Source organism: Phytohabitans flavus (genome assembly GCF_011764545.1).
Classification (GTDB): Bacteria; Actinomycetota; Actinomycetes; order Mycobacteriales; family Micromonosporaceae; genus Phytohabitans; species Phytohabitans flavus.
Map to the genome: position 1 here is coordinate 227,558 of NZ_AP022870.1, position 57,671 is coordinate 285,228.

At 71.1% G+C, this 57,671-nt stretch carries 48 protein-coding genes and 2 pseudogenes (1 of these 50 cut by a window edge); 28 read left to right on the forward strand and 22 right to left on the reverse strand.

The window, feature by feature from the left end; all coding sequences use genetic code 11:
- Positions 1 to 136 carry the end of a hypothetical protein gene (locus Pflav_RS01015; RefSeq protein WP_173032978.1) on the forward strand. The gene continues 545 nt to the left of window position 1, outside the view, so only the last 136 of its 681 coding nucleotides appear in the window; the start codon falls outside the window, past its left edge; it ends in the stop codon at positions 134 to 136.
- The gene (locus Pflav_RS01020) at positions 115 to 726 is read left to right on the forward strand and encodes a hypothetical protein (RefSeq protein WP_173032980.1); all 612 of its coding nucleotides are present in this window, start codon (positions 115 to 117) and stop codon (positions 724 to 726) included. Before Pflav_RS01015 ends, Pflav_RS01020 begins: the two co-directional genes overlap by 22 nt.
- Before the next feature lie 71 nt (positions 727 to 797).
- Here Pflav_RS01020 and Pflav_RS01025 read toward each other — a convergent pair whose 3' ends face one another.
- Positions 798 to 2,441, reverse strand: coding sequence for a metallophosphoesterase (locus tag Pflav_RS01025; protein WP_173032982.1), 1,644 nt, complete (start codon positions 2,439 to 2,441; stop codon positions 798 to 800).
- A 525-nt stretch (positions 2,442 to 2,966) separates the two neighbouring features.
- Between Pflav_RS01025 and Pflav_RS01030 the strand changes: the two genes are divergently transcribed.
- Complete coding sequence (locus Pflav_RS01030; protein ID WP_173032984.1) at positions 2,967 to 4,064, forward strand: M20 family metallopeptidase; 1,098 nt, start codon at positions 2,967 to 2,969, stop codon at positions 4,062 to 4,064.
- A 16-nt stretch (positions 4,065 to 4,080) separates the two neighbouring features.
- On the opposite strand, the gene Pflav_RS01035 is transcribed toward Pflav_RS01030, so the two are convergent.
- Entirely contained in the window at positions 4,081 to 4,731 is a 651-nt protein-coding gene (locus Pflav_RS01035; protein WP_173032986.1) for a DUF899 domain-containing protein, read from the reverse strand.
- A gap of 82 nt (positions 4,732 to 4,813) precedes the next feature.
- Between Pflav_RS01035 and Pflav_RS48315 the strand changes: the two are divergent.
- The 4 genes and pseudogenes from Pflav_RS48315 to Pflav_RS01055 all read left to right on the forward strand — a co-directional run.
- Positions 4,814 to 5,059: pseudogene (locus Pflav_RS48315) on the forward strand (winged helix-turn-helix transcriptional regulator); the annotation flags it as partial.
- Positions 5,060 to 5,621: 562 nt separating this feature from the next.
- Entirely contained in the window at positions 5,622 to 6,143 is a 522-nt protein-coding gene (locus Pflav_RS01045) for a PadR family transcriptional regulator (protein WP_173032988.1), read from the forward strand.
- Positions 6,140 to 6,850 (forward strand): ABC transporter ATP-binding protein, encoded by a 711-nt coding sequence (locus tag Pflav_RS01050; protein ID WP_173042162.1) that lies wholly within the window; start codon positions 6,140 to 6,142, stop codon positions 6,848 to 6,850. Before Pflav_RS01045 ends, Pflav_RS01050 begins: the two co-directional genes overlap by 4 nt.
- Complete coding sequence (locus Pflav_RS01055; protein ID WP_232070897.1) at positions 6,850 to 8,946, forward strand: FtsX-like permease family protein; 2,097 nt, start codon at positions 6,850 to 6,852, stop codon at positions 8,944 to 8,946. The genes Pflav_RS01050 and Pflav_RS01055 overlap by 1 nt, the downstream gene beginning before the upstream one ends.
- Position 8,947: 1 nt before the next feature.
- Here the strand turns inward: Pflav_RS01055 and Pflav_RS01060 are convergent, their stop codons facing one another.
- The 5 genes from Pflav_RS01060 to Pflav_RS01080 all read right to left on the reverse strand — a co-directional run bounded on the left by Pflav_RS01060 (position 8,948) and on the right by Pflav_RS01080 (position 15,407).
- A complete protein-coding gene (locus Pflav_RS01060; protein WP_173032992.1) occupies positions 8,948 to 10,102 on the reverse strand; it encodes a PrsW family intramembrane metalloprotease in 1,155 nt (384 codons plus the stop codon).
- Positions 10,099 to 10,713: a hypothetical protein gene (locus tag Pflav_RS01065; RefSeq protein WP_173032993.1), complete on the reverse strand. Its 615-nt coding sequence runs from the start codon at positions 10,711 to 10,713 to the stop codon at positions 10,099 to 10,101. Before Pflav_RS01065 ends, Pflav_RS01060 begins: the two co-directional genes overlap by 4 nt.
- Before the next feature lie 234 nt (positions 10,714 to 10,947).
- Positions 10,948 to 12,852 (reverse strand): ricin-type beta-trefoil lectin domain protein, encoded by a 1,905-nt coding sequence (locus tag Pflav_RS01070; protein WP_232070898.1) that lies wholly within the window; start codon positions 12,850 to 12,852, stop codon positions 10,948 to 10,950.
- A 203-nt stretch (positions 12,853 to 13,055) separates the two neighbouring features.
- The gene (locus tag Pflav_RS01075; protein WP_173032994.1) at positions 13,056 to 14,096 is read right to left on the reverse strand and encodes a LacI family DNA-binding transcriptional regulator; all 1,041 of its coding nucleotides are present in this window, start codon (positions 14,094 to 14,096) and stop codon (positions 13,056 to 13,058) included.
- A 24-nt stretch (positions 14,097 to 14,120) separates the two neighbouring features.
- Positions 14,121 to 15,407, reverse strand: a complete 1,287-nt coding sequence (locus tag Pflav_RS01080; protein ID WP_232072587.1) for a glycosyltransferase family 2 protein — start codon at positions 15,405 to 15,407, stop codon at positions 14,121 to 14,123.
- Between the two features lie 248 nt (positions 15,408 to 15,655).
- Here Pflav_RS01080 and Pflav_RS01085 point away from each other — a divergent pair, with 248 nt between their 5' ends.
- Entirely contained in the window at positions 15,656 to 16,369 is a 714-nt protein-coding gene (locus tag Pflav_RS01085; RefSeq protein WP_173032996.1) for a lytic polysaccharide monooxygenase, read from the forward strand.
- Positions 16,370 to 16,539: 170 nt separating this feature from the next.
- Positions 16,540 to 17,058, forward strand: coding sequence for a DUF305 domain-containing protein (locus tag Pflav_RS01090; RefSeq protein WP_173032997.1), 519 nt, complete (start codon positions 16,540 to 16,542; stop codon positions 17,056 to 17,058).
- Positions 17,059 to 17,061: 3 nt separating this feature from the next.
- On the opposite strand, the gene Pflav_RS01095 is transcribed toward Pflav_RS01090, so the two are convergent.
- From Pflav_RS01095 to Pflav_RS01105, 3 genes are all read right to left on the reverse strand, one after another.
- A complete protein-coding gene (locus Pflav_RS01095) occupies positions 17,062 to 18,270 on the reverse strand; it encodes a hypothetical protein (RefSeq protein ID WP_173032998.1) in 1,209 nt (402 codons plus the stop codon).
- A 16-nt stretch (positions 18,271 to 18,286) separates the two neighbouring features.
- On the reverse strand, positions 18,287 to 19,813 hold the full coding sequence (locus tag Pflav_RS01100) for an alkaline phosphatase D family protein (protein ID WP_173033000.1): 1,527 nt from the start codon (positions 19,811 to 19,813) through the stop codon (positions 18,287 to 18,289).
- 155 nt (positions 19,814 to 19,968) lie between these two features.
- Positions 19,969 to 21,621: a peptide ABC transporter substrate-binding protein gene (locus Pflav_RS01105; RefSeq protein WP_232070899.1), complete on the reverse strand. Its 1,653-nt coding sequence runs from the start codon at positions 21,619 to 21,621 to the stop codon at positions 19,969 to 19,971.
- A 176-nt stretch (positions 21,622 to 21,797) separates the two neighbouring features.
- Between Pflav_RS01105 and Pflav_RS01110 the strand changes: the two genes are divergently transcribed.
- A complete protein-coding gene (locus Pflav_RS01110; protein WP_232070900.1) occupies positions 21,798 to 22,664 on the forward strand; it encodes an aminoglycoside phosphotransferase family protein in 867 nt (288 codons plus the stop codon).
- Here the strand turns inward: Pflav_RS01110 and Pflav_RS01115 are convergent.
- The 8 genes and pseudogenes from Pflav_RS01115 to Pflav_RS01145 form a co-directional block, all read right to left on the reverse strand.
- Positions 22,633 to 22,893 carry a CBU_0592 family membrane protein gene (locus tag Pflav_RS01115; RefSeq protein ID WP_377309745.1) on the reverse strand — a complete coding sequence of 87 codons (261 nt, stop codon included), beginning with the start codon at positions 22,891 to 22,893 and terminating at the stop codon, positions 22,633 to 22,635. The genes Pflav_RS01110 and Pflav_RS01115 overlap by 32 nt on opposite strands.
- 109 nt (positions 22,894 to 23,002) lie before the next feature.
- A complete protein-coding gene (locus Pflav_RS01120) occupies positions 23,003 to 23,944 on the reverse strand; it encodes a hypothetical protein (RefSeq protein WP_173033006.1) in 942 nt (313 codons plus the stop codon).
- On the reverse strand, positions 23,937 to 24,236 hold the full coding sequence (locus Pflav_RS48320) for an RNA polymerase sigma factor (protein ID WP_415624368.1): 300 nt from the start codon (positions 24,234 to 24,236) through the stop codon (positions 23,937 to 23,939). Before Pflav_RS48320 ends, Pflav_RS01120 begins: the two co-directional genes overlap by 8 nt.
- 41 nt (positions 24,237 to 24,277) lie before the next feature.
- Positions 24,278 to 24,436 (reverse strand): annotated as a pseudogene (locus tag Pflav_RS48325) (sigma factor); the annotation flags it as partial.
- Between the two features lie 75 nt (positions 24,437 to 24,511).
- Positions 24,512 to 25,291 (reverse strand): DUF3152 domain-containing protein, encoded by a 780-nt coding sequence (locus Pflav_RS01130; protein WP_173033008.1) that lies wholly within the window; start codon positions 25,289 to 25,291, stop codon positions 24,512 to 24,514.
- A gap of 57 nt (positions 25,292 to 25,348) precedes the next feature.
- Positions 25,349 to 26,008, reverse strand: coding sequence for an alpha/beta fold hydrolase (locus tag Pflav_RS01135; protein WP_173033010.1), 660 nt, complete (start codon positions 26,006 to 26,008; stop codon positions 25,349 to 25,351).
- Positions 26,009 to 26,515: 507 nt separating this feature from the next.
- Complete coding sequence (locus tag Pflav_RS01140; protein ID WP_173033012.1) at positions 26,516 to 28,090, reverse strand: Na+/H+ antiporter; 1,575 nt, start codon at positions 28,088 to 28,090, stop codon at positions 26,516 to 26,518.
- Between the two features lie 120 nt (positions 28,091 to 28,210).
- Positions 28,211 to 28,858 (reverse strand): NIPSNAP family protein, encoded by a 648-nt coding sequence (locus Pflav_RS01145; RefSeq protein ID WP_173033014.1) that lies wholly within the window; start codon positions 28,856 to 28,858, stop codon positions 28,211 to 28,213.
- A 111-nt stretch (positions 28,859 to 28,969) separates the two neighbouring features.
- Between Pflav_RS01145 and Pflav_RS01150 the strand changes: the two genes are divergently transcribed.
- From Pflav_RS01150 to Pflav_RS01235, 17 genes are all read left to right on the forward strand, one after another.
- Positions 28,970 to 29,275, forward strand: a complete 306-nt coding sequence (locus Pflav_RS01150; RefSeq protein ID WP_173033016.1) for a helix-turn-helix domain-containing protein — start codon at positions 28,970 to 28,972, stop codon at positions 29,273 to 29,275.
- Positions 29,276 to 29,440: 165 nt separating this feature from the next.
- Positions 29,441 to 29,614 carry a hypothetical protein gene (locus Pflav_RS01155; protein WP_173033018.1) on the forward strand — a complete coding sequence of 58 codons (174 nt, stop codon included), beginning with the start codon at positions 29,441 to 29,443 and terminating at the stop codon, positions 29,612 to 29,614.
- Between the two features lie 338 nt (positions 29,615 to 29,952).
- A complete protein-coding gene (locus Pflav_RS01160) occupies positions 29,953 to 32,838 on the forward strand; it encodes a PQQ-dependent sugar dehydrogenase (protein ID WP_173033020.1) in 2,886 nt (961 codons plus the stop codon).
- A gap of 9 nt (positions 32,839 to 32,847) precedes the next feature.
- Positions 32,848 to 34,962 (forward strand): ThuA domain-containing protein, encoded by a 2,115-nt coding sequence (locus Pflav_RS01165; RefSeq protein ID WP_173033022.1) that lies wholly within the window; start codon positions 32,848 to 32,850, stop codon positions 34,960 to 34,962.
- 127 nt (positions 34,963 to 35,089) lie between these two features.
- Positions 35,090 to 36,028 carry a glutamate ABC transporter substrate-binding protein gene (locus tag Pflav_RS01170; protein ID WP_197937817.1) on the forward strand — a complete coding sequence of 313 codons (939 nt, stop codon included), beginning with the start codon at positions 35,090 to 35,092 and terminating at the stop codon, positions 36,026 to 36,028.
- Positions 36,029 to 37,617: 1,589 nt separating this feature from the next.
- Positions 37,618 to 38,784 (forward strand): serine hydrolase domain-containing protein, encoded by a 1,167-nt coding sequence (locus tag Pflav_RS01180; protein ID WP_173033028.1) that lies wholly within the window; start codon positions 37,618 to 37,620, stop codon positions 38,782 to 38,784.
- Positions 38,785 to 39,134: 350 nt separating this feature from the next.
- Positions 39,135 to 44,873 (forward strand): ThuA domain-containing protein, encoded by a 5,739-nt coding sequence (locus tag Pflav_RS01185; protein ID WP_232070901.1) that lies wholly within the window; start codon positions 39,135 to 39,137, stop codon positions 44,871 to 44,873.
- 70 nt (positions 44,874 to 44,943) lie between these two features.
- Positions 44,944 to 45,648 carry a hypothetical protein gene (locus Pflav_RS01190; protein WP_173033032.1) on the forward strand — a complete coding sequence of 235 codons (705 nt, stop codon included), beginning with the start codon at positions 44,944 to 44,946 and terminating at the stop codon, positions 45,646 to 45,648.
- Position 45,649: 1 nt separating this feature from the next.
- The gene (locus Pflav_RS01195) at positions 45,650 to 46,189 is read left to right on the forward strand and encodes a hypothetical protein (RefSeq protein ID WP_173033034.1); all 540 of its coding nucleotides are present in this window, start codon (positions 45,650 to 45,652) and stop codon (positions 46,187 to 46,189) included.
- Positions 46,190 to 46,291: 102 nt separating this feature from the next.
- Positions 46,292 to 47,302, forward strand: coding sequence for a LacI family DNA-binding transcriptional regulator (locus Pflav_RS01200; RefSeq protein WP_173033036.1), 1,011 nt, complete (start codon positions 46,292 to 46,294; stop codon positions 47,300 to 47,302).
- Between the two features lie 137 nt (positions 47,303 to 47,439).
- Positions 47,440 to 48,801, forward strand: coding sequence for an ABC transporter substrate-binding protein (locus tag Pflav_RS01205; protein WP_173033038.1), 1,362 nt, complete (start codon positions 47,440 to 47,442; stop codon positions 48,799 to 48,801).
- Positions 48,802 to 48,811: 10 nt separating this feature from the next.
- Positions 48,812 to 49,780, forward strand: coding sequence for a carbohydrate ABC transporter permease (locus Pflav_RS01210; RefSeq protein ID WP_173033040.1), 969 nt, complete (start codon positions 48,812 to 48,814; stop codon positions 49,778 to 49,780).
- Positions 49,777 to 50,610 carry a carbohydrate ABC transporter permease gene (locus Pflav_RS01215; protein WP_173033042.1) on the forward strand — a complete coding sequence of 278 codons (834 nt, stop codon included), beginning with the start codon at positions 49,777 to 49,779 and terminating at the stop codon, positions 50,608 to 50,610. The genes Pflav_RS01210 and Pflav_RS01215 overlap by 4 nt, the downstream gene beginning before the upstream one ends.
- Entirely contained in the window at positions 50,607 to 51,464 is an 858-nt protein-coding gene (locus Pflav_RS01220) for an NAD-dependent epimerase/dehydratase family protein (RefSeq protein ID WP_173033044.1), read from the forward strand. The genes Pflav_RS01215 and Pflav_RS01220 overlap by 4 nt, the downstream gene beginning before the upstream one ends.
- Positions 51,457 to 52,701 (forward strand): enolase C-terminal domain-like protein, encoded by a 1,245-nt coding sequence (locus Pflav_RS01225; RefSeq protein ID WP_173033046.1) that lies wholly within the window; start codon positions 51,457 to 51,459, stop codon positions 52,699 to 52,701. The genes Pflav_RS01220 and Pflav_RS01225 overlap by 8 nt, the downstream gene beginning before the upstream one ends.
- A gap of 30 nt (positions 52,702 to 52,731) precedes the next feature.
- Positions 52,732 to 53,427 (forward strand): lysoplasmalogenase, encoded by a 696-nt coding sequence (locus Pflav_RS01230; protein ID WP_173033048.1) that lies wholly within the window; start codon positions 52,732 to 52,734, stop codon positions 53,425 to 53,427.
- 9 nt (positions 53,428 to 53,436) lie between these two features.
- Entirely contained in the window at positions 53,437 to 54,081 is a 645-nt protein-coding gene (locus Pflav_RS01235; protein WP_173033050.1) for a nucleoside/nucleotide kinase family protein, read from the forward strand.
- A 44-nt stretch (positions 54,082 to 54,125) separates the two neighbouring features.
- Here the strand turns inward: Pflav_RS01235 and Pflav_RS01240 are convergent, their stop codons facing one another.
- Complete coding sequence (locus Pflav_RS01240) at positions 54,126 to 55,214, reverse strand: NAD(P)/FAD-dependent oxidoreductase (protein ID WP_173033052.1); 1,089 nt, start codon at positions 55,212 to 55,214, stop codon at positions 54,126 to 54,128.
- Positions 55,215 to 55,300: 86 nt separating this feature from the next.
- Between Pflav_RS01240 and Pflav_RS01245 the strand changes: the two genes are divergently transcribed.
- Complete coding sequence (locus tag Pflav_RS01245) at positions 55,301 to 55,708, forward strand: winged helix-turn-helix transcriptional regulator (RefSeq protein ID WP_173033054.1); 408 nt, start codon at positions 55,301 to 55,303, stop codon at positions 55,706 to 55,708.
- Here Pflav_RS01245 and Pflav_RS01250 read toward each other — a convergent pair.
- From Pflav_RS01250 to Pflav_RS01260, 3 genes are read right to left on the reverse strand one after another with little or no spacing between them, the layout of a single operon-like run.
- Entirely contained in the window at positions 55,593 to 56,585 is a 993-nt protein-coding gene (locus Pflav_RS01250) for a helix-turn-helix transcriptional regulator (protein ID WP_173033056.1), read from the reverse strand. The genes Pflav_RS01245 and Pflav_RS01250 overlap by 116 nt on opposite strands.
- Before the next feature lie 8 nt (positions 56,586 to 56,593).
- The gene (locus Pflav_RS01255) at positions 56,594 to 57,139 is read right to left on the reverse strand and encodes a YdeI/OmpD-associated family protein (protein WP_173033058.1); all 546 of its coding nucleotides are present in this window, start codon (positions 57,137 to 57,139) and stop codon (positions 56,594 to 56,596) included.
- Positions 57,140 to 57,141: 2 nt separating this feature from the next.
- Positions 57,142 to 57,567, reverse strand: coding sequence for a VOC family protein (locus Pflav_RS01260; protein WP_173033060.1), 426 nt, complete (start codon positions 57,565 to 57,567; stop codon positions 57,142 to 57,144).
- Positions 57,568 to 57,671 lie beyond the last annotated feature (104 nt).

Sequence of the window (57,671 nt, forward strand, 5' to 3'; positions counted from 1 at the left end):
CGTGACAGGACGGCGAGCGGGCAAGGAGGTCCGCGAGGCGTGGACGGCACCGCTGGCCGGGGCGCGGCGACCAAGCTGGCCGACCTCCCGCACAGCGCGGTCCAGCAGCGCGGTGTGCTGGCCGGCGACGCGCTGATCTGGGAGGAGTACGTGGCGGAGGGCAAGGACGCTGCCGTCATCAAGCGGCTGTCGCTGCGCGACGGGAAGGTCGGCGACGTGCCGGGCTCGCGCGGTTACTGGCTCTCCACCATCCCCGGGTGGATCACGTCGCAGTACGGCGGGTCACCCTTCGGCGGCGTGGCCGAGCGCGCCGGCACGATCGTGGAGGTCGCCACCGGGCGCCGGCTGCAATGGAAGTCCAACGACGAGATGGTCTCGTCCGTCTATTGCGGACCTGATTGGTGCACCGGCTGGAACGTCGCCAATTCCGCCGCGATCCAGGACCTCGACGGTGGCGACTACGTCGATCTGAAACAGATGGGCAGCCTCTCGCCGGGCCTTGAGGGACGGCTCGCGACCGGCCAACTCGGCCAACGGCAGATCGTCTGGGACCGGGGCAGCGGCCGGGCCGCGGAGATCAAGCAGCAAGGGACGCCGGGGGACCGGATCGGCGCCTTTGATCCGGCCTTCAGCAACTTCGGCGACTGGGGCGAGGGCGGCCCGATACGCGTGTGGCTGACCCAGGACGGCACGCCGATGATGCTGGACCTGAAGCGGTTGTGGTGAGTAGCGGTTTGTGGTGAGCCGGGGTCCGGCCCCGCCCGACGGACTGACGGGCGGGGCCGGAGTGGCGGTGATCAGCGGCGGGGCGCCGGGTTGGCAACCTCGATCTCGTTGATCTGCTCGCCGGTGAGCACGTCGAAGGCGCGTACCACCGTGCGGTCCTCGTACACGGAGACGGTCAGCACGCCCGGCGACTCAGGCCGGTCGGTCGCCGAGTCCTCGTCCCACGGGTCGTCCGGGCTGGGCATGAACTCCATCGCCAGCGCGCCCGTGTTGATCGCCGTGTAGCCGTCCTTGTGACCGCCGTCCACGACCACCTGCGCGGCCCAGTCCCGACGGTACGGGGACCAGTGCGTGTGCCCGCTCAGGTAGATAACGTTCGGGTACTTGCCGATGATCTTCTCGATGTCGAACTCGCGCGGGCCGTTCTCGTAGAAGTTGCCGTACGTGCCGGAGACCGTCCACTCGAACGGGTAGTGGCGCTGCACCAGCACCTGCTTGCCCTTCGTGGACCAGTACGCGAGCCGCTGGCTCAGGAACGCCATCTGCGCGTCGCTGATGTCGTTCTTCTCATCCTCGGCGACGCCGGCCTCGGGGCCGAGCACGATCAGCGGCACACCGCCGATGACCTTCTCGTAGTACGTCTTGGTGATGTTCGCGCCCCACTGGTTCGCCCAGGTGACGTAGTTGCCGATCTGCTGTTCCATGGTCAGCACACGGCTGCGCACGTCGTGGTTACCGATCGCCGGGTACACGGGCGGCAGCTTGTGTCCGGCGAACGCCTCGCTCACCTGGGCGTACTCCGCGACCTGCTGCTCCTGGGTCGCCTCGCGCGGCCCGGAGATGATGTCGCCGACGAAGATGAGGCCCTTCGCGTTGGGCGCCTGGCGGTGCAGCAGGTCGAGCGCGCCGTCGGTGTACGGCAGCCCCTCCACCTGGATGTCGCTGAGCACCTGGAAGGTGACCGGCTTGGCGCCACGGGACAGCGCCGGGAGCGGCGTGCGGACCACCACGTCGTCGACCGCCCAGAACATCTGCGGGCGGTTGTTGCTGTACGCGAAGCGGAACACGGCGGTGCGCGCCCGCGACGGAACGTCGACCCGGATGACCTCCTGGCCGGAGATGACGTCACCGCCACCGTTCGCGCTGACGCGGGCCGCGGAGTAGCGCAGGATCTCCTGCTCCGCCCCACCGTCGAAGGCCACGGTCACCCGGCCGACAGCCTTGTGCGCCTGGCGGTAGTGCGAGGAGAAGACGAGCTCGACGGCCCGCTTGCCGCCGACCGGCACGCCCGGGCTGACAAGCGTGCTGTTGACCGGGTTGCCGCCGTCGACGACCGCGCCCTTGGCCGCCGCGACGCCGTTGTCGGCGACCGCGATCACGCCGCGGGAACGCGAGAACTGCTGGCGCCCGTCGAGGAAGCAGCGCTGGTCCAGCGGACGGTCGGTCTCCGGGTTGCAGCCGACGCCCTCTGGCGCGGCGGCAGTGAACCAGTCGTCCCGCTGGGTGAGGGTCCAGCCGCGCCAACTGGCCGCCGCGCCGTCGGTCTGCACCGACCAGGCGGCGCCGGCACCGTCGAAGTCGCCGCGCCAGATCGTCTGGTGCCCGGACGGACCGTGTCCGGAGCCACCGGCCTGGGCCGCCGCGGTGGGCAGCAGTACGAGCGCCGCGGCGCCCGCAGCCAGCAGGAATCGGGTCTTGGGAATAGGGTTGGCCATGCCATCTCCCTAACTGAGGGTATGGGTAGCCACACCCTGGCGAGTTTGATCAAATCGCCGGTGAACGCCGGACCCTGGCCGGATGATGATCCTCCGTCAGGCACGTCGCCCGCCGACGCCTTCCTGCGCTACCGCGATGCCCGCCGTGGTCCAGGCCGCTGCTCCGACGGCCTCACCGTCCGCGCTTCACAACCCGCTCCCTTTGGGACTCGGCCAGGCCGGCGGCCGCCGGCCCCGGGGGCTCTGGAACTGGGCGCACCGATGCGCCCAGCCCGCAGACCAGGCCCGGTCCGCTGCACCGCCGTCCCCGCGGGTATGTGCTCGCGATCCAGCCTTTGTGAACGCTTCCTGCTGCTCCAGCAACGGGAAACGTTCACAAACCTCGGGGCCGGGCCGGGCTGGGTTGTGAAGCGCGGAGGGTGAGGCCGCGGGAGCGGCGGTCCGGACCACCGCGAACATCGCGGTAGCTCGATTCTGTCTTGGCATGGAGCGTCTGGGCTTTTGGGCGTCGGGCACGATGGGTCCGTGGAGTTGAATGGGTTTCTCGCCGCCGCGGAAGAGCTGTTGGCCGTACCGTCCACCGCGGATCGCCCAGCCGAGCTGCGCCGGGCCGTGGAGTTGGTCCTCGACTTCGTCGGGCCTGGCTTCCAGGTGGCGTGGTTCGAGTCGAGCGGGGTGCCCAGCGCCCTGGTCCACCATGGACCCGAGCGGCGCGACTTCCGGGTGGTGCTCAACGCCCACCTCGACGTCGTGCCGGCTGCGCCTGAGCAGTTCCAGCCACGGCGGGACGGCGACCGGCTGTACGCGCGGGGCGCCCAGGACATGAAGATCACGGCGCTGGCCCAGGCGCTCGCCTTCCGGGAGACCGCGGCGACCCTGCCGTACCCGCTCGCGCTACAGCTCGTGGCCGACGAGGAGGTGGGCGGGCGCGACGGCACGCGGTACCAGCTGGAGCAGGGCGTCACCGGCGAGTTCGTGGTGATCGGTGAGCACAGCAAGCTGGACATCGTGGCCGACTCGAAGGGGGTGGCGCACGTCCGCCTGCACGCGACGGGCCACAGTGGTCACGGCGCATACCCGTGGCTCGGCGACAACGCCCTGCTCAAGCTCGGCCGCACGATCGAGCGGGTCACCGAGCGCTACCCCGTACCGGTCGAGGAGGCGTGGCGTACCACGGTAAACCTGGCCCGGATCGAAACGCCCAACCGCGCGTTCAACCAGATCCCGGCCGAAGCGGAGGCCTGGCTGGACATCCGCTTCCCCACCGAGGACACCGACTGGGCCGGCGCCGACGCGGAGCGGATCACCGCCCACCTGGCCGCCTTCTGCGAGCCCGGCGTGACCGTCGCGGTCGACCACGTGGACCCGCCGCACCACGCCGACCACGACCGCCCGGAGATCGCCCACCTGCGCGACGCCGCGCGGGAGGAGGGCTACGGCGGCGAGTTCCTCTACAAGCACGGGGCGGGCGACGGCCGCTTCTACTCGGCGCGCGGCATCCCGGCGGTCGCGTTCGGCGTGGGCGGTCACGGCCAGCACGGCCCGCACGAGTACGCCGAGATCTCCACGATCGCGCCCTACCACCGCGCCTTGGTCGACTTCCTCCACCGCCTGGCCCGCTAAAGCTCCCGCCGAGGGGTCAGGTGGCGTACTCGTCGTTCAGGCGCCACCACGTGTACGGCTCGGTCTGGGGCCAGCCCACCGGTGAGTCCTCCCAGGCCTCCTGCCGCCCGTACGGCGTCAGGTCGAGCACGTTGAAGTCGAACCGCAGCCGGTCGACGCCGCGCGAGGTCGTGTAGTAGGTGCGGAAGATGTCGTCGCCGTCGTGCAGGAAGACGCTGAGCCCGAAGCCCTCGCCGCCGGTGTGGTCGGTGTGGAACGTGGTGCCGGCGGACGAGTACATCGGGATGGTCCAGCCCATCCGCTGGCGGTGCGCCTCGAGGTCGGCGAACGGCCCGCGCGACACCAGGGCGAACGTGGTGTCCCGCGCGTTGAGGTGCGCCAGGTGGCCGACATTGTCCGTGAAGGTTGCGCAGCCCCGGCAGTAGCCGTCGTCGAGCCACATGAAGTGGTACACGACGAGCTGCCGGCGCCCCTCGAACAGGTCCTGGAGCTGAGCGGGGCCGCCCGGGCCCTCGAAGGTGTACTCCTTCTCCACGCGCGTCATCGGCAGCCGCCGGCGCTCGGCGGCGAGCGCGTCGAGCGCGCGGGTGGCCGCCTTCTCCTTCGCCATCAGGGCGTCACGGGCTGCCTGCCACTCGGCCGGCGAAACGATCGGTGGTCTGGTCATGGACCTGATGCTTCACTATCTGTAGTGTGTTGTCAAAGATCTGTAGGACAGCGGTGCGGAGCTGCGGGAAGGGCGTCGAGGCATGGGCCGGCGGGCGTACCAGGATGGGTGTGCGGTAGCGCACGCGCTAAACCTCGTCGGCGAGCGGTGGGCGCTGCTCGTCGTCCGCGAGCTGGTGCTCGGCCCCAAGCGCTACGTCGACCTCCAGGCCGGGCTGCCCGGAGCCGGGCCGACGATCCTCGCCCAGCGGCTGCGCGAGCTGGAGGAGGTGGGCGTGGTGCGTCGCCGCACGCTGCCGCCGCCGTCGGCTGCCCGGGTGTATGAGCTGACGAGCTGGGGCGCCGAGCTCGCGCCGGTTGTCGCCGCGCTGGGGCGGTGGGGAGCCCGTTCGCCGGTCGTCGCGCCCGAGGGACCGGTCGGCACCGACTCGTGGCTGCTCAGCCTCGGCACGTTCTTCGACCCGGGCGCGTCCGAGCCGTGGACGGCCACGTTCGAGATCCGGCTCGGCCCGAGTGCGTACCGGCTGAAGGTGCTCGATGGCCGCCTTGTCGAGGTGGCCCGCGGCGAGGCCTGGGGCGAGCCCGACGCCCGGGTCGAGACGGACGGCGAGACCTTCGGCGCGCTGCTCGCCGGCGAGCGGGTGGCGGCGGCCCAGGTGGCCGGCCGCCTGGCGGTCACCGGTGACGCCGACGCGGTGCAGCGCCTGCTCGACGCGGTGCGAATGCCCACCCCAGCGCTACCCCGACAGGGGCTTAGCCCCACTGCCCCGACCCGCCCCGCGACAGGCCGGTCGCCGGTCACGCTTGCATCCGGTACCCATCATGTACGCGCCCCGAAGCTGATCAACTGGGTATTCCGCAGCGGTATACCGTGCCGGTATAGTCCGCGCCGTGACGGTCTCATACGCGTTGTTGACGTTGCTCGAAGAGAACGAGCGGCACGGCTACGACCTCAAGCGCGCCTACGACCAGCGCTTCGACGGCACCCGGGAGCTGACCTTCGGCGCGCTCTACCGGGCGCTCTCCCAGCTGGTCAAGGGCGGCCAGGCGACGGTGGTGGCAATCGAGCCGGGTGCCGGGCCGGAGCGCAAGCGGTACGCGATCACCGAAGCCGGCGTGACCGACCTCCAGCGTTGGCTCGCCGAGCCGGAGGACCCGCAGCCGCACCTACAGACGGTGCTGTTCATGAAGGTGATGCTGGCGCTCATGTCCGGTCGCCCGGCCAAGGCGTACCTGCGCGCCCAGCGTGCCCACCACATGTCCCGCATGCGCGACCTGACCACCCGGCGGCGGGGCGCCGACGCGGCGGCCGCGCTGCGGCTCGACTACGAGCTGTTCCACGTCGAGGCGGACCTGCGCTGGATCGACCACGCGGAGAGCCGCCTCACCGATGTCGCCGCGGAGGTCCGATGACCACGATCCTCGCGGGCAACGGCCTGCGGAAGCGCTTCGGGCTGACCGAGGCGCTGCGCGGCGCGGACATGTCGGTACGCGCGGGCGAGGTGGTCGCCGTCATGGGACCGAGTGGCTCGGGCAAGTCCACGCTGCTGCACTGCCTCGCCGGCATCCTGCGGCCGGACGCGGGGGAGGTCGTCTTCGACGGGCGGCGCGTGGACAGGTTGAGCGACCGGCGCCGGACCCAGCTGCGGCGCGGGTCGTTCGGGTTCGTGTTCCAGTTCGGCCAGCTGATCCCCGAGCTGACCGCCGTGGAGAACGTCGCGACGCCCCTGCTCCTGGCCGGCCAGCGCCGCCGGGCCGCGATCGGCGCGGCAAGCGTGTGGTTCGACAGGCTGGGGCTGGCCGGGCTCCAGGAGCGGCTGCCCGGCGAGCTGTCCGGCGGGCAGGCGCAGCGGGTGGCGGTCGCGCGGGCGCTTGTCGGGCGGCCACGGGTGCTCTTCGCCGACGAGCCGACCGGCGCGCTCGACACCGCGGCCGGTGACGACGTGATGGACCTGCTCGTCGCGTCGGCCCGCGAGCAGGACACCGCCACCGTGGTTGTCACGCACGAGCCGCGGGTGGCCGCGTTCGCCGACCGTACGGTGCTCGTCCACGACGGGCTGGTCGACGACGAATCCGATGTGGACAAATCTGATGTGGACGGTGGGGTGGCGGCGCGGTGATGCCGTCGGTCTGGATGGGTGCGCGGTTCACCACGCTGGCCCGGTTCGCGCTCACCGCGGCCGGTGTGGCGGTCGGCGTCACGCTCGTGCTGCTGACGCTCACCGCCGTACCCGCGCTCCAAGGCCGGGACCACCGCGCGGCCTGGCACGCTACGACGGCGGCCAGCCCGGCCACCGCGGACCGCGCGCTCTGGCTCGCGAGTGACGACCACTTCCTCGGTCGCGACCTGTTCCTGGTACGCGTCGCCGCGCTCGGCCCGCGCCCGCCGGTGCCGCCGGGGCTGGAGCGGCTGCCGGCGCCCGGCGAGGTGGCCGTCTCGCCAGCCCTGCGCGACCTGCTCGCCACCACGCCTCCCGAGGCACTCGCCGCGCGGCTGCCCGGCACCGTCACCGCCGGCATCGGGGCGGCCGGGCTGGCGTACCCGGAAGAGCTTGTCGCGGTCGTCGGCCTCCCACCCGACCAGCTGCGGGCGGCGGGTGCCGCGGAGATCTCGGGCCTCGCCACGACGGCGCCCGGCCTGCTCGTCAACGACGCGCTGCGGGTGATCCTCACCATCGGCGCGGTCGGCCTGCTCACCCCCGTGGTCATCTTCATCGCCGCCTCGGCCAGGGTCGCCGCCGCCCGCCGCGAGCAGCGCTTCGCCGCGTTGCGCCTGGTCGGTGCCACCCGTGGCCAGGTCGCCGCGATGGCCGCGACCGAGACGTCGCTGGCCGCGTTCGCCGGGGTGGCGCTCGGCTGGGTCGGGTACCTGCTGGCGCGGCCAGTCGTCGCGGCGCGGGTGACGTTCGACGGCGCGCACTTCATGGCCGCCGACGTGCGCGCGCCCGCCGCGCATCAGCTTGTCGTACTGCTCGGCGTGCCGCTGCTCACCGTCGCCGCGACCGTCGTGGCGCTGCGGCGGGCGCAGGTCACCCCGCTGGGCGTGCGGCAGCGGGTGCGGACCCGTGCCCCAGGACTCTGGCGGCTCACCCCGGTCGCGCTCGGCGTGGCGGGCCTGGCGACGATCGCCAGCACCGACCTCGCCAACTCCTCCACGAGCGGCATCGCCACCGCGCAGCTGCTGATCGGCGGGACCTTCGGGTCGCTGCTGCTCGGCCTCGTGCTCGCCGGCCCGCTGCTCTGCTCGCTCCTGGCCCGGCTGCTGAGCCGGCTGAGCCGGTCGATGCCAGAGCTGATGGCGGCGCGGCGGATCGCGGCCGACCCGTACACCACCTTCCGGGCGATCAGCGGCGTGGCGATCGCGGCGCTGGTGACCACGATGTTCGCCGGCACGGCCGCCGGCGTCGAGGCCAACCTCGACCGGCCCGCCCCGGACGCCCTGCGCGCCGACGCCGTCGAGGTGCTGCCCGGCACGCGGCCGGCGGCGCCGCTGCTCACGGCCATCAGGGCGGATCCGGGGGTACGGGGTACCGTCGTGGCCCGCCGTGACCCCGCCAAGCCCGGCGCGATCGCGGTACCGTGCCGCGACCTCGCCGCCGCCGTCAACCTCACCTGCCCCGCCCCGCCGGCGCCCAACGGGCTCGTCCCGCGCGGCCTGGAGGGCATCACCCGCCTCGACCCGCCCGACGAGCGCCTGCCGGTACACGCGATCTACGTGGTCACCGACGGCGCGCCGCTCACCGGCGAGCGGATCAGGTCACTGGCCCCGCCCGGCGTACGGGTGAGCACCGGCCGCGACATCGTCGAGCTCGACCACCGCCAGCTCACGGAGCTCGAGGCGGGGCTGCGGCTGGCGATGGTATTCGTGCTGCTCGTGGCCACCGCGAGCCTCACGGTGGGTGTCGCCGCCGGGCTTGTCGAGCGGCGCCGGCCGTTCACACTCCTGCGCGCGACCGGCTTGCAGCTGGGCGAACTGCGCCGCACGATCCTGCTGGAGACCGCGTTGCCGCTGGTGGCGACCGCGGTGTGCGGCATCGCGCTGGGCCTGGCCGCCTCCGCCGCCGTCGCGTCGTCGACCGGCCGCCACTGGACCGGTCCGGGGCCGGCGTTTTTCCTGACCGCGGTCGCCGGGCTGATCGTCACGCTCGCCGTGTCCTCGACGACGCTGCCGCTCGTCAAGACCGTCACCGAGCCCACCTCGGTGCGCTTCGAGTAGGTCAGCCGCTCCCGCCGCGTACCCGGGCCACCTCTGTCCGGGCGTGCGACACGCGCGGCGTCTCCTGGCCGCCCGACCTGGCCAGCTCGTCGGCCAGGTCGTGGGCGGCATCCAGCAGGTGGCGGCGGCGCTGGCGGTTGGCGTGCCCGTGACCGGCCTTCCGGTACGCCTTGCGCGCCTTGCGGTCGCCGGAGAGCGTGTCCAGCTCCTCCTGGGTGATGGCGCCGCCCGCCACCTCGGGCGCCATGACCTCCCGCATGAACTCCCGCTCGCGCGGCACGCTCCACTTGAACGCCCGGGTCACCACGTAGAACGACAGCGCGAGGAGGATGACCACCAGCACGAAGATCAGGAGCCCGTTCGACCCGGCGAAGCCGCTGAGGCTGTCCCAGAGGCCGTGCAGCGCGATCGCGCTCGCCATGAGCAGCAGCCCCCGGCCGCGCCGGCGGGGCTCGGCCGGGCGGCCGAGGAAGTACACCAGACCGGTGCAGAAGACCGCGCTGTACAGGATGTGCGCGGCCACACCGAGCGCCATCCGCAGCACGATCGTGGTGAGGGCGTTGCCGACCGGGTTGGCGCCGAACTCCTGGCCGGCGCTGGTCAGCGCGTACTGGACGTCCTCCAGAAGCTGGAAGCCCAGCCCGATGAACGCGCCAAGGACGAACCCGTCGAACGCCGTCGCCACGAGCCGCGGTGCCATCGCGATGAGCAGCAGGAGGCCGAAGCCCTTGGACAGTTCCTCGGTGAACGGCGCGGTCAGCCCGGCGCCCCAGTCGGTCGCCAAGGACCGCCCGATCCCCTTGCCCCACAGCGAGATGATCGGCCCGTTCGCGTTCGCCGCCATCGCCCAGGTCGCGGCGAACGCACCCCACAGGAACGCCACCACGATCAGCTTGCGGGACTGGTGCGCGTACCGGTCGATGTGCTGGGTGAACCACCAGAAGAGCGCGCCGTACAGTCCGAAGAGGACGATGGCGACGACGAGCACGTCGCCGTACGCGGTCGCCTGTCCGGCCACGTTCCGGACCCAGAGCACCGCGCCGGCGCAGACCAGCAGCAGGTACACCCACATGGCGAGGTTGCGCGGCTGGTAGAAGGTGAAGCGGGTACCCCACCCGGACTCCCAGAGCGCATCCCGGCGCGTGTCCGTGCTCATCGCTGGCCCCCCGGCTCGGCGCCGATGCTGGTGAACATGCTGTTGATCTGCTGCGCCGGGCCTTGGGTCGCGCCGGGCGGCCCGGTCACCACGGCTTCCACCCCGGTGCCCTGGATCACGAACGCGGCCAGCGCCCCGTCCGACGACGTCCCCCGGTAGCGGGCGATCACTCCCTGGTCGCCACCGTTCGTCTGGATCGGGCTCGGGTTGCCGGTCACGTGCAGCCCGTGCTTGCCGTGCAGCGCGTCCGTGGTTTTCTTGATCTGCTCCAGCAGCGCGAGCGGCGTACCGGTGAAGGGTCCGGTCTTGACGGCGAACGTCACCGGTCCGTTGACCACGGTCGCGGTGGGCGAGTCACCGGCTCTCGGCTCCTCACCGCGCAGGTTCCCGTCGGTCAGCTGCCAACCCGTCGCCGGCGTGAACTGGATGCGACCCGCCAACACCACCACGTCGCCGGCCGTCACCCGGGTACCGGTCGGGACGGCGCTGTCGACGGCCGGCACGACCAGCGCCAGCACCACCGCCAGCCCGAGCACGAGCAGCGCCGGCTTGATCGTGGTCCGGTCGAACCCGAACCACCGGCGTTCCACCGGCACCCAGGTGTCGTGCATCCGCCCCTCCTCGCGTTCGTCACTCTCTGTAATCAAGCGACGTCACGGTGTAAACGGATGATGTCACGGCCGGGCGGAGCGCGTGAGCGAGACGGCCGCCCGCCGTCGCGGACGCAGCAGGGAGCCGGCACCCCGGGTGGTGCCGGCTCCCCCTGGGCGTGCGCCGGTCGCCGCGCCGATGTACGCCCGGAGGACCGCCGCCGAGGAGCGGCGGCCCTCCCGCTCACGCCCGCGTCAGGCGGGTACGTTCCACTTCTGGTTGGCGGCTCCGGTGCAGGTCCAGATCTGGAGCCGGGCGCCGTCGGTCGAGCTGTTGCCGGTGACGTCGAGGCACTTGCTGGCGTACACGCTGGTCAGGTCGCGCCCCGCCGTGTACGTCCACTGCTGCGACGCCCCGCCGTGGCAGTCCCACAGGTGGGTCTGCGCGCCGTTCGCCGTGCTCGGGCCGGCGATGTCCAGGCACTTGCCCAGCGCGCGGATCGTGCCGTCGGTGCCGCGGGTCCACTGCTGGGCGGTGGTGCCGTTGCAGGTGTAGAGCTGTACCGCCGCGCCGTTCGCCGGAGAGGCGCCCGCCACGTCGATGCACTTGCCGGCCAGGCCGGTGATCTGGCCGGTGCTCCCACCGCCGCCGCCACCGCCGCCGGACTGGGTGCCGGTCCAGGTGAACGTCGCGGTGGTGCGGGCCGGCAGCGTGTACGTGAAGGACTGGCTGCCCCAGTTGACGCGGACCGACTGGGCGCCCGTGCCGCCGTTGTGCGCGATCAGCGCCTTCGAACCGTCGGTGTTGCGCCAGGCCACGTTCTGCACGGCGGTGTTGTTGGAGTCGATCCGCTGGGCGCCCGGCCGCACGAACTTGGTCAGGTGGCCGGTCGTGTAGTACTCGATCGTGTTGTCCACCTGGCCGGCGCGCGACCCTCCCTCTTGGACGGTGACGAGGCCGGTGCAGGTACCGCAGCCGCCGTTGTGCGGGCCCATCGACTGGTTGAGCGCCAGGCTCCACTTCACCAGGCTGCCGCTCCAGTTACGCGTGTAGTTGACGATGTCGTTGAGGTCGTCGTTGTGCTGGTTGCCGACCCACGTACCGCCGGAGTGCTCGGTGGAGAACTGGCGCACGTTCGGGTACGTGTTGCGCACCTGCGTGCCCACGGCCGGGTCGCCGAAGTACCCGTGCCACGCGATACCGCCGAAGAGGGGGTCGTTGCGGATTGCCGCGTCGGCGAGGATGCCCTGGCCGATCTGGCCGTAGTCGCCGTAGTTCCAGTCGTGTACCAGCACCTTGGTGTTGATGCCGGCGGCCCGGAACGCGGGGAAGAGGTGGTTCTTGGTGAACTCGACGAGCCCGGAGGAGTTCCAGCTCATGCCGGGGTAGTTCATCGCCGTCGGGTTGCCGGCCTGGCAGCAGTTCGGCTCGTTCTGCACGGAGACGTAGTCGACCGGGATGCCGGCGGACTGGTAGCTCTGGACGTACTTGACGAAGTACTGGGCGTACATCGGGTAGTACTCGAACTTGAGCCAGCCCATCTGGTCCATCCGGCCGTTGTCCTTCATCCAGCCGGGCGCGCTCCACGGCACGCCCTTGACGCGCAGGGCCGGGTTGAGTGACTTGGCCTGCTGGGTGAGCAGCCGCACGTTGGTGTCGTAGCCGTTGGCGCCGAAGTCGTTCAGGTTGCAACAGGTGTCGTCGAGCGACACGTTGCCGGGGCGGGAGAGGTCGGAGGCGCCGATCGGGTTGCGGACGAACGACAGCCCGATGCCGTCGGTGGGGCTGAAGAGGCGGCGCATGACCGCGTCCCGGGTGGCCGCGCTGATCGGGCCGCCGCGGAAGAGGTACGCCGTCGTGTCGGTGATCGACGCGCCGCCGCCCTCGAAGGTCTGGTAGCGCGCGTTCTCGTTCACCGTGATGGTCTGGTTGGCCGAGCCGCCGGCCGGGCCGAAGGCGATGGCCGCCTGCTGCTGTAGGCCGCGGGTGACGGTGCGGCCGCCGCCGTCGGACGTGGTGGTGAGCCAGATGTTCACCTGCTCGCCTGCGGCGTGCGCGGACGGCGACAGCACGACGGTGCCGACCGCGGCGGCGAGGAGGGCGGCCGCGCTGGTGGCGGCGGCGAACATGCGCCGCCCGCGGACTCCTGCTCTGGACATGAAGGGATCTCCCTCGCGTAGGGATCGTCTCGCCTGGCGGTCCCGCCAAGCGACGCCGGACATGGATGTGCGGCGTTAGACCCCCTCACCGCTCCCGATCAGCGGAGCGGCGATGGCCTCGGGTGGGTCCAGCGCCCGCTGCCACGCTCGACCCGGAGGCGCGGCGGCGGTAACAGGAATGAAACTCCTACTTGGAACGAGTGTCAATATGTAACACGGGCTGGACCGGTCGACGAGCGCACCACAAGCTCGGTCGCCAGCTCGACGTGCAGCGCGTCCAGCTTGTGGTCGCCGAGCAGCCGCATCAGCAGGTTGACCGCCATGCGGCCCAGCTCTTCGAGGGGCTGCCGCACGGTGGTCAGCATCGGCTGGGTGGCCCGGCTGACCTCGATGTCGTCGAAGCCGGCCACCGACAGGTCGTCCGGCACGCGCAGGCCGCGCTCGGCCGCCGCGCGCAACGCGCCCACCGCCATCTTGTCGTTGAACGCGACGAGCGCGGTCGGCGGCTCGGCCAGGTCGAGCAGCTCGCACGCGGCCCGGTAGCCGTGCTCGGCGGTCGGCTCGACCACGAACCGCACCAGCTCCGGCACGGGCAGGACGCCGACGTCGGCCAGCGGTGCCACGTACCCGGCCTGGCGGTGGTCGGTCACCAGCCAGTGGCGGGGGCCGCCGATGATGCCGACCCGGCGGTGGCCCAGCTCGACGAGGTGCGTCATGAGGCGGCGGGCGCCGGCGAAGTGGGCGGCGGAGACCGCCGGCACGTCGCGCGGCGGCGGGGTGCGCGGGTCCACGACCACGAACGGGAACCGCTGGTCGCGCAGCCGCTCGAGCTCCTCGCCCGGCTCCGGCGGGAGGATCAGGATGGCCCCGCCCAGGTCGGCGCGGCCGGCCAGGCCGGGCAGCACCGCGGCGTGCTGTGCCGACTCGCCGGCGTTGAGCACCACGGGCCGGCCGTGCACCTCCAGTGTCTCGGCGACCGAGGAGACGATGATGCCGAAGTAGTCGGTCAGCACGTACGGGCAGCGCACGTAGACCGCGCCACCGGCCGGCTCGGGATCGGCGCGGCGGCGGGGCGCGTGCTGGCCGAGCCGGCCCATGGCACGCAGCACGAGGTCGCGGGTGTGCGGTGCGACGTTGGCCCGCCCGTTCATCACCCGGGAGACCGTGGCGATCGACAGGCCGGTCTCGGCCGCGACGGCCCGCACCGTGACGCGGGTCCCCTTTGTTACACCGCTTTGTTTCATCCTGGGACAGGATACGCGAACGGCTCACCGGATGGTCAGGACCGTCGCCTCCTCGTGTACCGCCGTGGACACGTCGAAGCGGGCCGCGAGCATCCGCGCCGCGTAGTCGAGGTCGTCGACGAACGGCACCGGCAGCATCGACGCGGCGTCGGGCGCCGAGTGCGAGGCGACCAGCACGAGCCGGTCGGCCTTGCGCAGCCCCTTGGTGACCAGCAGGCTCAGGTCGTCCGGCATGAGGCAGCGCCACAGGTCTATGTGGATGAACTGGGCGAACTGTCCGGTACGGAAGTCCTGAAGCATCAGGCCGAGCCGGTGCCAGTTCGTCTCGTCGATCGGCGCGTCCTGGTCGAACGTGTGCGAACCGGTGCCGAGCGGCAGGCGCGACACCCCGTACCCCGCGATGAGCGTGCGGTCCGCGAGCCCCGCGCGGACCTCGGCCGGCAGCACGCCGGGACGCCCCAGCCCGGCCCGGCGGCAGGCGGCGACCGCGTCCGAGTAGAGCCGCACCTTGCCCATCACCTGGCCGAGCGTGGCCGGGCTGTGCATCGCCTCGAAGTCGTAGCGGGGGTGCTTGCGGGCGATGTACCGGATGTTGTCGAGCGTGCCGAGCAGCTCGCCGGTCGGGCGGTAGTGCGGCATGTGGTACGAGATGGCCAGCGGGTCGCGGGCGAAGAGGTCGGGCGGGCAGCCGTGGTGGTGGAAGACGCGGTAGAACAGCTCGCTGTCCTCCAGGCCCCACTTGACGATCGCCTCGTCGAAGCCGCCCACCGCCTCGAAGGTGGCCCGGTCGACCGAGGCGTTGTGGGTGAAGCCGAGCAGCCACGGCGCGCGGGCGAAGTCGAGCCGGTGTTGCGGGTGGGCGGTGTGCCCGTCGCGCGGGTCAGCCCGGTACGCGTCGAGCATCGCCGGGGTGGGTGACTCGCCGCGCAGCAGCGCGCCCGCGCCGGCCCAGTCGATGTCGAACCGCTCGCCGAGCAGCACGCCCGGGCGGCCCTCGCGGCCGTCGTGGTACGCCGCGTGCCGCTCCAGCAGCGCCGGGTGGGCGACCGTGTCGGCGTCGACGAACACCAGCAGGTCGGCGCTCGCCCGGGCCGCTCCGGCGTTCCGCCCGGCCGAGCGGCCGCGGTTGTGCTCGGCCCGCACACAGGTGACGTTGAGCCGGTCGGCGTACTTGTCGACGGCGGGCGCCAGCGGCACCGGCGAGCCGTCGTCGTTGACGATCACCTCGAAGTCGCCGGCCGGCATGGTCTGCCGCGCCAGCCCGCCGAGCGTCAGGTCGAGCAGGGGAGCGTTGTTGTACGCCGGTACCACAACGCTCAACCGGAACCGACACATATGGTGCACCCGCCTCTCCTAGCCATGGGCGCCCAGCGATCGAGAGGCTAATTCGGCCGGCTCTAGGATCGGTCGGAATCCGGTCTGGTCGTTGATCGTGGTCGATCCCTGGTTGCTTAGCACACCCATCGAAAGATTTGGTGAAGTCTATTTACTGTTAGGTTTGTTTACCTTATGTTGATGGGCATCAACCCGAGCGGATCCCCCGAAACAAGGAGGATTTCATGCGAAGAGGCATCACCCTCCCACTACTGACGGTCGCCGCGATCGTGGCCTCGCTCTTCGTGGCCATCTCGCCGGCGCAGGCGCACGGGTACATCTCCTCGCCGGCCAGCCGGCAGGCGATGTGTGCCCAGGGTCGGGTCGCCAACTGTGGCGACATCGTCTACGAGCCGCAGAGCGTCGAGGCGCCAAAGGGTTCCATGCAGTGCAACGGCGGCGGCACCCGGTTCGCGGTGCTCAACGACAACAGCCGCAACTGGCCGACCACCTCGGTGGGTCAGAACGTGACGTTCAGCTGGGTGCTCACCGCCCGGCACGCCACCAGCACCTGGGAGTACTTCGTCGGCGGCACGCGCATCGCGGTGTTCGACGACGGGGGACGCCAGCCGGCGGCGAACGTCTCGCACAACGTGAACCTGGGCGGGCGCACCGGCCGGATCACAGTGCTCGCCCGGTGGAACATCGCCGACACCATCAACGCGTTCTACGCCTGCGTCGACCTCCAGGTCGGCGGGGGTGGCGGCAACCCGCCGCCGACCACGCAACCGCCCGCCCCGGCGTGCGGCAACGCGTGGAGCGCCAGTGCCGTCTACACGGCCGGCGCGCTGGTCTCCCACAACGGCCGCCGCTGGCAGGCCCAGTGGTGGACCCAGGGCGAAACCCCAGGAACGACCGGTGAGTGGGGCGTCTGGCGCGACCAGGGCGCCTGCGGCTGACCCTCTCTCCAGTTGATCAGGGAGTTCGTGCGCGTGTCGCCGGGCATGTCACGCCACGAACTCCCTGATCAACCCCCCACCCACTTCGCGCGGAGGCTAGCCATGCGGCGGGTTTTGGTGGTTTTGGTTTTTGTCTTGGGGGTTGTGGGGCGCCGGCTGCCGTGGCGCCGGTGGCGCCCGCGGCTACCAGTGCGGCCGTCGCTTTGCCGGCCACTGTGGACGGTGCGCGCAACGCGACCGACGTGATGTTCCTCCAGATGGTGCTGGCGCACCACGAGCCGGCCGCCGCGCTGCTGGAGCTGGGGCAGAGCAAGGCGACCCGGGCGGACGTACGCGGGCTGGCCGGCGACCTGGCCACCGCGCTGGCCGCCGAGACCCGCACGATCACCGGGTGGCTCGAAGCGTGGGGCGAGCCGCTGGTCTCCACCGCGCACGCGGACGCGCACGCGGCGCACGGCGGGCTGCCCGCCCTGGGCGACAAGGAGATCGCCGAGCTGGGACGGACGGGCAGCGCCGAGTTCGACACCGCGTTCCTCAACATGCTGATCGGGCACCAGCACGGCGCCGTCGAGCTCGCCCGGATGGAGGCGACAAGCGGGCAGAACCCGCAGGTCAAGGAGCTCGCCAAGCGCACCGACGAGACCACCCGGGCGCAGATCCAGCAGCTGCTGCGGATGGTCGCGGGCTGAGGCTCACCAGTTCGAGTTCGTCACCCCCGTACCAAGGATGATCTGGTCGAACTGGTTCCCGTCGTTGTCGTCGGTGTACGCGACGCTCACCTCGGACCACGGCGACACCGCGACCGCGATCTGCTCCTGCCGCCCGGCGGTGGCCTGGCTGAGCACCTGTGCGCCCAGCCGCCCGGTACCCGTACCGTCCGGGTTGCGGCCGGCGATCCACACCTGCGGGTCGGTGCCGCCGACCGTCCAGGCCAGCGCGACGTTCCCCTGGTCGTCGATGCCGATGCCGGGTGCCACACCCGCGCCGGACGAGACCTGCACCTCGGCGTGCCGCGCGGTACCGGCGGCGGTGAAGGAGCTGGCCCACACGCCGCGCGTACCCGTGTGGTCGGACTCCCACGCGACCGCGAAGTCGCCGTTGAAGCCGGCCGCCACCGCGGGCCGTTGCTGCTGCCCGTCCGCGATCGAGTTGGCGGCCCGGCGGGAGAGCGTGACCGCGCCGTTGGCCCGCGCCAGCCGGGTGAGGCCCACCTGGTCGAACCCGTTCGCGTCGGCGTCCTCTTCCCACACCACGAGCGCCTCGCCCGAGGGGAGTACCGCCACGTCCGGCCGGCGGTGGTCACCAGCGGTCTGGCTGGCCACCACCTCGTACGCCTTCGTGGTCGCGGCGGTGTAGCCGGAAGCCCGTACCGTCGCCGGGTTTGTGCCCTGGATGTCCTCCCACACGACCGTGAACGCGACCGCTGTGGTGCTGCCGGGCACGCCGTCCGGGTCGACCGAGACCTTGGGGAAGACCTGCTGGCCGTCGGTGCTCGCGTTGGCGCGGCCGGAGGCGAGCACGGTACCGGTGGGCGAGATCACGCGGTAGGGGATGTTGTAGAAGCCGTTGCCGTCCGGGTCGTCCGCCCACACCACGACCGCGTTGCCCCGGTCGTCGAGGCCCACGTCGGGCGTGATGTGCTTCCACGCCACGCCGCTCGTGCCGCCGGCGGAGAGCTTGAGCTCGTACACCGGTGTGCCGTTGGTGAAGAGCCGCAGGAAGATCTCGGAGTGCGCGTCGTCGGCGGGGCCCGTGCTGTCGCGGTCGTCCTCCCAGACGACGGCCACCTGGCCGCTGCGGTTGGCCGCGATCGCAGGCGCATCCTGGTCGCCGGTGGCCACGCTGTTGGCCGTCGACCACGAGACGGCTTCAATGCCCAGCATCAGGATGGCGGTCGCCATCGAAACAATCGACATGTCACACCGCCTGGAGGCCGGGCCGGCCGTCGAGGATGACGAACGAACGCAGCGTCGAGACCGCCGCGCCGTGCTCGGTCACGTTCGCCACCGTGCGGAAGTCGGCCCGCACCTGGGTACGGGAGATGGTCGTGCGGGTGTACCCGCGGCGGTCCGAGTGGAAGCGCAGGTGCGGGTTGGTGGCCACGTTCGGGATCGTGGTGCTACCCGAGCCGTTGCCGCCCGACGTGATCGAGGTGCACACCAGCTCGGTCCCGATCGTCGCCGAGCCGGGGTTGGCGTAGTCGGCCTTGAGGTCGTTGGCCCAGGCCCGATGTACGTCGCCGGTGAGCACGAGCGGGTTGCGTACGGCCCGCTGCACCCAGCCCTGCTGGATCCGGGAGCGGGACGCCCGGTAGCCGTCCCACGCGTCCATGCTCGCCGCTCCGGAGGAGTCGTACTGGCGGGCGAAGAAGACCTGCTGCCCGAGGATGTCCCAGGTGCCGGAGTGCTGTGCGAGCCCGTCGAGCAGCCACGTCTCCTGGGCCGAGCCGGTGAGCGAGCGGGAAGCCAGGTCGGCGTCGGCGCACACCTTCCACCCGTCGCCGCACGCCTGGTCCGAGCGGAACTGGCGGGTGTCGAGCATGTGGAACGTCGCCAACTGTCCCCAGTGGACCCGCCGGTACAGCGGGATGCTGTTGCCGCTCGGCGCGGACGAGGGGCGCAGCGGCATGTTCTCGTAGTAGGCGCGGTACGCGGCGGTGCGCCGGGCCGTCCACTGTGCCGCGGTCAGCGCCGGGCTGCTGTCCGCGCGCGTGTTGGTGGCGTAGTTGTTCTCCACCTCGTGGTCGTCGGGCACGACAAGCCACGGCGCGGCCGCGTGCGCGGCCTGGAGGTCGGGGTCGGACTTGTACAGCGCGTAGCGCCGGCGGTAGTCGGCCAGCGACACGATCTCGGCGCCCACGTGCTGCCGGATCGACCCGGACGAGGCGCCGCCTTCGTAGATGTAGTCGCCGAGGTGCAGCACGAGGCCGGGCGAGTCCTCGGCCAGCCGCCGGTACGCGGTGTAGTAGCCGGACTCGTAGTGGGCGCAGGAGGCGAACGCCATCACAAGGTCGCGCCCGAACGTGCCGGCGGCCGGCGCGGTGCGGGTCCGCCCGACCGGCGAGATGTGGCCCTGCGCCCGGAAGCGGTAGAAGTAGTCGGCGTCCGGCGCGAGCCCGCCGGCCACCACGTGCACGGAGTGGGCGTCGGCGTAGCGGGCGGTCACGGTGCCGGAGGCGACCAGCGTCGTGAACCGGTCGTTGGTCGACACCTGCCAGTCGACGACCACGTCCGCGTTGGCCATGCCACCCTGCCCGTCGGCGTTGAGCGGGGTGGGGGCCAGGCGGGTCCACAGCACGACGCTGTCGGGCGCCGGCTCACCCGACGCGACACCGAGCTTGAAAGGGAACGGGACGGCGGCGGATGCCGCCCGGGCGGGGAGAGCCGCAGCGCCGGTGACCGCGAGTCCACCGAGGACGAAGGTCCGGCGGGAGAGGTTCCTCATGGTCAACACCTTGATGGACATGGATGAATGCCACGAGGCCCGTCGATTAACCCCAGACCGGCACCGCCTGACCTGCCGTCTGATCTGGCGAACGCGGCCGGGCCGTGCGGGACTGCCCGCGCGGCCCGGCCGATCCCCCGTTGCGGTTCAGTTGGTCACTTCAGCTCGACCGAGGCGAGGTCGATGACGCCCACCCAGCTGGTCTTGATCGGCTTGAGCCGTTCGGAGATGCCGGACTGCTGGGACACCGCGACGATCGGCATCGCCGGCACCTCGGCGTCCACGATCTTGATGGCCTCGGCGAACTTGGCGTGTGCCGCTTCCTCGCTCGGCGCCTTCGTACCCTCCGCGTACAGCCGGTTGACGTCGGCGTTGTCGTAGAGGCCGTCGTTGGAGGCGGCCGCCTTGACGTACAGCGGGCCGATCCAGTTTTCCCCGTCGGGGTAGTCGCCCTGCCACGCGGCCCGGAACGGTCCCTGCATCTTGCGCGCGTTGACCTGCTGCCGGAACGTGTCGAACGTCGGGATGCCCTGCGCGATCGCGTCGATCCCGAGGGTGTTCTTCACGCTCTGCGCGACCGCCTCGATCCAGTCCTTGTGGCTGGAGTCGGCGTTGTAGTAGAAGACAAGCTTGCCGCTGAACCCGCCGGCCTTCTGGAGCAGCGCCACCGCCTCGTCCTTGTTGTAGGCGCAGGCGGTGCAGGTGTACTGGTCGGTGCCCGGGGTGCCGGGTGCGGCCCAGCTGGTGGCCGGCGTACGCGTGTTGAAGAAGATCTTCGAAGCGATCTCCTCGCGGTTGATGGCGAGCGAGATGGCCCTGCGCACGTCCGGGTTCTTGAAGCGCGGGTCGTAGATCGGGAACGTGATGATCTGCACGACCGGGATGTCGATCGCCAGCGCCCGGTCGCCGAGGTCGGACTTCCATCGCTCCCCGGCGAGGCTCACGACCGGTACCTGCTGAAGGAAGTCGAGGTTGTTGGACTCCAGGTCGGCGTACGCGGCGGTGTCCTCCTGGTACAGCTTGACCCGCACCTCCTTGACCTTGACCTTGTCGCCCACCGTGTAGTCGTCGAACCGGGCCAGCTTGATCTCGACGTTGTCCTGCCAGGACACGAACTTGACCGGCCCGTTGCCGATCGGGTTGCGCCCGAACTTGTCCGGGCCCTGCTCGAAGAAGGCGGCCGGCATCGGCGAGTACGCCGAGAAGCCCAGCTTGGTCTTGAAGATGGAGAACGGCGCCTGGAGCTTGATGGTGAACGTGTGGTCGTCCACCACCTTGAGCCCGGACATCGTCTGCGCCTTCGGCTCCGGCGCCTTCTGCGGGCCCTCGCCGTCCGGGTCCTCCGGGTTCACCTCGGCGAAGCCCTCGATGTCGCCGAAGAAGCTGGCCTGCTGCTGGCCGTTCGTGGCGAGGGCGGTGAAGTTCCAGGCGTCGACGAAGCTCTTCGCCGTCACCTCGGTACCGTCGTGGAACTTCGTGCCCTTCTTGATCTTCACGGTGTAGTTCTGCGAGTCGGCCGTGTCGATCGACTCCGCCACCGCGTTCTGCGGCTCGCCGCCGCCCGGCGGGTACGTGATCAGGCCGGTCCACAGGTGGTCGAGGATGTTGCCACCGCCGGTCTCGCTCGTGTTCCCCGGCACGAGACCGACCTCCGGCTGCGTGCCGTTGATGGTGATGGTCGCGTTGGCGGTCGCATCCGGGTCTCCGGTATCCTCACCACCACTGCTGCACCCCGCCGCGACGAGCGATAGCGCCGCGACGGCGGTGAGCGCGAGCGCATGCTTCGACCGATGCATCTTGTGCACCATGCCGACTCCCTCCCTGATTCAGCCCGCAGTGGATCGCGCCGCGCAGGGGGTATCAGCGCAGCTGGCGAGCGTTATGTGATCTATGTACGCAGGTGGGCCCTGCTGTCTTTCTGATGGACGCCCGAGCCCGTCGGCCTGGTTGTCGCGGTTTTCCGGGAGAAGGGCGGGATGTGTCAGTGGACACACCGACGGCGGAGATCGATATCGACGCAACCCTGGTCGACAGGCTCGTCCGGGCGCAGCACCCCGACCTCGCCGGACCGTTGCGACTCGTCGCGAACGGCTGGGACAACGTCATCTACCGGCTCGGCGCCGGCATGTGTGTACGGCTGCCGCGGCGGGCCGTCGCCGTCGACCTGATCCACCACGAGCAGCGCTGGCTGCCCGGTATCGCCGAGCGGACCGGCCCCGTCGTCCCGGCGCCGGTGCGGGCCGGCACGCCCGGTGCGGGGTTCCCGTGGCCGTGGTCGATCTGCCCGTGGTTCGAGGGACGGCCGGCCGCGGACGTGCCGCCGGCCGAGCGCGCGCCGGCCGCGACCGACCTGGCCGAGTTTCTGGCCGGCCTGCACACGCCCGCGCCACCGGACGCACCGCACAACCCGTGGCGCGGCGTCCCGCTGACCGACCGGTACGCGGCGGTAAGCGAGCGCCTCGCCGGCACGCCCGACCTGGGCGCGCTCTGGGAGCGTCTCGTGGCCACGCCGGCCTGGGCTGGCCCGCCGTACTGGCTGCACGGCGACCTGCACCCGGCCAACCTCGTGCTCGCGCCGTCCGGTCCGGGCAGGCTCGCGGCGGTCATCGACTTCGGCGACCTCACCTCGGGCGACCCGGCGGCCGACCTGGCGACGGCGTGGCTGACCTTCGACGCCGCCGGCCGGGCCGCGTTCCGCGCCCGCTACGACGCGCTGACCGACATCGACCCGGACACGTGGGTACGGGCCCGCGGCTGGGCGCTGAACCTCGCGACCGCGTTGGGCCTGCACTCCGACGACAACCCGCGGATGGCCGCGATCAGTGCGCACGCCCTCGCGGAGGTGCGGTAGCCGGCTTTCGCAGCACCGCGACGAGCGAGATGGCGGACACCACGGCCCAGGTGCCCTCCAGCAGGAGGAAGCCCCAGGAGTGGTGCCGGAGCGCGATCACCGCGAGCACCGCCGAGCCGGCGAGGTTGAGCAGCAGGTAGGGGAGGGATCGTCCGTCGAGGCGGCCGAGCTGGGCGCCGGCGAACGCGGACAGGATCAGCAGCGAGCCGCCGATCTCGATGAAGCTCAAGAGAGTCATGGTCGTCTGCGCGCCGTCTTTGCCTGGCCGGGTACGGCAGCGCTCTCGTCCGGGGCGGTCGCGGTGTGGCGCCGCCAGCTCATAGCCTAGCCCGCGCCGCTCAGCCTTGCCCGACCACCGCGTCCGGCGTCGGGCGCGTGCCCGCCGCGAACGCGACGAGCTCCGCCTCGCCAAGCCCGATTTCCGACTGGACCACGAGCGTCCGCCCGTCGGCCAGGTCGACGGTGAGGATCGACGCCTCGGACCGGATGGCCAGGAAGCCGGTACGCGCGCCGACCGCCACCGGCCGGCCGCTCGGCATCACCTCGGCGGTATCCGAGAGCATCACCGTGAGCTTGCCGGAGAAGCCGTGGCTCGGCGGCGCGCTCTCCGGGCGGAACGACACCGAGGCGCGGCTCACCACGTCCGGCACGGTGCCGGGCGGTACGGCGTCGAAGGTGAACGGCCACCGCACCGGCACGGCACCGGGGGTGAGGCCGGCGGCGTACCCGATCAGGGCCTCGCGGGTCACCTGCCGGTCCGCCTCCACCCGCAGCCACCGGCCGCCCGTCTCCTGCCAGGTGAGCACGAAACCGGTCGAACCCAGCTCGAGCGACGCCTTCCGGTCGCGCACCGCCACGGCGTACGACTTCGGCTGGGCGTCCCACCGTGGCGTGGCCGGACGCCCGTCGAAGACCGCGACGGTGAGCCAGTGGTCCGCACCGCCGTTGTACCGCAGCGTGGGCTGGCCGGCGGAGAGCTCCGCGATCGGCTCGCCGTAGCCGGGCAGCGACACCCCCGGCGTGAACGGGAAAGGCGGCACCGGCTCCGGCGTCCGGGGTGCGGCGACCTCCACAGTGGACCCTGGCTCGGGGGTCCACGACCGTACCGCCGGCACCGCCAGCAGCACGGCCGCGGCCGCCACCGCGACACCCGCCGCCTGCACGCGGCGGCGTCCCCGGTGCGCCCGGCCGCGGGCCGCCCGCAGCAGGTCGGCGGAGGCCCCGACCTCGGCGGCGCGGTCGGTGAGCGTCACGCGCACGAGGTGCTCGATGTCATCCACTGTGATCCTCCGCGGTCAGGTGCGCCGAGAGCCGCGCCCGCAGCGTGCCGAGCGCCCGGAACGCGTGTACGCGCACGGTCGCCGGGGCGCAGCCGACCAGGTCGGCGATCTCGGGGTCGGGCAGGTCGAGGTAGTACCGCAGGACGAGAACCGCCCGTTGTACCCGGGGAGTGTGGCGAGCAGCGCCCACATCTCGTCGCGTACCGCCACCTGGTCGGCCATCAGCCCCCGGTCGGGGTGCTCCGGCACCTCCGCGACGATCGCCTCGGTGCTGGCCCGGCGGCGGCGCCACGACAGGTACTGGTGCAGGATCGCCCGCCGCACGTACGCCTCGGGCGGCTCGGCGCGCGCGATCCGGCCCCAGCGGCGGTACACCTTGGCCAGCACCTCTTGGAGGATGTCCTCGGCCAGGTGCCGGTCGCCGCACATGAGGTAGCCGAACCGCAGCAGCGCCGGGCCGCGTGCGGTCACGAATTCGTCGAACGAGATCATCGCCCTCCCCACCGATACACGTGGTCGGGCCTCCGATCCGTTTCAATCCGCAGGTCAGCGGTGGTGTGCCGGGCATCACGGCTCCTCCGGGACCGGGTCGTCGTACGAGCCTGCCGGCCCCTCGTAGAGCCGCCCGCCGCGCAGTGGCCACGCGAACGCGACGCAGCCGTGCAGGCCGAGCGTCTGCTGCTGCATCACCGGCGCGGGCCGGCCCGGGCCGGGGCACTTCTCGTGGCCGTGGCCGAGGCGGTGGCCGACCTCGTGGTTGACCAGGTACTGCCGGTACTCCTCGAGCGGTGCGCCGTACCGGGGCACGCCGTGCACCCAGCGCGCGACGTTGAGCACGACCCGTTCGCCGTTGCGGCACGAGGTGTAGCCGTCGTCGCCGGGGCAGAGGTCGTCGCGCGTGCCCGGGGTGGTGAGGTAGACGGTGAAGTCGTAGGGCGAGCCGTTGGGGACCCGCTGGAGCCGCCACCGCCCGTCGCCGGTCCAGCTCCGCGGGTCGGCGAGCGTGCTGGTCACCGCGCTCGCGAACGCGTCCGGCTCGATGTTCCGGATGCCCCGCTCCACCGCCACGCGGTACCGCATCAGCTGGCCGGACCGCCCCGCCACCGGACCGCCGCCGGCGGCGAACCGCCACGTCCCGTCGCCGCGCGCCGGATAGGTGATCTCCGGCGGCGGCGGCGGTGTGGGCGAGACGCTCGGGGGCGGCGCGAGGGATCGCGATGGTGGCGCCGGCGTGGCTGGCGCCGCGGACGGGATCGCCGACTCCGGCAGCCCGGCCCGGACGGCGAGCGCACCGGCGAGCACCACCCCGCATGCCACCACGGCCACCGCGATCCGTCCACCCCGCATGCCTTGATCACGACCTGGGGAGCGGGTCCCGTTTCAGGATGGGCGGGGTGGTGTGCCTCACTCTTCGAGGAACGGCACCACGGTGTCGAGGAAGCGGGCCGGCACGCTGGCGTGCACGCGGTGGCCGACCGGGATCGTGACGAGTCGCCCACCGGGCAGGCGTGCGGCGAACTCGTACATGATCCGGTGCGGCAGGTGGCTGCTCGGGCCACCGGAGATCACCATCGTGGGCTTGCTGACCTCGTCGGCTCGGACCCACCACTGCGGGTCGGGCGCGTTGAGCTCCTCGACGATCGCGGTGCGCGCCTCGAAGTCGTACGACACCGGACCGTCCGGCCGCTCGGGCATGGGCAGGTCGGCCGGCACCGGCGGCGGCGCCTCTTCGAGCACCAGCCGGTTCACCCGCTCGGGACGTTCGAGGGTGAGCAGATACGCCACGGCGCCGCCCATGGAGTGACCGACGAACGACGCCCGCATCAGCCCGATCTCGTCCATCAGCGCGAGCGTGTCGTCGCGCATGAGCTCCAGCGAGTACTCACCGGGCCACTCGCTCTTGCCGTGCCCGCGCAGGTCGGGCGCGTATACGGACCAGAACTCGGCCAGACCCGGCGCCACGTCGTCCCATGTAGAGGAGTCGCTGCCGCCGCCGTGGAGCAGGATGAGCGCGTCGCGCTCCGGCGAACCCCAGCTTCGGTAATGCAACCGCACCGCCGTCACGCGCCCCAACCTAACGCACGGGTACGGTCGTCCGGACCGTCGCTCCCGCGGCCTCACCCTCCGCTGTTTCACAACCCCGCCCCGCCTCTGGGCATTCGGCGGACCGTCGGTGGGCCGCCAGCCGGCGGGGCTCTGGAGCTGGGCGCACCGATGCGCCCGCCCCGGACCGGGGGCGGGCACCCCGCCGGGTCCTCCCGGCACTGCCGACTCATCCGGCCCTGGCCAGACCGGGCCGCCGCGTGGTCGCCCCGGCGCGTCAGCGCCCGGGATCGATCCAGGCCCGATTTCCGCCGCCCGCGTCGCGGCCATTCGGGGGAAGCAGAGCAAAGACGCCTGCGGGCTTGGACCGCGGACCTGGCAGCGTTGGTCGGGGCTTTCGGCGAGCGCCAGCGAGCCGCCGACCTGCGCGGTGCCCGCGGGAGCATGCGGTCTGCGACTGACGCGGACGGGGGCAAATACATGTCTCAAGAGAATGTGACCTCGAACCTGAAAGATCTTTAGTCGTGGTCAATCCTCGGATCTCAGGCCGAGCAGTCGAACCTCCTCCACGTCGAGCGCCGACTCCAGCTCCCGCATCACCGTGTCGTCGATCTCCCTGGCGTTCCGGAGCCGGGTGAGCTCCTTCCGCTTGGCTCCGAGCAGGCCGAGGCGGAGCTGGCGGGTCATCTCCTGCTGCTGGGTCGTGTCCTCGTCGCTCGCGCTTCGAATGTCGTTGAGGTGGTCCTCGTACTCGGCGCTGAGCCGGCTGACGGCATCCGGCGGCGCGCCGACATCGGCGGCCACCTGGGGGAGCGCACGCAGTGCGGCCTCGGCGGCGAGGAGTTGGGCACGCCGTGCCTCTTCCTCGGCTTCGCCGTCCGGGGTCAACCTCGCCCAGGTGGTGACCAGGGGCAGGGTGATGCCCTGGACCAACATGATCAGCACGATGACGACGACCGTGACGAAGACGATCAGATCGCGCTCCGGGACCGGGGTGCCGTGGGAGGTGGTGACGGGCACGGCCAGGGCGGCGGCCAGGGAGACCGCACCGCGGAAGCCGGCCCAGCCGGCGACGGTCCGCGTCCGAAAGTCGAAACGGCGTGCGCGGCTGGAAGGGCGCCGATCGATCGCCTGTAGGCCGCCGACGGCCAGATGCAGCCAGACCATCCGGGTGAGCACCACCACCGCGGCGATCGACACCGCGATGCCCAACGACTCCGCCGGCGAGTGGCTGGTGATCGCCCTCAGCGAATGAGGCACCTGCGTGCCGAGCAGCACGAAGAGGCTGCCGTTGAGCATGAAGGTGAACAGGTCCCAGAACGACAGCGCGACGATCCGGGAGCGGGCCCGGATCACCTGCGGTGCGGCGTAGGCGATCAGCAGCCCGGCCACCACGACGGCCAGTACGCCGCTGCCGTTCAGCAGCTCCGCCACCAGGAACGCCACCACGGGGGTCAGGATGCTCAAGCCGCCCTCGATCATGGCGTCGTCGACGCGTAGCCGTATCTTGATGATCACCAGGCCGACCAGCAGACCGACCAGCAGACCGACCGCGGCCGAGCCGACGAACTGACCGAACAGGCTGACCGGCCCGGGGAACGAACCGCCCGCGATCACCCCGACCGCGACGGCGAACACCACCAGCGCGGTGCCGTCGTTGACCAGGCTCTCGGCCCGCAGCGTGGTGAGGATGCCGCGTGGCATCCGCTTGGCCAGGCCGGCGACCGCGGCGGCGTCGGTGGGGCCGAGCACCGCGCCGAGCACCCACGCCGCGGTCGGCGAGACACCCATCGCCTGCGCGGCGAACGACACCGTGGCCGTCGAGATCAACACGAGCAATACCGCGAGCAGGGTGATAGCCGCGAAGTTGTCCCGGAGCTGGCGCAGGCTGATCACGAGGCTCTCGCGGTAGAGAATCGCCGGAAGGAAGAGCACCAGCACCACGTCGGGCGGGAGCGATATGTGGTCGAACGGCGGCACGAGCCCGATCACCCCGCCCAGCGCGATCAGCAGGACCGGCGGCGCCACGCGGTAGCGACCACCGACGATGGTGCCGACCACCACGGTGAAGCCGAGCACCGCGATCAGCAAAAGCCCTTCCACGTCGCGCTCCCGTCACCCGTCACCGCCGCAGAGGCCATACGCGTATCGGCCATATCGTGATATGCCTGATACGCCAAGCGGGGCGGAACGGCGGGGAAACCGCGGGCTGGTGTCCGGACCTCAGCGCAGTCGCGAGCGTGCCGTCGGGGTCAGGCGGAGCGTCTGGACCGGCTTGGCTAGCCAGTCGTCCAGCGGGGGTGAGACCGGAAGCGGGTCGGCGGGGGAGAAGCGGGAGAACCAGACGTACACGTGTTCACCCGTACGGACCGGCAGTGCCGGGAAGGTGTTCTCGGCGTACTCGGTCTCGAAGCAGGCGATCACCGGCTGCGTGGGCGCGACCTCGGCTGCGAAGAAGTCGCGGAAGTCCTGCGTCACCGGGGCCGGGAGATAGGCGATCGACGCCGTGAAGAGCGTCTCCGGCACCTCGACCGTCCCCTGTGGAGGGCGCTGCGCCGGCAGGTCCCAGAGCGGGCCGGCGGGCCTCAGTAGCAGCACGTCGTCCGAGTCGATCATCGTGGCGTTGGCGGCGTCGCGGTGGGCCCGCCACACCGGGCCGCCGTAGAAGGCGGACAGCGAGGCCGCACGCCACGCCATGTCGGGGAAGCCACGCACCCACACGAAGTGGTCCGGCCGGTCCTCGTCGCGGAACTGGCCGTCGACCCGCATCCCCGTCTCCTCCTGGCTCTCCAGGAACTCGCGGTCGAAGAGGTCGACGAGCGTCTCCCGCTTGCCGGGCCACAGGGTGTACTGGCGCAACTCGTAGATCATGGCCGTGGACGGTACTGGGGGCGTACGACAGTGCCGTTTGACAAATCGTTTTGCACAGCGCACGATCGCCGGTACCACGATGTATGCATGCATGGAAATGGATAGCTTCCGATGAAGAGCGGCCGCACGTCGTCCAGCGTGGAGAAGGCGTTCGAGCTGATCGGCGCGGTATCCGAGGCGGGGCGGGCCGGCCTCACCCTGGGTGAGCTGGCCGGGCGGGTGGGCATCGCGGTGAGCACCACCCACCGGTACGTCACGACGCTCCTCGAGCTCGGGGTGCTGGACCGGGACGCGGCCGGCAACTTCCACCTCGGCATCACCCTCTTCTCGCTGACCGGCCAGCATGTGCACGGCGACGGGCGTGGCCCACGCCAGCCCGTCCGTGATCCAGGAGGCGGGCCGCCTAGGTATACCTAGGCGTGCTTGTGTGGTCCGGGCCACGTCTCTAAGGCTCCATAGGCCCTGGCTAAGGCAGCCGCCTGGCCAAGATAGGTAAGCGCTCCCGATGTGGTCACTCCCCTGCCCGCCGAAAATTGACACATCAGCGGTTCACCGGGAAAGACACCAAAGGGAGACGGAATCATGATGATGCACCCGGACCTCGTCCTGGCCCAGGCGAACGACCGTCAGCGCGAGCTGATCGCCGAGGCCGACCGCGAGCGCCTGCTCGCCACCGCCCGTGAGGCTCGCCGCCGCCGCCAACCGCGCCAAGAGGCGCCGGTGCGCGGCCAGCCTGTGGCGATGCCAGCTCGGTAAATGATCGGGGGACGACGCGAGCCGCACCGGCAGGTGCGGCTCGCGTCGCTGTATCCGGCGTGGACTTTTCGCCACACGAGCGAAAGTTCGGGTCATGGCGCTGGAAAGTATGGACACATCTAGGTCTACCAATTAATGTGACGACCACGACACAGCTGTTTCGTCGAGGTAACCGACGGCGCGGTTAGCTCGAAGGTGCGCTCACCCAGCAGGGGTGTTCGCCCCGAGCACGTCACCGGCACGGGTCCCCACACTCGGGTCGGTTTCCACCGCCCACGGCATCCGGCGCGACGGCCTGCGCCCTTGCCTGGCAAAGGTCAGGAGAGGGAACCCCCACCATGTCCATACTGGACTTCCGGCGCCGCCCCGCGCCGTCGATCCCACGCGCCCGAAGGCACCGCCGGGCGCACGCGGCCGGCTCGGCCGTTCTCCTCGTCGTCGCCGGTGCGGCGATCTCCGTAGGCACCACGGCCGCCCCCGCGCAGGCACACCCGATCAACGCGGCGGACTTCCAGCGGGTGACGCTGGCCAGCGGCGCCGGCGAGGTCGGTGAGCCCATGACGCTCGCCGTGCTCCCGGACCGTTCGGTGATCCACACCGCGCGCAACGGGACCGTCCGCCGCACCGACGCGGCCGGCACCACCAGCGTGATCGGCACCATCCCGGTGTACACACACGACGAGGAAGGGTTGCAGGGCGTCGGGGTCGACCCCGGCTTCGCCAGCAACCGCTTCATCTACCTTTACTACGCGCCGCCGCTGTCCACGCCGGCCGGTGACGCGCCCGCGAGCGGTAGCGCCGCGACCTGGGCGACCTGGCAGGGCGTCAACCGGCTGTCCCGGTTCACCCTGAACGCCAACAACACGATCAACATGGCCAGCCAGGTCAACGTCCTGGACGTGGCGGCCGACCGTGGCATGTGCTGCCACGTGGGCGGCGACATCGACTTCGACGCGGCGGGCAACCTCTACCTGTCCACAGGGGACGACAGCAACCCGTTCGACTCGGCCGGCTACTCGCCGCTGGACGAGCGGACCGAGCGCAACCCGGTCTTCGACGCGCAGCGCTCCGCGGGCAACACCAACGACTTGCGCGGCAAGATCCTGCGCATCAAGGTGAACGCCAGCGGGACGTACTCGATCCCGGCCGGCAACCTCTTCGCGCCCGGTACGGCCAACACGCGCCCCGAGATCTACGCGATGGGCTTCCGCAACCCGTTCCGGATCGGCGTCGACAAGGCGACCGGCATCGTCTACGTGGGCGACTACGGCCCCGACGCCGGTACGACGAGCGCGACCCGCGGCCCGAGCGGCCAGGTGGAGTTCAACCGGGTGACGTCGGCGGGCAACTACGGCTGGCCGTACTGCACCGGCACGAACAGCACCACCGAGACGTACAACGAGTGGAACTTCGCGACCAGCGCGACCGGGCCCAAGTTCAACTGCACCGGCGGCCCGACCAACAACTCGTTCCGCAACACCGGCCAGGGCACGCTGCCGGCGGCCCGCGCGTCGTGGATCCGGTACGCGGGTGACGCCGGCTCGCCGCCCGAGTTCGGTGGCGGCTCGGAGTCGCCGAGTGGTGGCCCGGTGTACCGGTACGACGCGGCGAATCCCTCCACGACCAAGTTCCCGGCCGGGTTCGACGGGCAGTTCTTCGCCGGCGAGTTCGGGCGGCGCTGGATCAAGCCGATCCACGTGAGCGCGAGCGGCGCGATCGAGGGCATCGAGACGTTCCCGTGGACCGGTACCCAGGTCATGGACCAGGCGTTCGGCCCGGACGGCGCCCTCTACGTCCTCGACTACGGCACCGGCTGGTTCGGCGGTGACGCCAACTCGGCGCTGTACCGCTACGACTACGTCGGCTCGGGCGGCAACCGCGCCCCGATCGCCAACGCCACCGGCACCCCCACCTCCGGCGCGGCGCCGCTGAGCGTGCAGTTCTCGTCGGCGGGCTCGTCCGACCCGGACGGCAGCGCGATCACGTACTCGTGGGCCTTCGGTGACGGCACGACCTCGACGGCGGCCAACCCCACCAAGACCTACACCGCGAACGGCACCTACACCGCGACGCTCACCGTCCGCGACCCGCAGGGCGCGACCGGCACCGACAGCGTGACCATCTCCGTCGGCAACAGCGCGCCGCGGGTCACGATCTCCGCGCCGGCGAACGGGCAGCTCTTCTCGTTCGGCGACACGGTGCCGTTTACGATCTCGGTGGCCGACACCGAGGACGGCGCGATCGACTGTGCCCGGGTCAAGATGACCTACGTCCTCGGCCACGACAGCCACGGCCACCAGATCACGTCGCAGAACGGCTGCACCGGCTCGATCACCATCCCGGTCGACGGCGAGCACGACGACGCCGCCAACATCTTCGGGATCTTCGACGCCGAGTACACCGACAACGGCGGGATCACCACGCACACCCAGCACGTCCTCCAGCCGCGCAAGCGCCAGGCGGAGCACTTCAAGACGATGTCCGGCGTCGCCACCTTCGCCAAGGCGACGGCCGAGGGCGGGTTCACCGTCGGCAACATCAGCAACGGTGACTGGATCTCCTTCGACCCGTACCGGATCAGCAACGCCACCTCGTTCTCCGCGCGGGTCTCCTCCGGCGGCGTCGGGGGCACGTTGCAGGTGCGGGCCGGTTCGGCGACGGGCACCGTGCTCGGCTCCGCCACGGTGACGCCGACGGGCGGCTGGGAAACGTTCGCGACGGTCACCGGCACGATCGCCAACCCGCCGGCCGGCACGACGACGCTGTACCTGACGTTCGCCGGTGCGGCGGGCTCGCTGTTCGACCTCGACTCGTTCACGTTCGCGACGGGCGGTGGCACCGGCGGCGGCAGCCGCATCACCGGCCTGGGCGGCAAGTGCCTGGACGTGCGCGGCGGCGCCACCGCCGACGGTACCCAGATCCAGATCCGCACCTGCGACAACAGTGCGGCGCAGACCTGGACCCGCACCGGTCAGACGCTGCGCGCGCTCGGCAAGTGCCTGGACGTCGCGGGCGCCGGTACGGCCGACGGCACGAAGATCCAGCTGTACACCTGCAACGGCACCGGCGCCCAGAACTGGGTGCCGCAGGCCAACGGCACGCTGGTGAACAGCAACTCCGGCAAGTGTCTCGACGTGCTGAACGGCGGCACCGCCGACAACACGATCGTGCAGCTGCTCACCTGCACCGGCGCCGCCAAGCAGCAGTGGACGCTGCCCTCCTAGGGAGACGAGATGCGTAGGACATCCATAGTGGGCGCGGCCGCCCTCCTGGCGGCCATCGCATGCACGGCCCCGGCCTCGCCGGTGGCGGCCAACCCGGCCGACCCCCGGTACGACGTGCTGGTCTTCTCCAAGACGGCCGGCTTCCGGCACGACTCGATCCCGCAGGGCATCCAGGCGATCCGGGACCTGGGCGCGGCGAACAACTTCAGCGTGACCGCGACCGAGGACGCCGCCGCGTTCACCACGGCGAACCTCGCGCAGTACGAGGCGGTGGTCTTCCTCTCCACCACCGGTGACGTGCTCAACGCCGCCCAGCAGACGGCGTTCGAGCAGTACATCGCCACCGGCAAGGGGTACGTGGGCATCCACGCTGCCGCCGACACCGAGTACGACTGGCCGTTCTACGGCAACCTGGTGGGCGGCTACTTCGCCTCCCACCCGGCGATCCAGCAGGCCAACATCCGGGTGGAAAACCGGGGTCACGCGGCGAGCGGGCACCTGCCGCAGACCTGGACCCGCACCGACGAGTGGTACAACTACCGCACCAACCCCCGTACCAGCGCACGGGTGCTCGCCAACCTGGACGAGGGCTCGTACTCCGGCGGCGGCATGGGTGCCGACCACCCGATCACCTGGTGCAAGACGTTCGGCGGTGGCCGCTCGTTCTACACCGGGCTGGGCCACACCCAGGCCACGTACGCGGAGGCCAACTTCCGGGCGCACCTGCTCGGCGGCATCCGGTACGCGGCCAGCCGCTCCCAGGCCGACTGCCGGCCGGAGACCGGCTACACCACCCTCTACAACGGAGCCACGACCGGGTGGTCGCAGGCCGGGCCGGGCAGCTTCACCAACACCGACGCCACGCTGACCTCCGTCGGGGGCATGGGCCTGTTCTGGTACAGCCAGAAGCAGTACACCTCGTACTCGCTGAAGCTGGACTGGCGGGTCGCGGGCGACGACAACTCCGGCATCTTCGTCGGCTTCCCGGCGTCGACCGATCCCAACTCGGCGGTCAACAGCGGGTACGAGATCCAGATCGACCCCACCGACGCGGCCGACCGCACGACCGGCGCGATCTACGGCTTCAAGTCGGCCGACCTCGCGGCCCGGGACGCGGCGCTCAACCGGGCGGGGGAGTGGAACGCGTACGAGATCCTCGTCGAGGGCCAGCGCATCCAGGTCTTCCTCAACGGTGTGCGGATCAACGACTTCACCAACACCGACCCGGTCCGCAACCTGGACGGCTACATCGGCATCCAGAACCACGGCACCGGCGACGACGTCTCGTTCCGCAACATCCGGATCAAGGAGCTCGGCGCACCGCCGACCGGTGGTGACGTGACCGTGCAGGCCGAGTCGTTCAGCTCGCAGAGCGGCGTGCAGGCGGTCGGCAAGACCGGCGCCAACAACGGGCAGACGCTCGGCTTCATCGAGCAGGGCGACTGGGCCGCGTACAACAACGTGAACGTCGGCGGCGCCACCTCGCTGCGGGCCCGGGTGGTCTCCGGCGGCCCTGGTGGCACGCTCCAGGTCCGTACCGGCGGGGCCACCGGACCGATCCTCGGCTCGGTGGCGGTACCGAACACGGGCAGCTGGAACACGTTCGCCACCGTCAACACCACCCTGTCCGGCGTGCCGGCGGGCAACGCGAACGTGTACCTCACGTTCGCCGGCGCCGGTGGCGGCCTCTTCGACGTGGACGACTTCACGTTCGTCAAGTCGGGCGGGCCTGGCCCTGGTCCGGGCCCCGGCGCGGTCGTCGGCCTCGGCGGCAAGTGCCTGGACGTGCGTGGCGGCGGCACCGCGGACGGTACCCAGATGCAGATCCTGACCTGCAACAGCGGCCCGTCGCAGACGTTCACCCGGACCGGCCAGACGCTGCGGGCGCTGGGCAAGTGCCTGGACGTGTCCGGCTCGGGTACGGCCGACGGCACGAAGATCCAGCTGTGGACCTGCAACGGCACCGGCGCCCAGAACTGGGCGCCACAGGCCAACGGCACCCTCGTGAACAGCACCTCCAACAAGTGCCTCGACATCGCCGGTGGCAGCACCACCGACGGCACCGTCGTGCACCTGTGGACCTGCGGTACCGCCGCGAGCCAGCGGTGGACGATACCGGCCTGATCCTTTCGCACCCCCACCCCGGGACGGCCGCCGCAGCGTAGCGGCGGCCGTCCCACCTTGCGGGGGCGTTTTAGGGTATGGACTTATGTGCGGTGGCTTTCGAGTGGGTACGGCCACCTTGCTTGCCGTGCTCCTGCTGAGCGGCTGTACCACCGGCCCGGCCGACCGGTCGCCCATCGGCGCGCGGGCCGAGGCGCCGGTGCCGCAGGGCGTGGCCGACCCGGCCGCGCCGCCGAGCGCGGTGCCGCCCGAGCCGGAGTGCGACCCCCGCGCGAGCCTGCGCCCCGCTGGCGCGCTGCCCCAGCCCGGCCGGATGCCGGCGGGCTCCACGATGGAGAAGATCCGGGCGCGCGGCCGGCTGATCGCCGGCGTCGACCAGAACAACTATCTGTTCGGCTTCCGTGACCCGCTCACCGGGCGGCTGGAGGGCTTCGACATCGACCTGGTCCGTGAGGTGGCCAGGGCCATCTTCGGCGACCCGGAGCGCGTGCAGTACGTGGTGGTCACCCAGGCGCAGCGGCTCACCGCCGTCAACGGGCAGGTCGACCTGGTGGCCAACTCGATGACGATCACCTGCGCGCGACGCGAGCTCGTCGAGTTCTCCACCAACTACCTCGACTCCGGGCAGCGGGTGCTCGTGCCGGAGACCTCCAGCGTCAAGGGCATCGAGGACCTGGGCGGCAAGCGGGTCTGCGCGGCGGCCAACACCACGTCGATCCAGGCGATCATCGACGCGCCGGCCAAGCCGGTCGCGATCTCCGCCGTCGACTGGACCGACTGCCTCGTGCTGCTCCAGCAGGGCCAGGTGGACGCCATCTCCACCACCGACAACGTGCTCGCCGGCCTGGCTGCCCAGGACCCCACCACGAAGATCGTGGGGCCGCGCTTCAGCGACGAGCCGCACGGCCTCGCGTTCGCCCGCGGCGCGACCGACCTCGTCCGCTTCGTCAACGGCGTCTTCGACCGCCTGCGCGCGGACGGCGGCTGGATGCAGATCTACAACCGCTGGCTCGGCCCCACGCTCGGCCCGGTGCCCGCCCCGCCGCCGGCCCGGTACCGAGGCTGAGGCTGGCGCTGTAACGAAACGGGAGCGTCCAAGAACGGGAGCGCTTCCAAATCAACGGCCTGTCCAGCGGCGATTACGCATCGCGACAGTGGCCCTACGGCCGATGTGGACAGTGTCTGTCCGGTCAGGTGAACGCCCCTCAACTGGGCTTATCGCCCGTTGTGATCAACGCGTACCTTATGCCGCAGCCGAGGGAGGCTTAGCGGAATGTGGCAGGGACGGGTCGGGGTCCTGGCGCTGGAACAACGTCGCGGGCGGCCAGTCGATCCCCTTCGGCCAGGCGATGGCCGGCGCCCTGCTAGCCAGCCTGCCGACGCTGGCGATCTACCTCCTGCTAGGCCGCTTCTTCCTACGCGGCGTACTAGCCGGCACTCTCCGCGACAACTGACGCCAGCCGGGCCCTCACCCTCCGCTCCCGACCAGCATGCCCATCTTCTGGGGCGGCGGTCGACTTGGCGGCGCGCGAGCGCGGAGGTGGCGAGTCTTGACCGCTTGTTTCGGACGATCGGTGCGTGATCCGATCCCGCGCCGATGATCAGGGCGATGGGGCATGGCCTTGATCGGTGGGTGCTCTGGTCGTCCGTGTCGAGAAATTGCCCCTGGAGGGGCGATTTCTCGACACGCTTGCAGCGCGAAACGGCGCTGGTTGCGTCGATCAAGGAAAGTCCGCGGCCATCGGCCATGATCGACCTCTTTTGCGTGGAGGTTCGATCCCGTCGACGCGGGCCGGGGGCCCGAAAGGCTCTTTGGGATCGGTCGGTGTCAGGTGGTGGGGTCGCTCGGGGTTGCGGTTACCCATTTCTTGCCTCCGGCGGGATCTCCGGCCTCCGGGATGGGGGAAGTGCCGTCCCGTCGGCCCCCGACCCGTTAAGAGCAGAGCAGCCCAACGCCCGGGGCGCCAGCGTCTGTGCCGCTTGTTCCGGTCCGTCTGTGGTGGCGCCCCGGGCGTTGGCCTGCTCCAAGAACTAGCGGGTCGAGGGCCGACAGGACGGCACTGCGGGGTGGGGGTGGGCGCCTGGTGTCGCGCGCTGGCGGTGGTCTCGGTGGTGATCGTTCGCCTAATACCTATAGGACGCGCCGTCGGCGCCGCGGATTCTGGGCGAACGATCACGGCGAGGGTGAATCGTCGGGCTTTGTGAAGACCTATTGCTGCCAGGGCAACCACAAGTCTTCACAAAGCCACCTCTCGCAAGACGGCGGCGGAGACTGTGGACGGACTCGATGCCCCCCGACGCCGAAGCTTTCTTGATCTATTCAGGGCGGCGTCGTGGCGAGCGGTGTCGCGTATAACGGTGTCGGCCTGTCGTCAGATTCGGTCGGCTGTGGGTCTGCGCGAAGGCCGTGTCTCGGCGCGGGTCGTGCGGGTCTGTGGGTCCGCGGGCCTTGCGGGTTGGGGGTTTGTTGGGGTTTGGGTGTGAAGCGCGGAGGGTGAGGCCGCGGGAGCGGCGGTCTGGACCACCGCGGACGTCGCGGTAGCTCAAAACCACCCGATGTCCCGTAGGGGGAGTGGTCGGGGTGAATACGGATGTTCTCACATAGACCACCTTCGTAGGGTGCACATAGGACATGAGCCTGACGAAGGGGAGAACATGCGCATTCATCTTGCCCGCGCGGTGGTCTCGGCGGGGCTTGCCGCCGTCCTGGTGGCCGTGCCGGTCACCGGCGCCGCCGCGGGGGCGGCGCCGGGTGGTGGTGACCGGCGGTTGTTGCAGGAGGCGGCCGACGACCTGACCGGGCTCGGGGTGACCGGCGTGCAGGGGATCGCCGCCGACGGGCGGCGCACCAGCGCGGCGCGCTCCGGTGTGGCCGACATCCGCACCGGCGCGCCCGTGCCGGCGGACGGGTATTTCAGGATGGGGAGCAACACCAAGACGTTCGCCGCGGTGGTCGTGCTCCAGCTGGTGGCGGAGCGGCGGCTGTCGCTGGAGGACACCGTGGACCGCTGGCTGCCCGGCGTGGTGGCCGGCAACGGCAACGACGGCCGGCGGGTCACCGTGCGGCAGCTGCTCCAGCACACCAGCGGGATCTACAACTACACGAACGACATGCCCGGGCTGGCCTCGCCGGAGGGGTACCTGGAGCATCGCTTCGAGCATCTCGACCCGGAGGAGCTGGTGGCGATCGCGATGAAGCACGGTCCGGTCTTCGCACCCGGTACGAGCTGGGACTACTCGAACACCAACTACATCCTCATCGGGATGATCATCGAGAAGATCACCGGCAAGGGGTGGGCGGCGGTCGTGCGCGATCGGGTCATCCGGCCGCTCGGGCTGACCCACACGTACTCGCCCGGCGACGTGCCCACGCTGCCCCGCCCGCACGCGCGGGGATACCAGCAGTTCACGCCCGGCGGGCCGCTGCTGGACACCACCCTGCTGAACCTGAGCTGGGGCTGGGTGGCGGGTGACCTGGTCACGACCCCGAGCGACCTGGTCCGCTTCTGGCAGGGGCTCCAGAGTGGACGCCTGCTGGCCCCGGCGCAGCTCGCCGAGATGCACCGTACGGTGCTGGCCGTGACGTTCCAGGACGTCTTCCCGGGCACTCGGTACGGACTCGGGATCATGTGGACACCGACGAGCTGCGGGGGCTACTGGAGCCACGGTGGGGACGTGCCCGGTACCAGCACCGTCAACGGCGTGACCAGCGACGGCCGGCACGCGGTGGTGCTGGCAATCTCCACGCGGCTGGCCGGTGACGAGGAGGCCCTCGCGATCTACCACCGGGCGGACGAGGCGGTCGCGGAGATCATCTGCTGAGCAGCACAGGGGGCGCAGCCCGGCCGTGACGACGAGCGATTCGTCCGAACGGTCGGGCTGTGTTACCTGAACGTGACTTGCCATCGACCGGACCCGTTGGGCTTAATTCGTTAAGCCATATAACAAATTACGGCGGCGGCCTCGGCGGGCCGGCGTCGTCCGACCCCACCCGCACCGGTCTTCGGCGAGCCGATGCGAGATTCCCCGCTGTTCCCATCCAGCGAAGGAGCTCCTTCGTGCCAGCAGTTCGCCGAGGCCGCGGTTTCCGTGGCTCTGCCAGACGCGCACACCGATTTACAAGCAGGCTCTGTGTAGCCGCAACCACCGTCCTCGCCGCCGCATCCGCGCTGGTGGCGGGGGCTCCACCGGCACAGGCCGCACCGATAGCGCAGGCCCCCGCGCAAGCGGCCGCGGCTGACCCGTTCTCGATCCTGGTCTTCTCCAAGACCGCCGGCTTCCGCCACGACTCGATCCCCGCGGGCATCGCCGCGATCCAGCAGCTCGGCGCCAACAACGGCTTCACTGTGGACGCGACCGAGGACGCGGGCGCGTTCACCGACGCCAACCTCGACAAGTACGCGGCGGTGGTCTGGCTCTCGACCACCGGCGACGTGCTCAACGCCGACCAGCAGGCCGCGTTCGAGCGGTACATCCGCTCGGGCGGCGGCTACGCCGGCATCCACGCCGCGTCGGACACCGAGTACAGCTGGGCCTGGTACGGGGACCTGGTGGGCGCCTACTTCGCCTCCCACCCGCAGAACCAGACCGCGACCATCAAGGTCGAGGACCCGGCGCACCCGTCCACCGCGTCGCTGCCGACCAAGTGGACCCGCTTCGACGAGTGGTACAACTTCCAGACCAACCCGCGTGCCGACGTGCACGTGCTGGCCAGCCTGGACGAGCGCACCTACACGCCCGGCGCGGGCGCGATGGGTGCCGACCACCCGACCGCGTGGTGCCAGGACTTCGACGGCGGCCGTTCCTGGTACACGGGCAGCGGCCACACCAACGAGTCCTACTCGGAGCCGAACTTCCTGGCGCACCTGCTCGGCGGCATCCAGACCGCCGCGGGCGTGGTGGACGCGGACTGTGCCGCGTCGAAGACCAGCAGCTTCGAGAAGGTCACGCTGGACAGCAACACCAACAACCCGATGGAACTGGACATCGCGCCGGACGGCCGGGTCTTCTACATCGAGCGTGACGGCCGGGTCCAGATCGTCAAGCCGGACACCGGTACCACGGTCACCGCGGTCGACCTCGACGTCTTCACCGGCAACGAGGACGGCCTCATCGGCATCCGGCTCGACCCGGACTTCGCCACCAACGGCTGGGTGTACCTCTACTACGCGCCCAACGACGGCGTCGCCCGCAACCGGGTGGCCCGCTTCACGGTGCAGGGCGACTCGATCGCGCTGAACACCGAGAAGGTCGTGCTGGAGGTGACCACGCAGCGCAACACCTGCTGCCACGCGGGTGGCAGCATGGTCTTCGACGGCGCCGGCAACCTCTACCTGGCCACGGGTGACAACACCAACCCGTTCGAGTCGAGCTCGTTCAACCCGATCGACGAGCGGCCGGGCCGGCAGGACTTCGACGCGCAGCGTACCTCCGCCAACACCAACGACCTGCGCGGCAAGGTGCTCCGGATCCACCCGGAGGACGACGGGACGTACACGGTCCCGGCCGGCAACCTCTTCCCTGCGGGCACCGCGCAGACCCGTCCCGAGATCTACGCGATGGGCTTCCGGAACCCGTTCCGGATCGGCATCGACGCGCAGTCCGACACGCTGTACGTGGCGGACTACGGCCCCGACGCCGGCGCGAACAACCCCGACCGTGGCCCTGAGGGCACGGTGGAGTGGAACGTGGTCACGCCCGGCTACTACGGCTGGCCGTACTTCACGGGCGCGAACTACGCGTACAACGACTACACGTTCCCGTCCGGTCCGAGCGGGCCGAAGTTCAACGCCGCGGCGCCGGTCAACAACTCGCCGAACAACACCGGCCTGACCAACCTGCCGCCGGCCAAGGCCGCCACCATCGACTACGACTACAGCGGCAACCCGCTCTTCCCCGAAATCGGGGGCGGCGGCGCGCCGATGGGTGGCCCGGTCTACCGGTACGACGCGGCGCTGGTCTCGGACCGCAAGTGGCCGGCGTACTTCGACGGCAAGGCGATGTTCGGCGAGTGGAACCAGAACAAGATGTACACGTTCCAGCTCGACGACGACGCCAAGACGGTCGTGGACATCAACCAGCTGCTGACCGGGGTGACGTTCCTGCGGCCGATGGACTTCGAGTTCGGCCCGGACGGCGCGCTCTACATGATCGAGTGGGGCACCGGCTTCGGCGGCAACAACGACAACTCCGGCGTCTACCGGATCGACTACATCGCGGGCGACCGTGCCCCGATCGCGGTCGGTTCCGCCAACCCGACCTCGGGCCCGGCGCCGCTGACCGTGCAGTTCTCCAGCGAGGGCTCGCGTGACCCGGACGGCGGCACGCTCACGTACGCGTGGACGTTCGGCGACGGTGGCACCTCGAACCAGCCGAACCCGTCGCATCAGTACACGACGGCCGGCAACTACAACGCGCAGCTGACGGTGACCAACCCCAAGGGCCGTACGGCCATCGCGAACGTGCTGGTGACCGTCGGCAACACCGAGCCGACCGTGTCCATCGAGTTCCCGCCGCAGGGTGGCTTCTTCGAGTGGGGCGACCAGGTCAAGTACACGGTCAACGTGACCGACCCTGAGGACGGCACGATCGACTGCTCGAAGGTGAACCTCCAGGTCTACCTGGGTCACGACGAGCACAACCACCCGATGCAGTCCCAGACCGGCTGTGAAGGCACTGTGCAGACGGCTCTGGCCGCCTCGCACGGCGCGGACGCCAACGTGTTCACGATCTTCGAGGCCACGTACACGGACAAGGGCGGCTCCGGCGGGGCCAACCCGCTGACCGGCCGGGCCGTCGAGCAGCTCCAGCCCAAGCGCAAGCAGGCCGAGTACTTCTCGGCCACGGGCAAGGTGGCCGGCGGCCTGGGCACCGGCGACCCCGGCGTGGTGCGGGAGACCACCGGCGACAGCGCCGGCGGCTTCCAGAACATCGGGTTCGTCGAGGACGGTGACTGGTGGTCGTTCGACCCCACCAACCTCTCCGGCATCGACACCCTGCGCTTCCGGGTCGCCTCCGGCGGCAACGGCGGCACGATCCAGGTGCGCACCGGCGCGCCAGACGGCCCGCTGCTGCTCACCGCGACGGTGCCCGGCACCGGTAACTGGCAGGTGTACACCGACGTCTCCGTCGACCTGCCCGCACCGAGCACGACCACCGGACCGCTGTACTTCGTGGCCCGCAACAACCCGGGCGACACCGGTGGCGGCGGCCTGCTCAACGTCAACTGGATCGACTTCCTCGGCCGCGGCGTGACCGACAACGCGCCGCCGGTGGTGAGCGGTGTGTCGGCGACCCCGACCACGGGCACCGCCCCGGTGAACGTGGAGTTCACGGGTACGGCCACGGATCCCGATGGCGACACGCCGCTCACCTACGCCTGGGACTTCGGTGACGGTGGCACGGCGAACACGCTCAACGCCACGCACACCTACACCGCACCGGGTACGTTCACCGCCACGCTGACGGTGACCGACAGCCGGGGCGCCGCGGCGTACGGGACCGTGCAGATCAAGGTCGACGCGCCGAACACGTCCTGCTTCGGGGCGCGCTCGGACGACTTCCTCGGCACGACCCTGGACAAGACCCGCTGGTCCACAGTGGTCCGCGAGAACCAGCTCTACTCGGTACAGGGTGGATCGCTGGTCCTGCCCACCGGCGTCGGTGACCTCTACGCCGGTCGCAACGACGCCACCAACCTCGTGCTCCAGCCGACGCCCAGCGGTGCCTGGCAGGCCACGACGAAGCTGACGCTCGCGACGCTGGTGAACTACCAGCAGGCCGGCCTCATCGTGTACGGCGACGACGAGAACTACGCCAAGCTCGATGTGCTCTACTCGGGCAGCCGGCGGATCGAGTTCATCCGGGAGACGGCCGGGGCACCGCGCAACGAGGGTGCCGACAGCACGGCCGCACCGACCGGATCGGACACGATCTTCCTGCGGTTGACGAGTGACGGCACCAACCTGACCGCGGCGTACTCCGCCGACGGCCAGACCTTCACCCCGGTTGGTCGCTCGGCCGCGCTGGCCGGCATCACCAACCCGAAGGTGGGCCTGTTCGCCCTTCAGGGCGGCACGGACGCGCCGGTGGTCGACGCGTCGTTCGACTGGTTCCAGATCACGCCGGACGAGCCGGCCGGTGCGGTCAACCCGACCGACGAGTTCAACGGCACCAGCCTGGACAAGTGCCGCTGGGACGCGATCGTCCGCGAGGACCCGACCGCGTACCGGGTGCAGGGCGGTCAGCTGTACGTCGACATCCCGAACGGTGACATCTACACCGGCAACAACTCCGGGACGACCAACTTCATCCTCCAGGAGGCGCCCGCGGGCGACTGGACCGTGGAGACGAAGGTCGACGGCAGCACGATGAACGAGCAGTACCAGCAGGCGGGCCTGATGGTCTATGCCGATGACGACAACTACGTGAAGCTCGACTTCATCGCCGACAACACGGTGGGTCAGCCGGTGACGCGGCGGATCGAGTTCCGCAGCGAGATCGCCAGCGTGGTGCAGAACCCGCAGCCACAGGTCACCAACCTCACCTCCGCGGTGTGGTACCTGCGACTGGCCAAGGTCGGCACCACGTACACCGCGTCGTACTCGGCGGACGGGCAGACCTGGACCACGTTCGAGCCGCTGACCAACGCGGCGGTGGGCGCGCCCCCCAAGGTGGGCCTGTTCACGCTCGGGGCAAACCAGACCGCCCGCAAGACGGTCTCGTTCGACTACTTCCGGCTGAGCACGGAGGCTGAGGACGACACCGCGCCGGTCACGGTGTCCAAGGTGGACGGTACGGCGGTCGCGGGCTGGTACACCGGCCCCGCGACGGTCACGCTGACCGCCACGGACAACCAGGGCGGCAGCGGGGTGGCCCGCACCGAGTACCAGCTCGACGGTGCCACGACCTGGACCGCGTACACCGAGCCGATCCTGGTGGCCGGGGACGGGGCGCACGAGGTGCGCTTCCGCTCGGTCGACGAGGCCGGCAACGTGGAGGCGACCAAGTCCACCGCGATCAAGATCGACGCGACCGCGCCGGTGACCGCGGCGACGTTCGCACCGCCGTCGGACGGCGGCTGGCACGCGGGCGCGGTGCCCGTGACGCTCGCCTCGACCGACGCCGGCTCGGGTGTCGACAAGGTCGAGTGGTCGCTCGACGGTGGCCCGTGGACGCCGTACACCCAGCCGGTCGACATCACCGGCAACGGCGAGCACGAGCTGCTCTACCGCGCCACGGACAAGGCCGGCAACGCCGAGACGCTCAAGTCCGCGATCGTGCGGGTCGACGGTGACAAGCCGACGGTCCTCGTCTCGGGCCTGGCCGACGGCCAGCTCTACGGCGACAGCCAGGACGTGCGGGTCACGTTCCAGGCGGTCGACCCGACCTCCGGCATCCAGTCGGTGGTGGGCAAGCTGGACGGCAAGCCGTACCAGTCCGGGACGCTCCAGGTCATGTACGACCTGACGCTCGGCCTGCACGAGCTTGTCGTGACCGCGAAGGACAAGGCGGGCAACGAGACGACGGCGAACGTGCGGTTCTTCGTCACGACCTCGTTCCGGGACATGCAGAACCTGATCGACCGGTTCAAGGCGACGAGCCAGCTGTCCAACAAGGCGCACCGCCAGCTGAGCAACAAGCTGGAGGCGGCGCGGGTCTCCGAGGCCACCGGTAACGACAAGCGCGCCGTGCAGCAGCTGCGGGCGTTCGTCGGGCTGGCGTCGGACCCGGCACTCGTCACCGACGCGGATGTGCGCGCTGTGCTCATCCGTGACGCCGAAGCCATGATCGTCCGGTTGGGCGGCGAGGCGACGGCGGCCGGCAAGGCGGCCAACGGAAACAAGACGCTGGCCGGTACGGGCCGACTCGACGGTGACCCGACCCGGGTGCCCGAAGGCGGCAAGCTCTAACCACACCTGACGTGGGGCCGGCCGGTGCGCCGGCCGGCCCCACGGCTCATCCGCTGGGGAGGCTTTCGCGATGAGCAACAAGACCAGGCCACGACCGGTCGGTACGCGCGGGGCCCGGCCGGCCCCCAGCGGTCCCTCGCCCGTACGGCGGGTCGCGCCCGTCCTGATCGCGTTCGCGCTCGGCGCGCTGCTGGCCGGACCGATCGGCGCGCTGGCCGTTGGCGGCGACGACGGCGGGTCCGCGCCGGTGGACGACCGGGTCGCCGAGCTTCAGGCCGAGGAGGCCAAGCGGGACTCGGCCCAGATCGTCGAGCTGACCACCAAGGCACGGCAGGTGCAGGAGCGCCTGGTACCCGTACTCGAAGGAATGGCCACCGCCGTACCAGCCGGCAAACCGGTGGGCCCGGCCGCGAGCCAGTCCGATGTGGCCGGCTGGCAGGAGATCACCGGCAAGGTGGTGGAGGACTTCGCCAACCCGCCGTCCGGCGGCACCGGTGTCAACATCGCCCGCTCCGGCCTGGCGGCCGCGGTCCGCTCCCTGGACGCCGCCGTCGACACGTACGCGGCGGCACTCGCCCAGCCAGCGTCCGGCCGGGGACCGCTTTTCGAGCTCGCCGGCCGCCAGCGCGACATCGCGGTCGCCACCTGGTCGACGGCCGCCACCCAACTCGACGTGCTCAACATCGACTCCGGCAACGGTCACGCCCATGTCTTCCTGCCGGCGGCGCCGGGGCAGGGGGCGCTGACCGCCGACGGCGCACCGGAAGGAAAGTGACATGCCCGCTAGGTTCCTGCGCAGGCTCCTGGCCGCGCTCGCGGTCGTACCCCTGCTGGCGCTCTGGCCCGCGGCCCCCGCGTCCGCGCACGGCGGCCCGCTGGTGCTGGACGTGGCCGGCGACGGCGCGACCGGCGTGACGGTCCGCGCGACGTACAAACAGGACGGTCACCCGGTCGCCGACCAGGTGCTGCGCCTGGTGCTCAACGGCACCGGCGAGGGCGGCCGCACGATCGGCCCGGTCCAGCTCGAGCCGTCCAACGAGGGCCAGGGCTTCTACACCAGCGGCCCGGTGCTCGCCCCGGGCAAGTGGACGATCGTGGTGACTTCACCCGAGCCCAACGCGGGCAAGGCCGAGACCCAGGTCGACGCCCGCGTAGCCCAAACCGCCCCGCCGCCGGACGCGTCGACCGACCGGCGCGACGGCGGCGACACGAGATGGCGCTGGTGGGTGGCAGCCGCCGCGATCCTCCTGGGGACCCTGATCGCCCTGGCCCTGGTAGCCCGTCACCGCGCCAAATCGCTGGCCGACCACCCCTGACCCGCCACGAAGTCCCTGATCAACAGCGGAAGGGAGCGGGCTGGAAGGGAGGGAGTAGCATCCCGCTCAGCGGTGCGGTGGGACCGCGGAGAGGGGGCGCAGGTGGCGTCTCGCGGCGGCCGGCCACGGATCGGTCAGGTCGCGGCGCTGGCCGGGGTCAGCGCGACGACCGTCTCACATGCGCTCAACGGGCGGCGTCCGGTCTCCGAGGCGACGCGGCGGCGGGTGCTCGACGCGATCGAGCAGTTGGGTTACCGGCCCAATGTGGTCGCGCGCGGGCTGCGTGCCGGGCGGAGCCTGACCATCGGCCTGGTCATACCGGACATCACCAACCCGTTCTACCCCGTGCTCGCGCGCGGGTTGCAGGACGTGCTCGGTCCGGCCGGGTACGACGAGATCGTCACCAACACCAACGGGGAGCGCGACCTCGAGCGGCACGCCCTGGACAAGATGATCTCGCGGCAGGTCGACGGCATCGCGTTCGCGGTGTTCCACACCCATGCGGACGACCTACGCCCGGTTATCGACGCGGGCATCCCCGTCGTGCGGCTCGGCGGGCGCCAGGCGCTGCCCGGGGTCGACCTTGTGCACAGCGACGACGAGGGGAGCGCGGCGGAGGCGGCCCGGTACCTGCTGCGCGGCGGGTTCCGGCGGATCGCGTTCGTCTGCGGTCCCGCCGCGGAAGGGCCGGCGGCCGAGCGGGTCGCGGGCTACCGGGCGGCGCTGGCCGAGGCGGGGTTCGCGGTCGACCCGGAGCTGATCGCGCACACGGAGTTCAGCCGGGCCGGTGGCGCCGAGGGCGTGGGGCGGCTGCTGGAGCTGCCCGACCCGCCGGACGCGGTGATGTGCGCCAACGACATGATGGCGATCGGCGCGGTCGACGCGGCCCGGGAGCGCGGGCTGCGGGTGCCGGGCGACCTGGCGGTCATGGGCTTCGACGACATCGAGGCCGCCAGCCTGGTCACGCCCCAGCTCACCACGATGGCCAACCCGGCACGGGAGATCGGCCGGGCCTGCGCGCGGCTGCTGCTGGAGCGGATCTCCGGTACGGTCACCGGCCCATCGACCGAGGTGATCATCCCGGCGCGGCTTGTCCGCCGGCAGTCGGCGTAACAACACTCTTGACTTCTTCGATGTTACGAGTAGATTGCCGGTCACGAGTCTTAACGATTTGCATCCATCGTGGCCAGCGCTTTCGCGCACGACCGCGCCGAACGTTGGAGAGTTAGAGCCGATCGTTGGAGAGTGACATGACAGGACGACGGAGGGTCGTGGCTGCCCTGGCCGCCGCGACCTTAGGCCTTGCCGCCGCCGGCTGCGGTGGCGACGACGACAGCGGTACCAGCGACGCCACCATCTCCATGTGGACCTTCAAGCGCACCCACGTGGCGGCCCTGGAGCAGGCCGCCGCTACCTTCAAGGAGAAGACCGGGATCACCGTGAAGGTCGAGGCCTTCACCCCGGACGACGTCTTCACCAGCAAGATCCAGAGCGCCGCGCAGACCCGTGACCTGCCGGACGTGCTGGAGCTGCACGCGGGCGGCGAGGACATGCGGGTCGGCGGGGGCGGGCTGCTCACCGACCTCAAGGGCGACTTCGACGAGGCCAAGCTCCAGCGCTTCCTGCCCAGTACCCGCGAGGCCGGCCGGGTCACCGACGAGCGCAAGGCCAAGATCGAGGAGCTGGCCAACGCCACCGTCGGCACCCTCTACAGTGTCCCGTTCACGGCCGGCACGTTCGGCATCGTGTACGCCAACAAGGACAAGATGGCTGCCGCCGGCCTCGACCCCGACACGCCGCCGAAGACGTGGGAGGAGTTCCTCACCTACCTCCAGGCCACCACGAAGGTCGACGCCAAGCAGGGCGGTCTCTCGCTCGGCCTGAAGGTGACCCAGACCGGGTTCAACTGGGTCTACGAGCAGCTCGCCTTCGCGTACCTGGGTGCGGACCGCTTCAAGGCGCTCTTCGGCCAGCAGGCGGGGCAGGGCTTCGCCTCGGCGGACGGGATCAAGACGCTGGAGCTGTACAGCCAGCTCAAGCCGTACTGGATCCCGGGCGCGAGCGCGCTCGGCATCGACGAGGCGGACGTGGCGTTCGCGCAGGGTAAGTCGGCGTTCAACGTGGGCGGCACGTTCACGATGGCGTTCCTCTCGCAGAACGACATGAAGCCGGAGAAGCTGCTCACCTTCCCGGTCCCGCCGGCCACCGGCGGCAAGGTGAGCGACCTGCGGCTCGCCCCGCTCGCGCTGACCGGCCTCGCGGTCACCGAGACCAGCAAGCAGCGCGAGGCCTCGGTGAAGTGGCTGGACTTCCTCACCGGGGCCGAGGGTGCCGGCATCTTCGCCAAGGCGTCGCTGGACCTGCCCGCCACCGACCTGGGCAGCCAGGCCGAGACGCTGATCGGCAAGGACCTGGCCGCACTCCAGAAGTTCTTCACCGGGCCGCCGGAGTCCATGTACGACGCGGCCGACAAGTCGTTCCGGCCGCCGGACTACGACGAGGTCGAGGTCGGCAACCCGCTGCTGAAGATGTCGCCGCTCGGGGAGGTCGCGCCCGCCGCTACCGGCGCCGAGCTGGACAAGGTGCTCGCCGCGATGTGGCAGTCCAAGTAGGACGGACGAGATGACCGCGTACCTGACCGAGACGCCGCCCGCCGCCGCGCGGCCCAAGGCCGCCGTGAAGCGGCGGGCCCGGCGAAAGACGCGGCAGTGGCTGGTCGGGTACGCGTTCATCGCCCCGGCGGTGGTGCTCTTCCTCGTCATGGGGCTGTACACGCTGGGGTACAGCGTCACGCTCAGCTTCGCCAAGTGGAACGGCTTCTCGCCCTCCTGGGACTGGGTGGGGCTGAAGAACTACCACGACCTGCTCTACGCCGACCCGCGCCTGGCGCCCGAGGTACAGCGCGCCGCGCTCAACACCGGCGTCGCGATGGTGGCGGTCTCGGCCGGCACGGTCCTGATCGCGTTGCCGCTCGCGGTGCTCCTCAACTCGATCCGCCGGCTGCGCGGCCTGCTCCGCTCGGTGTACTTCCTGCCGTACGTCACCACCGGAATCGCGGTCTACTACGCCTGGCGGTACGTGCTGGAGCCGGACGGGGCGATCAACCTGGCGCTCCGCTCGATCGGGCTGGGCAGCCTCGCCCGGCCGCAGGGCTTCCTCGGCGACCCGGACACCGCGCTGCCCGCGCTCATCGTCGTGATGATCTGGGGCAGCGTGCCGGTCGCGATGCTGCTCTACCTCGCCGGCCTCCAGGCCATCGACCCCAGCCTGATGGAGGCGGCCGCGATGGACGGGGCGGGGACGGTGCGCCGGGTACGGCACATCACCTGGCCCCTGCTCGTGCCGATCACGGTCGCGATCGTGCTGCTCAGCCTCCGCGACACGATGCAGGGCTTCCAGATCTTCCTGATCATGACCAACGGCGGGCCGGCCGGGCACACGGAGGTGCTGGGGCTCAAGGCGTACCAGCAGGCGTTCATGCAGAGCATGTCGCCCACGCTCGGCGTGGCCAGCGCGCTCGGGTGGCTGATCTTCGTCGCCGCCCTGCTGCTCGCCGTGCTCAACGCCCGGCTGCTGCGGGGTACCCGATGAGGGCCGGCACCCGCCCGTCGGCCGGCATGGTCGTCGCCTACCTGGCGCTGGCCGTGTACGCCGCGATAAGCCTCTACCCGTTCGCCTGGATGGTCTCCGGCGCGTTCAAGAACCGCCTGGAGATCCTCGAGGGCGGCAACCTCATCCCGCGCAGCCCCACGCTCGACACGCTCGTGGACACGTGGGGGCGGTTGAACTTCTTCGACTACTTCCTCAACAGCCTCAAGGTGACCGGGCTGACCGTGCTCGGCGTGCTGGTCGTCTACAGCCTCGCCTCGTACGCGTTCGCGATGATCGAGTTTCCCGGGCGGCGGGCGATCTTCTGGTTCTTCGTCGCGCTGCTCTTCGTGCCCAGCATCACCGTGCTGCTGCCGCTGACCATCCTGGAGAGCCGGCTCGGCATCCTCGGCACCCACATCGGGCTCGTGCTGCCGTTCGTCAACGGGACCGCGCCGCTGACCGTACTCCTGCTGACCAACGCCTTCCGCGCGATACCGCGCGAGCTGCACGACGCGGCCCGGGCGGACGGCGCCGGCGAGGTCCGGATCTTCCTGCGGGTCTACCTCCCGCTGGTACGGCCGACGCTGATCACGGTCGCGGTGCTGACCGCGGTGCCGACTTGGAACGAGTACCCGCTGAGCCGGGTCTCGCTCAACGAGGAGTCCCGCTACACGCTGCCGCTGGCCCTGGAGCAGCTCGCCTCGGGCAATGTCCCTTCATACAACGAGATCATGGCCGGCTCGCTGATCCTGGTCGTACCCGTGATCGTCCTTTTCCTCGCGCTACAGCGCTATTTCGTCAACGGTCTATCGGGAGCGGTCAAGGAATGAAACGCGTGCTCGTCACCGGCGCCGCCGGCCTCCTCGGCCGGGCGGTGCTCGACCTGCTGTCCGCCCGCGACGTCGCCGCCACCGCCCTCGTCTTGAGCGACCCCGGCGACCTGCCCGCGGACCGGGTGGTGGTCGGCGACGCCGGCGACCCGGAGGTGGTGCGCAAAGGTCTGGACGGTGTGGACGCGATCGTGCACCTCGCCGCGATCCCGGCGCCGAACCTCGCCACCCCGGTGGAGGTGTTCGGCGGCAACACGCGGGCCACGTTCGTCGCGCTGACCGAGGCGGCCCAGGCCGGCATCACCCGGGCGGTGATCGCGAGCAGCATGTCCGTGCTCGGGCTGGCCTGGGCGCAGCAGCCGCTCCGCCCCGCGTACCTGCCGATCGACGAGGAGCTGCCGCTCCAGGTCACCGACCCGTACGCGCTCTCCAAGCAGACCGACGAGGCGATCGGCACGATGGTGTGGCGCCGGTACGGGATGACCGTCACCGCGATCCGCTTCCCCTTTCTCGGCGGGCCCGAGCGGTTGGCGCACCGGGTCGAGCTGCACACCAGCACCCCGGAGGGCGGCGCGGCCGAGCTGTGGACGTACCTGCACACCGACGACGCCGCCGCGGCCTGCCTGCTCGGCGTGACCAACGCACCGCCCGGCAGCCACGTGGTCTTCGTGGCCGCGCCGGAGACGCTCGCGCCGTACGAGACCGAGGCGTTACTCGACGAATTCCACCCCGGGGTTCCCAGGCGGAGGCGTTTTCCAGGCAGGATGGTGCCCATGATCCTCGAAGCTGGAGAACGGGTCCTGGGTTTCAAGGCGGAGCGCCTGTGGCCCGTGGAGGTGCTTCCCCGTGGGTGACTTCCTGCCACCGTGGGCGCCGCGCGACGGCCTGCGGATCACCGGTGTACGCCCGATCGTCACCGCGCCGGACGTGACGCTCGTCGTCGTGCGGGTCGACACCAACGAGCCCGGCCTGTACGGGCTGGGGTGCGCCACCTTCACCCAGCGCTTCGAGGCCGTCGCCGCGGCCGTCGAGCACCTGGCCGAGCTTGTGGTCGGGCGGCACCCCGGCGACATCGAGGACATGACCCGGATGGTGCACCTGTCCGGGTACTGGCGAAACGGGCCGGTGCTCAACAACGCGCTGTCCGGGCTCGACATGGCGCTGTGGGACATCCTCGGCAAGCGGCTGGGCGTGCCCGTGTACGAGCTGCTCGGCGGGCGGGTGCGCGGGGCGGTGCCGCTCTACCTGCACGCCAACGGCGCCACCGTTGACGACACGATCGCGCATGCGCGTGCGCTGATGGACGAGGGCTACCGGTACATCCGGCTCCAGACCGGCGGCCCGGGTCTCGGCACGTATGCCGCGCCCGGCACGCCCGGCGGCTACCCGCTCGCGCCGTACCCCGACGGGTGGGACGTCCAGCACTACCTCGCGGCCACCCCAGAGCTTTTCGCGCGGGCCCGGGCGGAGCTTGGCACCGAGGTGTCGCTGCTGCACGACGTGCACAGCCGGCTGACGCCGAAGCAGGCGATCGCCTTGTGCCGCGCGCTGGAGCCGTACCGGCTGTTCTTCGTGGAGGACCCGGTCGCGCCCGAGCACTACGACCGGCTGCCCGAGGTGCGGGAGGCGTCGCCGGTACCGATCGCGGCCGGCGAGCAGATCGTCTCGGTCGCCGAGGCGGCCCGGCTTGTCACCCGCGGCGGCGTCGACCTGCTGCGCCTGCACATCTCCGCGATCGGCGGCCTCACCCCGGCCCGGAAGCTGACCGCGCTGTGCGAGCTGACCGGCACGCAGACCGCCTGGCACAGCCCGGCCGACGTGTCGCCGATCGGGCTGGCCGCCAACCTCGCGCTGGACATGACCACGCCGGCGTTCGGGATCCAGGAGGGCCACCTGTACCCGGACGTGGTGCACGAGGTCTTCCCGGGTATGCCCCGGCCGCGCGACGGGTACGTCGAGCCGTCGCACGAGCCCGGCTGGGGGATCGACCTGGACGAGGCGCTGGCGGCGAAGTACCCGCCGAAGAAGTACGGCCACGAGCGGTGGGCCGCCCACGTCCGGCGGCCGGACGGTGCGATCGAAGCGCCGTGATCACGGGCGGCGGGCTGCCATAGTGTGAGCATGTCCCGTTCCCGGCAAGCGGCGGTACTGTACGCGGCGGTCGGCGCTGTCCACGTGGGCAGCGCGGCGGTACACCACGATCTGCTCGACAACATCACCAAGCCACTGCTGATGCCGCTGCTCGCCCTGTACGCGGTGGCGGCGTACCGAGTCCGGGGAGCCAGGATCAGCCGCCGGCTGATGCTGTCGCTCGCGCTCGCCTGGGCCGGCGACGTCACCCTCCAGGTGGGCGGTACGGTCGGGCTGATCGTCGGGATGATCTTCTTCGCGCTGGCGTACGGCATCTACGCCGTCGAGTTCGTCCGCACCGGTGCGTTCCGCCGCCGGCGCCGGTGGCTCTACCTGGCCGGGTACTGTGCCGTGGCCGCCGGCGCGCTGGCCTGGCTGTGGCCCGGCCTGAGCGAGCGGGGCGTGGCCTGGCCGATGGCCGGGTACGCCGCGCTGATGACCGTCATGGCGGCCAGCGCCACGTCCTGGGGCTGGCGGGTCGGCATCGGCGGCGGCCTGCTGTTCCTCTCGGACACGCTGATCGGCGTCGGACTCGCCGAGGCCGCCGACGTGCCCGGCCGCGACGCACTTGTGATGGCCACCTACCTGGTGGGCCAGTACCTCGTCGTCTCGGGCTGGACCTCGCGCGCGCCAAGCCCCGAGCCGTCCGCACCGGTGTCCCGCCCCGCCGATCTCGTGCCCGCGTAACGTAGCGGCGTGTTCGACGGACTTGTGACCCGCGCGGCGGCGCTGGTCGCCGCCGGCCCCGAGCGCGCGATCCTGGGCATCGCCGGCTGCCCCGCCGCCGGCAAGTCGACGCTCGCCGAGCTGCTGGTGGGTGGGCTGGTGGCCGCCGGCGTACCGGCCGCGCTCGTGCCGATGGACGGCTTCCACCTGGCCGACGTGGCGCTGGACCGCCTGGGCCGCCGCGGCCGCAAGGGCGCCATCGACACCTTCGACGCCGACGGCTACCTGTCGCTGCTGCGCCGTGTCCGCACCGACCGCCGCCGGACGGTGTGGGCGCCCGGCTTCGCCCGCGACCTCGAACAGCCGATCGCGGGCAGCATCGGCGTCGACCCCGAGGTCCGGATCGTGGTGACCGAGGGCAACTACCTGCTGGCCGACGCCCCGCCCTGGCCGGACGTACGGGCCGCGCTGACCGAGACCTGGTTCGTCGAGCTCGACGAGCCGCTGCGCCGCGAGCGGCTGATCGCGCGGCACGTCCTGTTCGGCAAGACCCCGGACGAGGCGGGCCGCTGGGTCTCCATAGTGGACGATCCCAACGCCCGCCTGATCTCCCAGACACGCGACCGCGCCGACCTCGTGGTCGACATGACCCTGCCGGACGCCCGCCCCACCTGAGCGGCCGGGCCGGCGCGGCCCGGACCGCCCAGGGGCCTGAGAGGTCAGGCGGGCACGGCGTCGAAGTTCTGCGTGTGCAACTCGACGAGCATCGCGCGGCCCTTGACGTTGGAGATGACCTCCGCGCCGGCGACGCCCTCGATGCCCGGGAGCTGGCCCGCGCCACCCTCGGGGCCGAGCGGGACCGCGATCATGGGCGGGTTGATCTTGTAGTGCCCCAGCTCGCCCTCACCGGTGATGAGCACTTTCAGGTTGGCGGAGAGGAAGTCGGCCTGCATGCCAGCCATGCCCGCCATGTTCCGTTCGGCGTCCGAGATGTCGCCGATCGCGAAGACCCGCTCCTGGCCGCGCACCCGAAGCTGGTCGTCCACCGGCAGGTAGCCGGCCTCGTCGCGGGCCTCGGCGAGCGCACCGCGCAGGTAGCCGGTCGCGGGCACCACGCCGAAGCAGCGGAACCAGATGTCCGCCGCCAGCTCCTCGCCCGTGTCGGTCGCCACCGAGACGGCGCCGGCGGTACCCGGCTCAGTGTCCGGCAGGGCGCGCAGCGGGCTGCCGAGCACCAGGTCGACGCCGAGCTTGTCGAGCTGGCGCCGCAGCTCCTCGCGGAGCTCCTGGTCGAACGGGCCGGGCAGCACGTCCGCCGCGCGGTCCGCGACGATTACCCGCTTCTCCGGGAACGTGGTCTTGATCTCGCCGGCCAGCTCCAGCCCGGACGGCCCGGCGCCGACGACAAGCACCCGCTGGGCGGCGCGGAGCGCCTCGTGGCTGGCCCGCATGGCGGCCTGGGCGGTCGCCGCATCCTCCGCGCCCCACTTGGCCGGGGACGGGTAGTGCGAGCCGGTGGCCAGTACCAGGTAGTCGGGCTCCAGGCGGGTGCCGGAGGCGAGGGTGACCTGCCGCCCGTCCACCTCCACGGCCCGGTCGCGCAGGAAGCGGCCGTGGTGCAGGAGCCGGTCGTACGGGAAGAAGATGCGCTCCAGCCACTGCGGCTCGACCAGCGCGCGCCAGGACGCGACGTTGTGCAGGAACGCGTCGGACGGGTCGACGAGCGTCACGTCCGCGACGCCGTCGAGGGCCTTGGCGACCTTGTAGCCGCCGTACCCGCCACCGAGGACAACCACACTGGGGCTCATTGGTCTCACTCCTAGACAAGATGTAACACCGATTGACGCAGTCGCTTCGGAAAAGCTAGCACCATCGAATCGGCTAGTCTGGACGAATGGCAGTGAGATCCGCGCAACACGGCGACATCGCCGCCTGCACGCGCGGTGACGTGGCGCTGGCTCGCGCCTTCACGCTGCTCGGCAAGCGCTGGACCGGCGTCGTGCTCGGCAGCCTGCGCCCCGGCCCGGCCGGCTTCCGCGAGCTGGCCCGCGCGATAGGCGGGGTGAGTGACTCGGTGCTCGCCGACCGGCTCGTCGAGCTGGCCGAGCACGGCGTGATCTCCCGCACCGTCGACCCCGGGCCGCCGATCTCGGTCTCCTACGCGCTGACCGAGCGCGGCGAGGCGCTCATGCCGGCTCTGCAACACCTGGCCGAGTGGGCGCAGGAGCACCTGCCGCCGATAGATAGCGAAGAGCCAGCTGGCGAAGCACCTCCCGCAGCTCCGGTGGATCCAGCACCGTAAAGGCGACGTCCAGCCTGGTCAGGTAGATCGCCAGCTCGCGCAGCGAGTCGGTGCCGGTCTCCAGCACGCAGGCGTCGTCCCCGTCCGGGGTGAGCATGCCGCCGCCCGGCTCGATCCGGTCGTGCATCGCCGCGAGGGGGGCGTGCAGCCGGATCCGCGCCTGGTGCTGCCACGCCCGCGCGCCAACGCCGCGCAGCACGTGCGCCGCCGCGTCGCCGCCTGGCGGTTCGCGCGGCGCGAACTTCGGCCCGGCCGGCGGCCGTGGCTGGATGCGGTCCGCGCGGAACGTCCGCCAGTCGTCGCGGTCCAGGTCCCAGGCGAGCAGGTACCAGCGGCGGCCGGTGTAGACGAGGCGGTGTGGCTCGACGGTACGCACGGAGTCGGTACCCTCGCGGCCGATGTAGTCGAAGCGGAGCCGCAGGTGGTCGCGGACCGCGCCGGCGACGGTGGTCAGCACCTCGGCGTCGACCGTCGGACCGCCGCCCGCGGCCGAGACCGTGGCCGCGCGCAGGGCGTCGACGCGGCCGCGGAGGTGGGGCGGCAGTGTCTGTTCCAGCTTGGTGAGCGCGCGCAGCGAGGTGTCCTCGATCCCGGTGACCGAGCCGGCCGCCGCGGCCCGCAGCCCCACGGCGACGGCCACCGCCTCGTCGTCGTCCAGCACCAGCGGCGGCAGCGCGCGGCCCGCCCCGAGCCGGTACCCGCCGGTCGTGCCCGTGCTGGAGTCGATCCGGTACCCGAGGACGCGCAGCCGCTCGACGTCGTTGCGGACCGTCCGCGTGGTGACGCCGAGCCGCTCCGCGAGGTCGGCGCCGGACCAGTCGCGGCGGGACTGGAGCAGAGCCAGGAGGCGCAGCAGCCGTACCGAGGTCTCCAGCATCCGCCGCGCTACCCCTTGAGCCGCTCGACCGCCCGGGCCACGTTCTTGGCTCGCCCTTCCGGGGTGCGGGTCTTGAGGAGCTGAAGGATGATCCAGTACCGGTCGGAGCGGCTGAGCCGCTCGAAGGCGGCTGCCGCGTCCGGGTCGGCGGCGAGCGCGGCAGCGAGGTCGGGCGGGACCTCGGCGTTGCGCTGCGACGCGTACGCCGCGTCCCACCGCCCGTCCGCCTTGGCCGCGTCCACCTCCGCGATCCCGGGTGCCCGCATCCGGCCGGCGGCGGTGAGGACCTCGATCTTCGCGACGTTCACCTGGGACCAGGAGCTGCGCGGGCGGCGCGGGCAGTACCGCTGAAGGAACGACATCTCGTCGAGCGAGCGGCGCTGCCCGTCGATCCAGCCGTAGCAGAGGGCCACGTCGAGCGCGTCCACGATCTGGATCGAGGCGAGGCCGGAGTGCCGCTTGGCGATGCGCAGCCACGCCTCGGTGTGGGTCGCGTGCCGCTCGGCGAGCCAGCCCTCCCACGCGGCGGCGCCCGGGAAGTCGAGCACCTCCACGGTCAGTCCTCCTTGCTCTCGGCGAGCACCTCGACGTAGTGCGGGTTGTGCATGACGCCGAGCACGTTGCCGAACGGGTCGACGACCGAGGCCGTGACGAAGCCGCTGTCGCCGCGCGCGGTGATCGGCTCGTACTCCACGGCGCCGAGCGAGATCAGCCGCTCGACCGTGGCCTCGAGCTCCTCGACGTGCCAGTACATGATCGCCCCGCCCGGACCACCGGCCGCACCCGCGGGCGCGTACCGCCGGTCGATGATGCCCAGCTCCGCCTGGTAGTCGCCGAGCCGGAACTCGACGTACGCCAGGCTGCCGTCCGGGCCGGGCCGCTGGAAGTACGGCTCCACGCCCAGGAACTCGGTGTACCAGGACGCGGCCGCCGTGAGGTCGTCGGCCCAGAAGCTGAGTGTGGCAAATCCGCGAAGGCTCATGACACGACGCTAACGGCACTTGCGGAACGTCCGGTTCCTCAATGCCGAAAAAGCCTAGAGAGCTTTGGAGTCAGGGTGGCCTCGGCGTCATGTCGCGGATAAAG

Excerpts from the sequence above, each read along its gene's own strand:
- Pflav_RS01055 (WP_232070897.1), top strand. The coding sequence starts at position 6,850 with ATGCCGTCGGTCTGGATGGGTGCGCGGTTCACCACGCTGGCCCGGTTC.
- Pflav_RS01190 (WP_173033032.1), top strand. The coding sequence starts at position 44,944 with ATGAGCAACAAGACCAGGCCACGACCGGTCGGTACGCGCGGGGCCCGG.
- Pflav_RS01155 (WP_173033018.1), top strand. The coding sequence starts at position 29,441 with ATGATGATGCACCCGGACCTCGTCCTGGCCCAGGCGAACGACCGTCAG.
- Pflav_RS01095 (WP_173032998.1), bottom strand. The coding sequence starts at position 18,270 with ATGGCGACCGCCATCCTGATGCTGGGCATTGAAGCCGTCTCGTGGTCG.
- Pflav_RS01205 (WP_173033038.1), top strand. The coding sequence starts at position 47,440 with ATGACAGGACGACGGAGGGTCGTGGCTGCCCTGGCCGCCGCGACCTTA.
- Pflav_RS01105 (WP_232070899.1), bottom strand. The coding sequence starts at position 21,621 with ATGGTGCACAAGATGCATCGGTCGAAGCATGCGCTCGCGCTCACCGCC.
- Pflav_RS01240 (WP_173033052.1), bottom strand. The coding sequence starts at position 55,214 with ATGAGCCCCAGTGTGGTTGTCCTCGGTGGCGGGTACGGCGGCTACAAG.
- Pflav_RS01220 (WP_173033044.1), top strand. The coding sequence starts at position 50,607 with ATGAAACGCGTGCTCGTCACCGGCGCCGCCGGCCTCCTCGGCCGGGCG.
- Pflav_RS01260 (WP_173033060.1), bottom strand. The coding sequence starts at position 57,567 with ATGAGCCTTCGCGGATTTGCCACACTCAGCTTCTGGGCCGACGACCTC.
- Pflav_RS01065 (WP_173032993.1), bottom strand. The coding sequence starts at position 10,713 with ATGCACGACACCTGGGTGCCGGTGGAACGCCGGTGGTTCGGGTTCGAC.
- Pflav_RS01050 (WP_173042162.1), top strand. The coding sequence starts at position 6,140 with ATGACCACGATCCTCGCGGGCAACGGCCTGCGGAAGCGCTTCGGGCTG.
- Pflav_RS01230 (WP_173033048.1), top strand. The coding sequence starts at position 52,732 with ATGTCCCGTTCCCGGCAAGCGGCGGTACTGTACGCGGCGGTCGGCGCT.
- Pflav_RS01025 (WP_173032982.1), bottom strand. The coding sequence starts at position 2,441 with ATGGCCAACCCTATTCCCAAGACCCGATTCCTGCTGGCTGCGGGCGCC.
- Pflav_RS01165 (WP_173033022.1), top strand. The coding sequence starts at position 32,848 with ATGCGTAGGACATCCATAGTGGGCGCGGCCGCCCTCCTGGCGGCCATC.
- Pflav_RS01250 (WP_173033056.1), bottom strand. The coding sequence starts at position 56,585 with ATGCTGGAGACCTCGGTACGGCTGCTGCGCCTCCTGGCTCTGCTCCAG.
- Pflav_RS01195 (WP_173033034.1), top strand. The coding sequence starts at position 45,650 with ATGCCCGCTAGGTTCCTGCGCAGGCTCCTGGCCGCGCTCGCGGTCGTA.
- Pflav_RS01130 (WP_173033008.1), bottom strand. The coding sequence starts at position 25,291 with ATGCGGGGTGGACGGATCGCGGTGGCCGTGGTGGCATGCGGGGTGGTG.
- Pflav_RS01245 (WP_173033054.1), top strand. The coding sequence starts at position 55,301 with ATGGCAGTGAGATCCGCGCAACACGGCGACATCGCCGCCTGCACGCGC.
- Pflav_RS01180 (WP_173033028.1), top strand. The coding sequence starts at position 37,618 with ATGCGCATTCATCTTGCCCGCGCGGTGGTCTCGGCGGGGCTTGCCGCC.
- Pflav_RS01075 (WP_173032994.1), bottom strand. The coding sequence starts at position 14,096 with ATGAAACAAAGCGGTGTAACAAAGGGGACCCGCGTCACGGTGCGGGCC.
- Pflav_RS01150 (WP_173033016.1), top strand. The coding sequence starts at position 28,970 with ATGAAGAGCGGCCGCACGTCGTCCAGCGTGGAGAAGGCGTTCGAGCTG.
- Pflav_RS01060 (WP_173032992.1), bottom strand. The coding sequence starts at position 10,102 with ATGAGCACGGACACGCGCCGGGATGCGCTCTGGGAGTCCGGGTGGGGT.
- Pflav_RS01100 (WP_173033000.1), bottom strand. The coding sequence starts at position 19,813 with ATGAGGAACCTCTCCCGCCGGACCTTCGTCCTCGGTGGACTCGCGGTC.
- Pflav_RS01210 (WP_173033040.1), top strand. The coding sequence starts at position 48,812 with ATGACCGCGTACCTGACCGAGACGCCGCCCGCCGCCGCGCGGCCCAAG.
- Pflav_RS01085 (WP_173032996.1), top strand. The coding sequence starts at position 15,656 with ATGCGAAGAGGCATCACCCTCCCACTACTGACGGTCGCCGCGATCGTG.
- Pflav_RS01070 (WP_232070898.1), bottom strand. The coding sequence starts at position 12,852 with ATGTCCAGAGCAGGAGTCCGCGGGCGGCGCATGTTCGCCGCCGCCACC.
- Pflav_RS01035 (WP_173032986.1), bottom strand. The coding sequence starts at position 4,731 with ATGACCAGACCACCGATCGTTTCGCCGGCCGAGTGGCAGGCAGCCCGT.
- Pflav_RS01145 (WP_173033014.1), bottom strand. The coding sequence starts at position 28,858 with ATGATCTACGAGTTGCGCCAGTACACCCTGTGGCCCGGCAAGCGGGAG.
- Pflav_RS01160 (WP_173033020.1), top strand. The coding sequence starts at position 29,953 with ATGTCCATACTGGACTTCCGGCGCCGCCCCGCGCCGTCGATCCCACGC.
- Pflav_RS01215 (WP_173033042.1), top strand. The coding sequence starts at position 49,777 with ATGAGGGCCGGCACCCGCCCGTCGGCCGGCATGGTCGTCGCCTACCTG.